45 protein-coding genes, 4 tRNA genes and 3 pseudogenes (1 of these 52 running past the window's edge) are annotated in these 57,671 nt (G+C 51.5%); 33 read left to right on the top strand and 19 right to left on the bottom strand.

The features are described from left to right. Positions 1-12: 12 nt before the first annotated feature. From RSJ68_11270 to RSJ68_11285, 4 genes are all read right to left on the bottom strand, one after another. A complete protein-coding gene (locus tag RSJ68_11270) occupies positions 13-1,518 on the bottom strand; it encodes a hypothetical protein (GenBank protein WNU96970.1) in 1,506 nt (501 codons plus the stop codon). Positions 1,519-1,809: 291 nt separating this feature from the next. Further along, a complete protein-coding gene (locus RSJ68_11275) occupies positions 1,810-2,709 on the bottom strand; it encodes an acetamidase/formamidase family protein (GenBank protein WNU96971.1) in 900 nt (299 codons plus the stop codon). 234 nt (positions 2,710-2,943) lie between these two features. Next, positions 2,944-4,029, bottom strand: a complete 1,086-nt coding sequence (locus tag RSJ68_11280) for a hypothetical protein (protein WNU96972.1) — start codon at positions 4,027-4,029, stop codon at positions 2,944-2,946. After that, the gene (locus tag RSJ68_11285) at positions 4,013-4,291 is read right to left on the bottom strand and encodes a helix-turn-helix transcriptional regulator (protein WNU96973.1); all 279 of its coding nucleotides are present in this window, start codon (positions 4,289-4,291) and stop codon (positions 4,013-4,015) included. Before RSJ68_11285 ends, RSJ68_11280 begins: the two co-directional genes overlap by 17 nt. 62 nt (positions 4,292-4,353) lie before the next feature. Between RSJ68_11285 and dcm the strand changes: the two genes are divergently transcribed. Continuing rightward, positions 4,354-5,397, top strand: coding sequence for a DNA (cytosine-5-)-methyltransferase (gene dcm / locus RSJ68_11290; protein ID WNU96974.1), 1,044 nt, complete (start codon positions 4,354-4,356; stop codon positions 5,395-5,397). Here the strand turns inward: dcm and hrpA are convergent, their stop codons facing one another. The 5 genes from hrpA to RSJ68_11315 form a co-directional block, all read right to left on the bottom strand. Then, positions 5,398-9,822: an ATP-dependent RNA helicase HrpA gene (gene hrpA / locus RSJ68_11295; GenBank protein ID WNU96975.1), complete on the bottom strand. Its 4,425-nt coding sequence runs from the start codon at positions 9,820-9,822 to the stop codon at positions 5,398-5,400. It abuts the gene before it with no gap. A gap of 554 nt (positions 9,823-10,376) precedes the next feature. Beyond that, positions 10,377-12,164 (bottom strand): phosphoenolpyruvate--protein phosphotransferase, encoded by a 1,788-nt coding sequence (gene ptsP / locus RSJ68_11300; protein ID WNU96976.1) that lies wholly within the window; start codon positions 12,162-12,164, stop codon positions 10,377-10,379. Next, on the bottom strand, positions 12,164-12,433 hold the full coding sequence (locus tag RSJ68_11305; GenBank protein ID WNU96977.1) for an HPr family phosphocarrier protein: 270 nt from the start codon (positions 12,431-12,433) through the stop codon (positions 12,164-12,166). The genes ptsP and RSJ68_11305 overlap by 1 nt, the downstream gene beginning before the upstream one ends. Before the next feature lie 47 nt (positions 12,434-12,480). Next, positions 12,481-12,918: a PTS sugar transporter subunit IIA gene (locus RSJ68_11310; protein ID WNU96978.1), complete on the bottom strand. Its 438-nt coding sequence runs from the start codon at positions 12,916-12,918 to the stop codon at positions 12,481-12,483. 130 nt (positions 12,919-13,048) lie between these two features. Beyond that, positions 13,049-13,612 carry a hypoxanthine-guanine phosphoribosyltransferase gene (locus RSJ68_11315; GenBank protein ID WNU96979.1) on the bottom strand — a complete coding sequence of 188 codons (564 nt, stop codon included), beginning with the start codon at positions 13,610-13,612 and terminating at the stop codon, positions 13,049-13,051. A 342-nt stretch (positions 13,613-13,954) separates the two neighbouring features. Here RSJ68_11315 and pyk point away from each other — a divergent pair, with 342 nt between their 5' ends. Beyond that, positions 13,955-15,427 carry a pyruvate kinase gene (pyk, locus tag RSJ68_11320; protein WNU96980.1) on the top strand — a complete coding sequence of 491 codons (1,473 nt, stop codon included), beginning with the start codon at positions 13,955-13,957 and terminating at the stop codon, positions 15,425-15,427. Between the two features lie 138 nt (positions 15,428-15,565). Here the strand turns inward: pyk and RSJ68_11325 are convergent, their stop codons facing one another. Next, entirely contained in the window at positions 15,566-16,204 is a 639-nt protein-coding gene (locus RSJ68_11325; GenBank protein ID WNU96981.1) for a hypothetical protein, read from the bottom strand. A 223-nt stretch (positions 16,205-16,427) separates the two neighbouring features. On the opposite strand from RSJ68_11325, the gene RSJ68_11330 reads away from it, so the two are divergent. Further along, positions 16,428-16,955, top strand: coding sequence for a hypothetical protein (locus tag RSJ68_11330; GenBank protein ID WNU96982.1), 528 nt, complete (start codon positions 16,428-16,430; stop codon positions 16,953-16,955). A gap of 91 nt (positions 16,956-17,046) precedes the next feature. Here RSJ68_11330 and RSJ68_11335 read toward each other — a convergent pair. The 3 genes and pseudogenes from RSJ68_11335 to acpP all read right to left on the bottom strand — a co-directional run bounded on the left by RSJ68_11335 (position 17,047) and on the right by acpP (position 19,081). After that, positions 17,047-17,192 (bottom strand): annotated as a pseudogene (locus RSJ68_11335) (IS5/IS1182 family transposase). Positions 17,193-17,421: 229 nt separating this feature from the next. Continuing rightward, positions 17,422-18,669 carry a beta-ketoacyl-ACP synthase II gene (gene fabF / locus RSJ68_11340; protein ID WNU96983.1) on the bottom strand — a complete coding sequence of 416 codons (1,248 nt, stop codon included), beginning with the start codon at positions 18,667-18,669 and terminating at the stop codon, positions 17,422-17,424. Between the two features lie 175 nt (positions 18,670-18,844). Further along, on the bottom strand, positions 18,845-19,081 hold the full coding sequence (acpP, locus tag RSJ68_11345) for an acyl carrier protein (protein ID WNU96984.1): 237 nt from the start codon (positions 19,079-19,081) through the stop codon (positions 18,845-18,847). Between the two features lie 455 nt (positions 19,082-19,536). Here acpP and RSJ68_11350 point away from each other — a divergent pair, with 455 nt between their 5' ends. Continuing rightward, positions 19,537-20,979, top strand: coding sequence for a DUF389 domain-containing protein (locus RSJ68_11350; GenBank protein ID WNU96985.1), 1,443 nt, complete (start codon positions 19,537-19,539; stop codon positions 20,977-20,979). Between the two features lie 53 nt (positions 20,980-21,032). On the opposite strand, the gene RSJ68_11355 is transcribed toward RSJ68_11350, so the two are convergent. Then, the gene (locus RSJ68_11355) at positions 21,033-22,823 is read right to left on the bottom strand and encodes a bifunctional anthranilate synthase component I family protein/class IV aminotransferase (GenBank protein ID WNU96986.1); all 1,791 of its coding nucleotides are present in this window, start codon (positions 22,821-22,823) and stop codon (positions 21,033-21,035) included. 166 nt (positions 22,824-22,989) lie between these two features. Here RSJ68_11355 and ppk2 point away from each other — a divergent pair, with 166 nt between their 5' ends. After that, positions 22,990-23,919 carry a polyphosphate kinase 2 gene (gene ppk2, locus RSJ68_11360; GenBank protein ID WNU96987.1) on the top strand — a complete coding sequence of 310 codons (930 nt, stop codon included), beginning with the start codon at positions 22,990-22,992 and terminating at the stop codon, positions 23,917-23,919. A gap of 89 nt (positions 23,920-24,008) precedes the next feature. Here ppk2 and RSJ68_11365 read toward each other — a convergent pair whose 3' ends face one another. Next, on the bottom strand, positions 24,009-24,320 hold the full coding sequence (locus tag RSJ68_11365) for a hypothetical protein (protein WNU96988.1): 312 nt from the start codon (positions 24,318-24,320) through the stop codon (positions 24,009-24,011). Between the two features lie 23 nt (positions 24,321-24,343). Between RSJ68_11365 and RSJ68_11370 the strand changes: the two genes are divergently transcribed. The 3 genes from RSJ68_11370 (at position 24,344) to RSJ68_11380 (ending at position 28,270) form a co-directional block, all read left to right on the top strand. Further along, positions 24,344-24,706 (top strand): TonB-dependent receptor, encoded by a 363-nt coding sequence (locus tag RSJ68_11370; GenBank protein WNU96989.1) that lies wholly within the window; start codon positions 24,344-24,346, stop codon positions 24,704-24,706. A 383-nt stretch (positions 24,707-25,089) separates the two neighbouring features. Then, entirely contained in the window at positions 25,090-26,910 is a 1,821-nt protein-coding gene (gene hutW / locus RSJ68_11375) for a heme anaerobic degradation radical SAM methyltransferase ChuW/HutW (GenBank protein WNU96990.1), read from the top strand. Positions 26,911-27,649: 739 nt separating this feature from the next. After that, on the top strand, positions 27,650-28,270 hold the full coding sequence (locus RSJ68_11380; protein ID WNU96991.1) for an NAD(P)H-binding protein: 621 nt from the start codon (positions 27,650-27,652) through the stop codon (positions 28,268-28,270). Between the two features lie 387 nt (positions 28,271-28,657). Here RSJ68_11380 and RSJ68_11385 read toward each other — a convergent pair whose 3' ends face one another. Beyond that, positions 28,658-29,938: a LysM domain-containing protein gene (locus RSJ68_11385; GenBank protein ID WNU96992.1), complete on the bottom strand. Its 1,281-nt coding sequence runs from the start codon at positions 29,936-29,938 to the stop codon at positions 28,658-28,660. A gap of 281 nt (positions 29,939-30,219) precedes the next feature. Between RSJ68_11385 and def the strand changes: the two genes are divergently transcribed. The 3 genes from def (at position 30,220) to RSJ68_11400 (ending at position 32,602) form a co-directional block, all read left to right on the top strand. Further along, positions 30,220-30,723: a peptide deformylase gene (gene def / locus RSJ68_11390; GenBank protein WNU98403.1), complete on the top strand. Its 504-nt coding sequence runs from the start codon at positions 30,220-30,222 to the stop codon at positions 30,721-30,723. A gap of 297 nt (positions 30,724-31,020) precedes the next feature. Beyond that, positions 31,021-31,947, top strand: coding sequence for a methionyl-tRNA formyltransferase (fmt, locus tag RSJ68_11395; GenBank protein ID WNU96993.1), 927 nt, complete (start codon positions 31,021-31,023; stop codon positions 31,945-31,947). A 133-nt stretch (positions 31,948-32,080) separates the two neighbouring features. Continuing rightward, positions 32,081-32,602, top strand: a complete 522-nt coding sequence (locus RSJ68_11400; GenBank protein ID WNU96994.1) for an O-acetyl-ADP-ribose deacetylase — start codon at positions 32,081-32,083, stop codon at positions 32,600-32,602. Here RSJ68_11400 and RSJ68_11405 read toward each other — a convergent pair. Continuing rightward, positions 32,563-32,709, bottom strand: coding sequence for a hypothetical protein (locus RSJ68_11405; GenBank protein ID WNU96995.1), 147 nt, complete (start codon positions 32,707-32,709; stop codon positions 32,563-32,565). The genes RSJ68_11400 and RSJ68_11405 overlap by 40 nt on opposite strands. A 25-nt stretch (positions 32,710-32,734) precedes the next feature. After that, a complete protein-coding gene (locus RSJ68_11410; GenBank protein WNU96996.1) occupies positions 32,735-33,019 on the bottom strand; it encodes a PepSY domain-containing protein in 285 nt (94 codons plus the stop codon). Positions 33,020-33,296: 277 nt separating this feature from the next. Here RSJ68_11410 and rsmB point away from each other — a divergent pair, with 277 nt between their 5' ends. The 7 genes from rsmB (at position 33,297) to topA (ending at position 42,988) form a co-directional block, all read left to right on the top strand. Continuing rightward, positions 33,297-34,556, top strand: a complete 1,260-nt coding sequence (gene rsmB / locus RSJ68_11415; protein WNU96997.1) for a 16S rRNA (cytosine(967)-C(5))-methyltransferase RsmB — start codon at positions 33,297-33,299, stop codon at positions 34,554-34,556. Next, entirely contained in the window at positions 34,522-35,115 is a 594-nt protein-coding gene (locus RSJ68_11420) for a DUF4390 domain-containing protein (protein WNU96998.1), read from the top strand. Before rsmB ends, RSJ68_11420 begins: the two co-directional genes overlap by 35 nt. 3 nt (positions 35,116-35,118) lie before the next feature. Further along, positions 35,119-37,242: a PAS domain-containing sensor histidine kinase gene (locus RSJ68_11425; GenBank protein ID WNU96999.1), complete on the top strand. Its 2,124-nt coding sequence runs from the start codon at positions 35,119-35,121 to the stop codon at positions 37,240-37,242. Next, complete coding sequence (locus tag RSJ68_11430) at positions 37,235-38,518, top strand: sigma-54 dependent transcriptional regulator (protein ID WNU97000.1); 1,284 nt, start codon at positions 37,235-37,237, stop codon at positions 38,516-38,518. The genes RSJ68_11425 and RSJ68_11430 overlap by 8 nt, the downstream gene beginning before the upstream one ends. Before the next feature lie 377 nt (positions 38,519-38,895). Then, a complete protein-coding gene (gene dprA, locus RSJ68_11435) occupies positions 38,896-40,116 on the top strand; it encodes a DNA-processing protein DprA (GenBank protein ID WNU97001.1) in 1,221 nt (406 codons plus the stop codon). A 25-nt stretch (positions 40,117-40,141) separates the two neighbouring features. Beyond that, positions 40,142-40,597 (top strand): DUF494 family protein, encoded by a 456-nt coding sequence (locus tag RSJ68_11440; protein WNU97002.1) that lies wholly within the window; start codon positions 40,142-40,144, stop codon positions 40,595-40,597. Between the two features lie 84 nt (positions 40,598-40,681). Further along, positions 40,682-42,988 carry a type I DNA topoisomerase gene (gene topA / locus RSJ68_11445; protein WNU98404.1) on the top strand — a complete coding sequence of 769 codons (2,307 nt, stop codon included), beginning with the start codon at positions 40,682-40,684 and terminating at the stop codon, positions 42,986-42,988. A gap of 75 nt (positions 42,989-43,063) precedes the next feature. Here topA and RSJ68_11450 read toward each other — a convergent pair whose 3' ends face one another. Beyond that, on the bottom strand, positions 43,064-43,285 hold the full coding sequence (locus RSJ68_11450) for a hypothetical protein (protein ID WNU97003.1): 222 nt from the start codon (positions 43,283-43,285) through the stop codon (positions 43,064-43,066). Between the two features lie 270 nt (positions 43,286-43,555). Between RSJ68_11450 and rsmD the strand changes: the two genes are divergently transcribed. The 15 genes and pseudogenes from rsmD to rpoC form a co-directional block, all read left to right on the top strand. Beyond that, the gene (gene rsmD, locus RSJ68_11455; protein ID WNU97004.1) at positions 43,556-44,122 is read left to right on the top strand and encodes a 16S rRNA (guanine(966)-N(2))-methyltransferase RsmD; all 567 of its coding nucleotides are present in this window, start codon (positions 43,556-43,558) and stop codon (positions 44,120-44,122) included. Positions 44,123-44,243: 121 nt separating this feature from the next. Continuing rightward, positions 44,244-44,495 carry a YfhL family 4Fe-4S dicluster ferredoxin gene (locus tag RSJ68_11460; GenBank protein WNU97005.1) on the top strand — a complete coding sequence of 84 codons (252 nt, stop codon included), beginning with the start codon at positions 44,244-44,246 and terminating at the stop codon, positions 44,493-44,495. Between the two features lie 99 nt (positions 44,496-44,594). Further along, positions 44,595-44,678: transfer RNA gene (locus tag RSJ68_11465), tRNA-Tyr, on the top strand. Between the two features lie 36 nt (positions 44,679-44,714). After that, a tRNA-Gly gene (locus tag RSJ68_11470) sits at positions 44,715-44,788 on the top strand. Positions 44,789-44,799: 11 nt separating this feature from the next. Further along, positions 44,800-44,874, top strand: a tRNA-Thr gene (locus RSJ68_11475). Positions 44,875-44,914: 40 nt separating this feature from the next. Continuing rightward, entirely contained in the window at positions 44,915-46,099 is a 1,185-nt protein-coding gene (tuf, locus tag RSJ68_11480) for an elongation factor Tu (GenBank protein WNU97006.1), read from the top strand. A 6-nt stretch (positions 46,100-46,105) separates the two neighbouring features. Next, positions 46,106-46,181, top strand: a tRNA-Trp gene (locus tag RSJ68_11485). 119 nt (positions 46,182-46,300) lie between these two features. Next, the gene (gene secE / locus RSJ68_11490; GenBank protein WNU97007.1) at positions 46,301-46,573 is read left to right on the top strand and encodes a preprotein translocase subunit SecE; all 273 of its coding nucleotides are present in this window, start codon (positions 46,301-46,303) and stop codon (positions 46,571-46,573) included. Positions 46,574-46,575: 2 nt separating this feature from the next. After that, on the top strand, positions 46,576-47,109 hold the full coding sequence (gene nusG / locus RSJ68_11495) for a transcription termination/antitermination protein NusG (GenBank protein ID WNU97008.1): 534 nt from the start codon (positions 46,576-46,578) through the stop codon (positions 47,107-47,109). Between the two features lie 106 nt (positions 47,110-47,215). Next, complete coding sequence (gene rplK, locus RSJ68_11500) at positions 47,216-47,650, top strand: 50S ribosomal protein L11 (protein WNU97009.1); 435 nt, start codon at positions 47,216-47,218, stop codon at positions 47,648-47,650. Continuing rightward, complete coding sequence (rplA, locus tag RSJ68_11505) at positions 47,650-48,345, top strand: 50S ribosomal protein L1 (protein WNU97010.1); 696 nt, start codon at positions 47,650-47,652, stop codon at positions 48,343-48,345. The genes rplK and rplA overlap by 1 nt, the downstream gene beginning before the upstream one ends. A 226-nt stretch (positions 48,346-48,571) precedes the next feature. Then, positions 48,572-49,072, top strand: coding sequence for a 50S ribosomal protein L10 (gene rplJ, locus RSJ68_11510; protein ID WNU97011.1), 501 nt, complete (start codon positions 48,572-48,574; stop codon positions 49,070-49,072). A gap of 58 nt (positions 49,073-49,130) precedes the next feature. Then, positions 49,131-49,502, top strand: coding sequence for a 50S ribosomal protein L7/L12 (rplL, locus tag RSJ68_11515; protein WNU97012.1), 372 nt, complete (start codon positions 49,131-49,133; stop codon positions 49,500-49,502). A gap of 188 nt (positions 49,503-49,690) precedes the next feature. Further along, positions 49,691-53,871: pseudogene (gene rpoB / locus RSJ68_11520) on the top strand (DNA-directed RNA polymerase subunit beta). A gap of 165 nt (positions 53,872-54,036) precedes the next feature. After that, positions 54,037-57,671, top strand: a pseudogene (gene rpoC / locus RSJ68_11525) (DNA-directed RNA polymerase subunit beta'); it runs 539 nt beyond the window's last position.

The following is a 57,671-nucleotide window of genomic DNA, read 5'->3' on the forward strand; positions in this document are numbered from 1 at the left end:
AATAGCTTTTTCCTAAAACCCCGCCCGATCCAATTCTTCCAACAGTGCAGGCCGGCGCGGTTTTTCGCTATATCGTTCCCTGATCTCGTCGGCAAAGTCTTCCATTGCCTGCCGTTGTGCGGAATATTGGCGAGGGAGGACTTTTAATTGGTTCAAGAGCTGGCGGTATTGCTTACGGTTGCTTGCTTTATTGATTTCAGCCGCAAAGATTTTCAGGTAGAACGCTACGATTTTATCGTGATACGGCTCGGGGAAAGACGGGGCAAAACGTTCCATCATGTACAACGAAAGGTGTTGCTGCAATAGGGCGAGCAGCCGGTCGAATTCCTGTTCATGCTCCAATATTTCAGCTTGCAGCGAATATTGACCCGACAAGCGCTCAAGCAGGCGGTTGAATTCATGCAGCCATTCGGCGGCGGAAAACGTGGCTTTCCATGCCTCGTAATGCGGCAATGAAAGGCTGGTGGAAAACGCCAAATCCGCTGCGATTTCGCGGAAATCTTTGCCGGTTTCCTTCAATACATCAAACAATTGCAGCTTCCATTTGTGCGCTGTGCCGGGGGTTCCTTCATCTTCGGCAATGCTGATGCCTTCGCGCAAGAGGCGTTCCGCTTCCGCCCAATCTTGCTGCCCGACAGCTTGTTCTACCGCGATTTGTATGAATTGCGGCAGGTGCAGATGTCGTCTGAAATAATCCTGCGCGGCAGCAGAATCGTCCTTCGCCTGCAAAACCTGCCAACCCTCGAATGCCCAAAATTCATGTTCCCAACCCGACTCGGTAGCAGCCAAACGTTTAGCCACATAATCTTGCCACGCCTGCCATTCGCCGCGCAGTCGCCAGATTCGGGCGCGGATTTGGTAGATTTTATTGCCTGCCTCGGAGAAATCAAAATAGCGGCTGTCGTCCAAACATTTGTCCAAAAAATTGATTAAACGCTTTGGGACATTTTCCATGACCGCCTCTTCCAGCAGGTCGAGTGCCATATACATAGCATCGCCCAACATACCGTCCGAATCGTCCGCCTTTTCAAAAGCATCCTGCAAACGCGGTATCAACAGAGGCAAAGCCTGTTGCAACGCCGCCGTCCCCTCCTGCGCCACATCTTCCAACCAGTTTTGCAGCCTGAAGCCCAAATCAGCGGCTTCGTAGTAATCATAATATCGGGTTCGGGAAAAGATTTGGGAGAGCTGCTGCCGATACGGATTGCCGCCCTTTTTAGGCTGCTGCGCGTCAGATTCGTCAGGCTGCCCGTCCGGCGTTTGAGCGCGCACCGCATACCACAACGCCGCCATATGCTTGCACGCCCCGCCATGAGGACAATCGCAGCCCCCGTCCTTAATGTACAAATCACTATCCAGCTTCAGCCATACCGAATAGTTTTCCGAACCGCACACCTTCGCCCGATACCGCCCGGTGGAAGTTTTTTGGACATCGCGAACCTTGCCCTGCTGAAAATACAGCAGTCCGCGTTCGGCGATGTGGTGCGGGAATAGGCGGGGTAGGTAGATACCGGACATGGTTTGCTTCCAAGAAGTTGTTGAAACATGAGGAGTTTACTGGTTTAGATGACGTTTGGGGAGAGGGTGGCGGGAAGATTTGTTTTGCAAAGTGGCAAAAGGTCGTCTGAAAATGGGTTTCAGACGACCTTTGGTTTGGGTGGAAAGGGGAGTAGTAGTTTAGAAAGACCGCGTGTGTCCGAAGGCACACACGCGGTTTGATGCAGGCTACGGCTTGCTTTTTGGGGAAAATGTGTAGCTTGGGTTGCAAACCCAACAAGCACCGCTGTTGCAATCTGTTCCAACAACGGCTTATGGCAGCTCGATGCCCAGTTGCTCGAGCACCGTGCGAGGCAGGGCGAAGCGGCAGGTTTTGTGGGGGTCGACCACTTGGCAGATTTGCAGATCGCCGGCGATGCTTTGTAGGGCGATGGCCCGGTTGGTGTCCAAACCGCCGTGGGCGCACAGCAAATCGGTGGCCATCAGCGTGGCCGTTTCCGCCGCCGTGTCCAAATCCGCGTGCGAGGCAAGGGTATAGCACGCTTCTTCGGTAACGGCCAGTGGCAGCGGATACGGGCGGCCTTTGATGACGCGTACGTCCACTTCCACCGCGCCGCTGATTTCCAAGCCCGAAACGCCCACTTCGCCGTCACCCATCGCTGCATGCAAATCGCCCATCGCCAGCAGGGCGCCGGCCACATTGACCGGCAGCAGCAAAGTGGTGCCGACGGTAATGATTTTCGTGTCCATATTACCGCCGTGCGCATCGGGCGTGCCGCAGCTTACCGCCCCTTCCGCCGGCGCCGTGCCGATTACCCCGATCATCGGCCGCACCGGCACGCGCACGCGGTCGAACAGCACCACATGTTCACCTTCCACCGGCATGATATCCACCCGACTTTCCGCCAAACGCCCGCCGGCCACGCCCGCCCCCGGTACCGTGGCCAACACCGCCTGCTTGCCCAACTCGATGCGGCGGATATGCACCCGCAGCGTATCGCCCGGCTCCGCCCCTTCCACAAACAGCGGGCCGGTGGCCGGATTGATGCGGTTCCAATCCAAATCGCCCAAAGTGTCGCCGGGGCTTTGGATTTGGTCGGTAAAACAATCGCAGGTTTCAAAACGCACACAACTGCCGTCGGCCACCCGCAATACCGGCGGATGCTCGGGCGACATGGCGAAAACGATTTGACGGGCGGAAATGGTCGGCATCACGGCAGCGGCTCCTTGTTTGGATTCGGTAGATTGGTGGAACGAATCATAGCACGGTGGGGATAGGACAAGGCCGTCTGAAAAAACTGTGAGTGGTGTTTTCAGACGGCCTTTTTATTCAAGACGAAAAACAATTTAAAAATCATATCCCAAAATCGTGGCGTAGGGTGTGTGCCCGCAGGCACGCACGCGGGTTTCGAATTTGGGTAATAAGCAGTAGTTTAAAGCATTGATTTAATTAAATAGCTTATTCCACGCAGCTTTTGTTGTTAGTGGTCTATTTCGGTCTAACATGAAAGAAGTTAGATCTTCTAGTAATCGATTCAGTTGATATGTACTGAGAATCGATAAAGAACTTTGAATCCAAGAGCGAATATCTACAAAATTAAATATAAAGCCCTTATAGTGGAAGACCCCATTTTCAAAGTTTGATAATTCATTGACATCTTTGGGTATATTGCAGATAAAATAAATCTGAATATTACAAATATTGTTTATGTGAGATGTGGATTGTATGCAATCATCTAGTCGTTTTAAATCAATTTTTTTAACTGTTACCTCATATAAACTTAATATTTCATTATCTTTCTCAATCCATACATCAGCAGGTTTTTTAGAAGTAGTATTTGTACCAAATACGCTTTCATTTCCACCCATTACATGAATTTGGCTGTTTTCATAAATATATTTCAATATACTTGAAACTACAAATTGCGGTATCGCCCCTGATTCTGGAGTTGAAATAACAAAGCTAGATAAATTATAAGCAAAATTTTGATTCAAATTTTCTTTATTAGGTGTATATATTGGAAATGATTGAATTTCCTTTGCATATTGAGATAGCCTGAAAAAGAAAAATGAAACTATTTTTTGATATGTAAAGGTATTATATTTGTTAGAATTAAGAACTTTTAAAAAATCAACAACTGCATTGGCAGCAGAAGCTGGGCGTTTACCTAAAGCCCAATTGTTATCTAGGATGTTAGTATTTTTTGCAACATTTAGTGGATCAGATTTGCCACATGGTATGCTATTATCAACAAATGCATAAAAAACGCCATGTTCAAAAATTGAACGAGGGTTGCAAGCATAAAAATTATTTTCTGGGTCATAAGTTATATCAAGATATATTCCAGCAATAGCCGTTGCAACGATACCCCTGAAGCCCATTGCCTTTGATTTGATTAAATTATCAAGAATAATAGCTATATTTTCGTAATTTTCTAAACAGGTAAAATCATTTTCAGATAAAGAATTAGAAATTTTTAGTTGTTGATCAATGTATATTTTGACTTTAGCATTCCTAGCTTGAGTATTCATGTTCATTATCTTTTATAAAAAAATTTTCAATGGCAATTCTTAGTTTTGAGTTCTTTGAGACGCGGTAAATTTTTAAAAGCTTTTTAAGCTCCAGCACATCAAGTCGGCGTTCTTTATTCTCAATTTTTGAAATATCGGTCTGACGAAGCCCTAATTGCTCAGCAACTTCTGCTTGAGAAAGGTCGAGCCGCTTTCTTTCTGATGCTAAAATATCAATTAATTCAATGTACTCTGGTGAGTATATGGTTTTGGATTTACTCATGATAGACAAATTGTTCTTTATTATTTAAAATATTCAAAATTGGAATATTTTAAGGGTGTAATATGAGAGCTATTTCTCTTTTTAGTGGTGCTGGCGGTATGGATATAGGAATGACACAGGCAGGGTTTCAGGTTGTTGCTGCTAATGAATTAGATAAGGACGCTTGTAATACATATAGACTTAATAATCCAGAAATTAATCTATATCAGGGAGATATAGAGGAGCAAAAAATTGAACTATATAAATATTCGAATAAAAATATAGGAGTAGTATTTGGTGGGCCTCCATGCCAAGGTTTTTCTGTAGCTGGAAAAATGGATTTAAATGATCCGCGCTCCAAGTTAATTTTTTCATTTGTAGACATTGTAGAAAAAATCCAACCAAAAGCATTTATTATGGAGAATGTCAAGTCTTTGGCAACATTGGATAAATTTAAAGATGTTCGGCATGAGTTGTACATAAAATCAAAAAATGCTGGATATAATATTTTTTGTATTATTTTAAATTCAAAAGATTTTGGTGTTCCTCAATCAAGGGAAAGAGCTTTTTTTATTGGATTTAAGGATATAAACATTGAGATAAGTATAAATGATTTTTTTGACTATTATGAAAAGCCTCTTTCATTAAGGGATACTATTAAACATTTAGGTAGGGCAGGGTCAGCAAATAATAAGAGAATTACCAACGCTAAAATCACATTAGCAGAGAAACCTATTTTGCGTAATTCTCCTTATGCTGGAATGCTATTTAATGGGCAAGGTAGGCCACTTAATCCGGATGGATGGTCAAGCACTCTTCCTGCAAGTATGGGAGGAAATAGAACACCGATTATCGATGAGGATCATTTATACGATGATTCACCAAGTTGGGTTGAGGAATATCACCAACAACTATTAACTGGTAATTATCAGCCTACTTACAAAGAAGCACCTTCCCGATTGCGCCGTTTAACCATTGATGAGGCCATTCTGATTCAAACGTTCCCAAAAAATTATAGTTTTACGGGTTCTGCCTCAAAAATTTTTACTCAAATTGGGAATGCTGTTCCCTGTAAGTTGGCAAAGGTTGTGGGATTGGCTGTAAAGCAGAAATTAGAAAATAACTAATCATTTTTGTGAGGTGGATTTGCAGTTTTGTGTAATAACTCCCCACTCCTTCAGCAACCTCTTCACCGACACCGGATACGGTGTCTTCAATTCCTGAGCGAACAGCGACACTCTCAATTCTTCAATCATCCATTTAAACGCGGCGAGGTCGTCTGAAACGGGTTGTCCTTGTTTCACTAAGCTGTCGGTTTTTTCCTGCCACATTTGTTCCAGTTCTTGAATATCGGCTTCGCGGGCTGCGTCGCGGGCGGGGTTGCCGCTGTATTTTTCGAGGCGCAGGGTCATGGCTTTGAGGTAGATGGGGAGGCGCGGCCATTGTGCCCACGGGGTGCGGGTGGCGAAGCCGGCGGCGAGCAGGGTTTGCAGGCGTTGGCGCAGGAGATGGGTGAGCGGGTGTTTGCCGAGTTTGCCGTTCAGTTCGGCGTAGGCGGTGGCGGTTTCCTGCAGGTAGCGGCTGAGGGCTTCTTTGACGGCGGGCAGGCGGCTGCGGGCGCGTTTGATTTGCTCTTTGAAGGCTTTTTCGTTGCGCGGCAGCTCGTCTTCGCCGATAAAGGCGCGGTCGCAGACGGCTTGGGTGAGGTCGTCGCGCAGGGTGTCGGCGTTGATGTGTTTGAGCAGCATGGCGGCTTGGGTAAAGCCTTGGATGCCTTTGTTCAGGTCTTTAACTTGTTCTTTTAGTTGTAGTTTCATGAGTTCAATCACGCCTAATCGGTGGGCTTGTTCGGCGGCGGCAGATGTGTCGAACAGGCGCAGGGCGATGCGGCCGTCTTTTTCTTTTTGCAGGCCGAGGTAGCCGGTAAGCTGTTGTTTGCCGCGGGCGAATTTGATGGATTCGGGCAGGGTGCCGATGTCCCATGCGGTAACGTTGTCGCGCTCGAATTCTTGGGTGTTGTCGCGGAAGGTGGTGGCGGCGGCTTTGCCAAGCTGTTGTTGGATTTGGATTAAATAGCGCCCCATGGCTAATTCTTGTCCGCCGTCGTCGATGATGCGGAGGTTGAAATAGCAGTGTTCGGGCAGCCTGAACGCGGCCCATTCGTCTTGGTTGATTTGCTCCAGTATGCGGATGTCGCCTGCGGTTTTGGCGATGGCTTGGGCGAGTTGGGGCAGGATGGGGGCGTTGCGGTCGGGGTTTTGGCTTAAAAATTGGGTGATGAATTCGGGCACGGGCACGCAGATGCGGCGGATTTGCTTGGGCAGTGCTTTGATTTGTAGCTGGATTTTTTCGCGTATCATGCCGGGCACGAGCCATTCGAGGGCGGCGGGGCTGATGCGGTTGAGCACGGTGAGCGGCAGGGTGAGGGTAACGCCGTCGAGCGGGTGGTGCGGCTCGAAGCGGTAGCTGAGTTTGAATTTGCCGTCTGCGGTTTGCCAGTGTTTGGGGAATTGTTCTTCGGTGATGTGTGCGGCGGCGTGCTGCATGAGGTCGTCGCGGCTGAGGAACAGCAGGCGCGGGTTGTCGCGCTCGGCAGTTTTGAGCCAGGCTTGGAAGGTGCGGATGTCGGCGAGGGGGAGGGGTTTCAGACGGCCTTTTTGAGGTGCAGGCTGCTTTTTGGGTTTGGGGTCGTCTGAAAGTGTTGAAGCTGCGGCACCCCGTTCCTTCTCCTGTGGGAGAGGGCTTGCTGTGGCTGCGGAAAAGTTGGTTTGGGCGGCAACTGTTTTGCCCTCTCCCCGACCCTCCCCCACGGGGGCGGGTTGCTGGGCGTCGTAGGTTGTGTTGTCAAACCCAACGGTTTTTGCGGTTGCGGCGGATGTTGGGTTTTCAACCCAACCTACGGTGTTGCCGTGATTTTCATTTTGGCGCGACCCATTACGCTCGTTTTGGCGAAATTCGCTTCGCTCGTTTTCAGACGACCTTTCGGCTTTGTCAGATTCAATAATCCGTACGGAATCTTCACTTCCCCAAACGCTGCCTTGCGCGTCTTTCCATGCCATTTCGGGCAGCCGTTCGTGATAAAACGCAAACAGCGCTTCATCATCGACCAGTACATCCTGCTTGCGCGATTTGTGTTCGAGTTCGGTAATTTCCTTAATCAGCTTTTTGTTGTGGACAAAAAAGTCCGCTTTCAAGTCGCATTCCTGCGCCACCAGCGCGCTGCGGATAAAGATTTCGCGCGCTTCTTCGGGAGCGATTCTGCCGTAGGACACGGGGCGGCGCGGCAAGACGGTCAGGCCGTAGAGCGTTACCCGTTCGCTGGCGATGACTTCGCCGCGTTTTTGTTCCCAGTGCGGCTCGAAATAGTGGTAGCGGACGAGGTGCGGCGCTTCCTGCTCGATCCATTCGGGCTGGATGGCGGCCACATCGCGGGCATAAAGTTTCGTTGTTTCAACGAGTTCTGCCGCCATCACCCATTTGGGTTTGGCTTTGAACAGGGCGGAGGCGGGGAAAAGGTGGAAGCGGCTGCCGCGTGCGCCGGTGTAGTCGTTGCCGTCGGGCGATTTCATGCCGACGTTGGCGATGAGGCCGGTGAGCAGGGCGCGGTGGATTTGTTCGTAGCCCGCTTCTTTGGCAGCGCGGATTTGGGCGCGGTGTTGTTTCTTATCCAGTTGTTTTTGTTTGAGTTTGGCGGATAGGTCTTGGTCGCCCGCATTTTCAGACGACGTAAGTTGCTTGACTTCGGGAGGTCGTCTGAAAGCCGCTTCCTTGGTGGTCAAACCCATTTCAATCGCGGTTTGGGCAAGCTGGTGGTGCAGCTCGCGCCATTCGCGCATCCGCAGGTGCGACAGGAAATATTGGCGGCACCACTGCACTAACTGCTTGTTGGACAAGCCTTTATCGCGCTCGCGCTGTAAGCTGTCCCAAATGTTCAGGTAGGCAAGGAAATCGGACTGCTTGTCGGTAAAACGCTCGTGCGCCTTGGCAGCGGCATCGCGCGCCTCCAGCGGCCGCTCGCGCGGGTCTTGAATCGACAGCGCGGAGGCAATCACCAATATTTCCGCCATGCAGTCGTGCTTCTTCGCCGCCAACAAAATACGCGCGATTTTCGGGTCGATGGGCAGGCGCGCCATTTGTTCGCCGAGTTTGGTCAGTCCGTTGTGTTCATTAACCGCCCCCAATTCCAACAACACCTGAAACCCGTCATTGATATACCGCGAATCGGGCATTTCCAAAAACGGGAATGCCGCTACGTCGCCCAGTTTCAACGCCGCCATGCGCAGGATGACGGCGGCGAGGTTGCTGCGGACGATTTCGGGGTCGGTGAACTCGGTGCGGCTGTTGAAATCTTCTTCTGAAAACAGTCGGATACACACGCCTGCGGAGACGCGTCCGCAGCGTCCGGAGCGTTGGCGGGCGGCGGCTTGGGAGATTTTTTCGACATGAAGCTGCTCCACTTTCGCCCGTGCGGAATAGCGTTTGACGCGCGCGAGGCCGGTGTCGATGACGTATTTGATGCCTGGCACGGTGAGCGAGGTTTCGGCGACGTTGGTCGCCAACACGATGCGGCGCTTCGCGCCTGAAGGGTGTAAGATTTTGTGCTGCTCGGCGTGCGACAGGCGTGCGAACAGGGGCAGGATTTCGTCGTTGCGGCGCAGCGTGGATTTGCGCAGGGCTTCGGCGGCTTCGCGGATTTCGCGTTCGCCCGGCAGGAACACCAAAATATCGCCTTCGCCGTGTCGCGCCAATTCGTCCGCCGCATCGACAATCGCGTCGGTCAGCTCTACTTCTGCGTCGTCTTCGTCTTTGCTGGTCAGCGGGCGGTAGAGGATTTCGACGGAATAGGTGCGCCCGCTCACTTCCAGCACGGGCGCGCCGTTGAAGTGTTGGGAGAAGCGTTCTGCGTCTATGGTTGCCGAGGTGATGATGATTTTCAAGTCGGGTCGGCGTGGCAGTAGCTGTTTCAGGTAGCCCAGTAGAAAGTCAATGTTCAGGCTGCGTTCGTGCGCTTCGTCGATGATAATTGTGTCGTAGGCGGCGAGATAACGGTCGGTCTGGGTTTCTGCCAGCAGGATGCCGTCGGTCATCAGTTTGACGCAGGCATCGCGCGAGGTGTGGTCGGTAAAGCGCACTTTATAGCCGACCGTGCTGCCGATTTCCGATTTCAATTCTTCGGCAATCCGCTCCGCCACTGAGCGCGCAGCCAAACGGCGCGGCTGGGTATGCCCGATCAAACCCGCCGCCCCGCGCCCGAGTTCCAGACAAATCTTGGGCAACTGCGTGGTTTTGCCCGAACCGGTTTCGCCGCAAATAATCGTTACCTGATTCTCGGCAATGGCTTTTTTGATTTCCTCGAGCTTTTCGTGAACGGGCAGGGTGTTGTCGAATTCGGGTTTGGGCAATGCTGCCAAACGCTTCAAAAAGATTTCGTGCGATTTTCGGTATTTTTCTTCGACTTTGGACAAACCGCCGTATTTGTTGGGATTTTTGAAGGCGGAACGTAGAAAGTGGCGGTCTTTGGAGAGGGTTTGGGAGAAGTCGGGATGGGGCATGGCGTTGGAAAAATTTCAAATAAAACAAAGGGAGTGATTATAGCAAAGGTCGTCTGAAAATTTTCAGACGACCTTTGCCGTTTTGGAAATATAGTGGATTAAATTTAAATAAGGACAAGGCGAAGAAGCCACAGACAGTACAGATAGTACGGCAAGGCGAGGCAACGCAACGCAACGCAACGCAACGCAACGCAACGCAACGCCGTACTGGTTTAAAGTTAATCCACTATATTAAGGATGATCTGCAACGTAAGCCAGAGGCTTGAAACCTTGGCAATCTTTAAATATTTCTTAAAAAGTTGAGGTCTGGATTCCCGCCTGCGCGGGAATGACGGTGCGAGGGATTGGGTTTGGTGCGCGATATAAAAGGCTGGGTAAAGACGGAAATTGAGAGTCTTGAAATTCGATCAATCTTTAAACATTCCTAAAAAGCTAGGTGCGGATTCCTTCCTGCACGGGCATGACGATATGGGGGCTGATTCAGATTCGATAAAAAGGTCGTCTGAAAACCAACTTCGGTTTTCAGACGACCTTTTGGTTTATAGAAAACCTGTTTACGCCTGCGCTATCGGGCTGTCTTCTTCCTGCCGCTCTTCTTCGTGTTCCGCGCTGTTGAGCAATTTCAGCAGCTTTTCGGTCTTTTCCGAATCTTCGCTGCGGAGGATTTTGGCGGTTTCGGTTTCGAGCAGGGCGGTGTTGCTGTGCAGGATGATGTTTTTGACGGGGAGCAGGTTGTTGGGGTTCATGGAGAAACGGCGCAGCCCCATGCCCAGCAGCATCCGCGTGTAGGTGGTGTCGCCTGCCATTTCGCCGCATATGGAGACGCTTTTTTCCATGCGGTTGGCGGTGCGGATGATGTGTTGCAGCATTTTGAGGACGGCGGGGTGACCGGGCTGGTAGAGGTGGCTGACGCTGTCGTCGCCGCGATCGACGGACAAGATGTATTGAATCAGGTCGTTGGTGCCGATGGAGATGAAATCGACGAGTTTGAGGATGCTGCCGACGGTCAGGGCGGCGGACGGGATTTCAATCATGCAGCCGACGCTGACCGTGCCAAAGGTTTCGCCGCGTTCGGCGAGTTGGCGTTGGGCGGTGTCGAGGTGGATAAGGCATTGGCGCACTTCGGACAAGGAGGTAATCATCGGCCACATCATGCGCACGGGGCCGTGGGCGGCGGCGCGGAGGATGGCGCGCATTTGGGTGCGGAACATGACGGGTTCGGCGAGGCACAGGCGGATGCCGGTGAGACCGAGCGCGGGGTTGAGGCTGCCGTTGGGGGTAGAATTTTGACCGAACCAGCGGGGGTTTTTGTCCACGCCCAAATCGACGGTGCGGATGGTGATGCTTTTGCCTTTCATTTTTTTCACAATCGCGCTGTACACTTCGTACTGCTCGTCTTCAGACGGCATGGTGTCGCGGTTGAGATAGAGGAATTCGCTGCGGAAGAGTCCGACGCCGTCTGCGCCGAAATTGTGCAGGGCTTTGATGTCTTCGGCGGATTCGATGTTGGCGAGCAGCTCGATGTTGATGCCGTCGGCGGTGGTGGCGGCGGTTTTTTTGAGCTTGTTGAGTTCGCGCTTGTGGAGGCGGTATTCGCGGGCGAGGCGGCGGTATTCGTTGAGGACGACTTCGTCCGGATCGATGATAAGGACGCCGTTGATGCCGTCGACGATAACGGTTTCGTTTTCGGTAATGAGCCTACGGGCGTTGTGCAGCCCGATGACGGAAGGGATGTCGAGGCTGCGGCCTAAGATGGCGGTGTGGCTGGTCGGGCCGCCGACGTCGGTAACGAAAGCGGTGATGCGCTGCTCTTTGAAGAGGACGGTGTCGGCGGGCGAGAGGTCGTGGGCAATCAGGATGGTGTCTTCAAACAAGCCTTCGTTGAGGTTTAAGTCGTTGCTTTGTCCGACGAGGTTGTTGTGGATGCGGCGGACGACTTGCAGCATGTCTTGTTTGCGTTCGCGCAGGTAGTCGTCTTCGATGCTGTCGAACTGGGCGGCGAGCTTGTCGCTTTGTTGTTTCAACGCCCATTCGGCGTTGATTTTTTGTTCTTTCAAAATATCGACGGGTTCGCGCGAGAGGGTAACGTCGGTCAGCAGCATGAGGTGCAGCGAAATAAACGCGCCCAATTCGGTCGGGGCGTTTTCGGGAATCGCGCTGCGCAACTGTTCCAACTCTTTGCGCGTGGCTTTGATGGCGGCGTCGAAACGGGCGGCTTCGGCGTCGATGAGGTCGTCTGAAACGTCATATTGCGGCACTTCCGCCGTCCCGCGCGTAATCAGGTGGGCTTGTCCGATGGCGATGCCTTTGCCCGCGGCGACACCGTGCAGCACGATACTCATTATTCGCCCTCGCCGAAGTAGTCGTTGATTAAGTCGGTCAATGCCTTCATGGCGGCGACTTCGTCCAAGCCGTCGGTTTCCAGCTCGATGATTGTACCTTTGGCGGCGGCGAGCATCATTAAGCCCATGATGCTTTTGCCATTGACGCGGCTTCCGTTTTTCGTTACCCAGACTTCGCTTTGAAACTGAGAGGCGGTTTGGGTGAATTTGCTGGAAGCGCGGGCGTGGAGTCCGAGTTTGTTGATGATTTCGATTTGTTGTTTTTGCATGTTCGGCTTTCGGGTGTGCGGGGTCGTCTGAGAACGTGTCGGTCGGGTTAGACGGCTTCGGCGTGCTGTTTGCACACTAAATCTTCCGGTTCGGCAGTGATGGCGAAAATGCCTTTGACGGCGGCTTCCCTGACCGTTTCAGTAAAGGCGGCAAGATCTTCCGCCATAGGCGAGTATTGGGTCGCTTTAATCATCATCGGCGCGTTCAGTCCGGTCAGAATGGCGGACTTGCCCGCGCGCACCAGCCTGCGGGCGGCATTGCACGGCGTCGCGCCGAAGATGTCGGTCATAATCAATACGCCGTGGTTTTCAGGAAACTCTTGCAGCGCGGCGATGGCATTGTTGATGATGTCGGTTTGGTCTTCGTCGGGCTCTACGCCGAGGATGCGGATGTTTTCCGGCATTCCCGTCGGAAAGAAATGATGGGTCAGGCTGCGGTAGGCTTCGCCTACTGCCTCGTGGGTAATGATTAAAAGGTTGATCATAATGTGTTCCCTGATGATTTTATTCGGCCGGTGTGGGCGAAGGTATCGTCCGTTCACCCGCCACATAGCGCGATATGGTGGCACAAAGGTCGTCTGAAAAGGTTTTCAGACGACCTTTTTTAACTCGGCATCAGCCTTGGTTGAGCGCGTAAATCTCGCCCAAATTGCGCCAGCAGCCCGCCGCGTCCATACCGTAGCCGAAGACGTAGCGGTTGGGAACATCCAGTCCGACATAATCCGCCTTGGTCGGTTTTTCCTTGTCGATCAACTTGTTGGCAAACACAGCCGCACGGCAGCTTGCCGCCCCCATTTCCAAGAGCTTGGACTGAATCGCCGACATCGTGTGTCCCTCGTCCAAAATATCGTCCAACACGACCACATGACGCCCCCGAATCTGCTCCGGGTCGGGCATCCGTTTCCAGTTGAACGCGCCGCCCGCCAGCTTGTCGCCGTAACGGGAAACATGAACATAATCAAAGTCCAACGGAAAGCGCAACAGCGGCAGCAACTGCCCCGTAAACACCACCGCCCCGCCCATCACAGGCAGCAGGAGCGGATATTTGTCCCCCAAGTCGCGCGTAATCTCGTCCGCCACTTTTTGCAGCGCGGCACGGCATTGGTCTTGGTCGAACAAAAGCTCGGCATTATCAAGCATGGCTTGGGTTTCAAGGCGTTTGGTTTCTAAATCGATCATGGTAAACGGGGAAATCAGTTGGGAAAAAGGAAATTATAAACCCAAAACGGGCTGAGGTCGTCTGAAAGCAGGCTTTAAAGTTGTAGAAGAACAGTTTGTTTTTCCAGAATCTGTATAAGCCTGCCAAATTTAGCCTAAGTCATAAAATCCTGTAATTTTCCACCAATCATTTAACTTTGAGAGTAAAATCCCAAAATATTAATTTGCATCATGATTTACGGCTTGGATGTCTCGACGTAAGTTTTAGATTTACAGTTTCAGACGACGTTGGGACGCTATTTTGTAATTTTCCAACAAAGCCGTATGCCATTTATCAACGGATTGACCGAAAGGACGCTTCACATGAGTAATGCAAAACGCGATGTAACCCGCATCAGCCACAACACCAAAATCGTCGCTACGTTGGGGCCGGGCAGCAACAATGTCCAGTTGTTGGAAGACATGATCCGTGTAGGCGGTCTGAATGTCGTCCGTTTCAATTTCAGCCACGGCACGCCTGAATTCCATCAGGAAAATGCCCGCATCGTGCGTGAAGCGGCAAAACGCGCAGGACAGGAAATCGCCATCCTCGCCGACTTGCAAGGTCCGAAAATCCGTGTCGGCAAAATCGCCGGCGGCAGCATCGAATTGAACAAAGGCGAAACGCTGGTTCTTGATGCCGCGCTCGAAGGCGAAGGCACGCGCGACACGGTCGGTTTGGACTACCGCGACCTGCCTGATGATGTCGTTGCAGGCGATGTTTTGTGGTTGGACGACGGTTTGCTGACTTTGACCGTGGAATCCGTTGAAGGCAGTAAGATTGTTACTAAAGTTGAAAACAGCCATGTGTTGAAAAGCAACAAAGGCATCAATAAACGCGGCGGCGGTTTGTCCGCAGGCGCGTTGACCGAGAAAGACTTCCGCGACCTGAAAACCGCGATTGCCATCGGTTGCGACTACCTCGCCATCAGCTTTGTAAAATCCGCCGAAGATTTGCACACTGCCCGCGCCAAAGTCGAAGAAGAAATGAAAGGCAGCACTGCGGTTCGCCCCGGCTTGGTTTCCAAAATCGAACGTGTGGAAGCGATTGAAAACTTGGACGAAATCATCCTCGCCAGCGACGGTATCATGGTGGCGCGCGGCGACTTGGCGGTCGAAGTCGGACACGCAGCTGTCCCCGCCCTGCAAAAACGCATGATCCGCCGCGCACGCGAATTGCGCCGCTTCAGCATTACGGCAACCCAAATGATGGAATCCATGATCACCAACCCCGTACCGACCCGCGCGGAAGTCAGCGACGTGGCAAACGCAGTATTGGACGGCACCGATGCGGTGATGTGTTCCGCCGAAACCGCCGTCGGCGCGTATCCGTTTGAAACCGTCAGCCAAATGGCGATTATTTGCGCGGCTGCGGAAAAAGAACAAGATTCGCTCAACGGCGTTGCCGAACAGGTCGATTATCCCGAAGCCGTCAGCACCAACTTGGCGATTGCCGGCGGCGCGGTCAGCGTGGCGCGCGCGGTTCACGCCAAAGCCATCGTCGCCCTGACTGAAAGCGGTTCGACCGCCTTCGAAGTCAGCCGCCACAACATCACCTTGCCGATTTTCGCTCTGACCCCGAGCATTTCCGCCCAACGCCGTATGGCGATGTACCGCGGCGTGCGCCCGATGATTCTGGCGACCAGCACCGACCACGATACCGCGCTGAACGAAGTGGAAGCCATGTTGGTCGAACATAAAATCTTAAGCTCCGGCGACCAATACATCATCACCAGCGGTTCGCAAATGCGCGAATCCGGTTCGACCAATACGCTGGAAGTGTTGCGCGTTAAATAATCGACACGCAAACGACAGATAAACAAGAGGTCGTCTGAAAACTTGGAAACGGGTTTTCAGACGACCTTTTCTCAATATGCAGTGTCGTCATGCGGAATGCGGGGCGATGGCTTGCCGGAGCGGGTTATTGCCTCATGTTCAATACAGCAGTTTTTTGCGGGGTATTTCAATTATACCGACCTGTTTCAGCAGGCTGACGTCCAAATCCGTCTGCGAGGTACAGGCATCGCTGAAAACATTTTCACAGTCGGCGTCCACGCGGACGATTCCGCCGAATTCTCCTGCTTTGGCAAGGGTGTGGATGTCGGCGAAAATACCTGCGTAAATTTCGTCTGCCGCCAGCATGTCCGCTCCTTCGGCAAATACCGGCAGCCGTGCCAGCGCGGCGGCGACAGCCGAAGCGGAAGGGTGGTTAGAAATAGCGGTGGCTTTCAGGCGGATGTTTTTCGCCATGCCTTTGCCGTGATTGCGGATAACGAAGGCAATCATGCCGGGTTTGTCTTCTACCGGACGGATGGCGGCATGCAGGACGGGGTGGACGCTTTCACGCTGCATCAGTTTTTCCCGATGCTGCATTTCGCTTTTTGCCTTGATTCTGACCGAGGCGACAGCCCACGCAAGCCAAACCAGCGCGATGGCGCAAAATGCCGTGATGACAGGGGTAAGGTCGGCGAGATAGTCTTGGGGGTTAAACCAGACGCAGGCGGTTAGAAAACCGGCAAAAAACATCAGAATGTATAAAGCCGGTGCAAAACGGCTGAGGACGGATGCGTGCATAAAGATTCCTGTCGGTGGCAGAATAAGGTCGTCTGAAAGCGCTGTGCGGTATTGTCTTAAGACAATATGATTGTAACGTAAACCATATGGTTTAACATGCCCGAATAACGAACGGCATAATCGGAAGAGAGACGGCGGCGCTATTGCCTCCCTCCGCCCGCTGTTTTACCATAAGCCGCATTTCGGTAAAAATGCCGCTACCACTTCCCATCACACAACTGCCATGAAAAAACTGATCACCTCGTTGCCTATTTTCATCGTCTTAGCCGACATGGTTTACGGCTTTGTCCTCAATATCTCGCAAGGGCTTAATTTGCAGCAAAGCACGCCTTCTGACGGAGGGCTTGCCGTTACGCCCGACATTGCGTTCAACAGCCTGCAAATTATTGCCAACGGCGGCATGATGGTTATTATCGGCTTCGGACTGCTGACTCTGCTCCAACTTAACGGTACGGTTTTAAAACGCCGTATCCTGCCCATCGGCATTTTCCGCACGTTGGGGCTGCTGGCGGTATTGGCATTCAGCGTGCCGTCGCTGTGGGAATGGGGCAATGCGCTGATTTCCGCTGCGGCAGGGCATCCCGTGTTCAATTTCGGCAACCCGCGCTATTTGGTCAGCGCATTTTGTATGCCGCTGATTGCCTTATTGTGTCTGAAGCGGCTGTATGATTGGTACAAACTGCACCGTTTGCCGCAAGCGGATACGGTCGTGCCTGCCGCAGCACAGGAACCGGATAAAAAGGTCGTCTGAAAACCCTTTTTCGGTTTTCAGAAGACCGGTTTTCATAGGTTTAGGGAGATAAAGAATATCGGAAAATAGCAAGGGAAAGATACTTAAACCTAATGATATATAGTGGATTAACTTTAAACCAGTACGGCGTTGCCTCGCCTTGCCGTACTATCTGTACTGTCTGCGGTTTCGTCGCCTTGTCCTAATTTAAATTTAATCAACTATATAACGTGAATTTGTGAGATGAGCCCCTCTTTTCCTGATGGCGGGCCGTGCATCGGAGGCTAATCGCGAAATGCAGCAAAACGTTGCCCGCAAAAAATGTTCCAACCTATTGTCCGATTCAAGATTAGATTGATGTGTCTTCAGGCAAGGCCGATGCTGCGGTTTGACTGATTTTAAAGGGCGCATTACTTAAAAAGGTCGTCTGAAAACCCTTGTTTCAGGTTTTTCAGACGACCTTTTGTCTTGTTTCAAACCGCTTCAATCAGTCTTTGAACCGTTTGAACACCAGTGTGCCGTTGGTACCGCCGAAGCCGAAGGAATTGGAGATGGCAAGGTCGATTTTCACGTCGCGCGCTTCGTTGGCGCAGTAGTCCAAATCACAGCCTGCTTCGATGTCTTGTTCGAAGATGTTGATGGTCGGCGGGGATTTTTGCTCGTGTACCGCCAACACGCTGTACAGCGCTTCCACGCCGCCTGCCGCGCCGAGCAAGTGGCCGGTCATGGATTTGGTGGAGTTGACGATGACTTTGCGGGCATGGTCGCCCAGCGCGCGCTTGAGCGCTTTGGTTTCGTTGGCATCGCCCAGCGGAGTGGACGTACCGTGTGCGTTGACGTAATCGACGTCTTCGGGATTCAGTCCGGCATCTTTCAGCGCGCGGGTAACCGCCAGCGCAGGGCCTTCTTCGTTCGGGGCGGTGATGTGGTAGGCATCGGAACTCATGCCGAAGCCGACGATTTCGGCGTAAATTTTCGCTCCGCGTTTTTTGGCGTGTTCCAGTTCTTCCAACACCAACACGCCCGCACCTTCGCCGATAACGAAGCCGTCGCGGCCTTTATCCCACGGACGGGAAGCGGTGGCGGGATCGTCGTTGCGGGTGGAAAGTGCTTTCATCGCAGCAAAACCGCCCACGCCCAAAGTGCTGATCGCGCCTTCGGCACCGCCTGCAATCATTACGTCCGCGTCGCCGTATTTAATCAGGCGGGCGGAGTCGCCGATGGAGTGCGCACCGGTGGTACAGGCGGAAACCATGCCGTAGCTGGGGCCGCGGTAGCCTTTGAGGATGGTAACGTGGCCCGCAATCAGGTTGATCAGCGAACCGGGGATAAAGAAAGGATTGATTTTGCGCGCGCCGCCTTCGATAACGGCTTTACCGGTGGCTTCAATGCTGGGCAGGCCGCCGATGCCGGAACCGATGTTCACGCCGACGCGGTCTTTATCGAGGCTTTCCAATTCGTCCAAACCGGCATCGTCAATGGCTTGCAGCGCGGCGGCGATGCCGTAGTGGATGAACACGTCCATGCGGCGGGCTTCTTTGGCACTGATGTATTGGCCGATGTCGAAATCGCGCACTTCACCGGCGATTTGGCTGTTGATGTCGGATGCGTCAAAGCGGGTAATCCGGCCGATGCCGCTTTTGCCTGCGAGCAGGTTGCTCCATGCGGTGGCGACGTCGTTGCCGACCGGTGATACTTGGCCGAGGCCTGTGATGACTACTCTTCTCTGACTCATGATAATCTCGCTGTTGGTTTTCGGTAGGATGCGGCAAGATGCCGTCTGAAAATGATAATAGCGGTTCGGAATCGGATTCCTGACGGTTATTATAACGGATTTTGCCCCACATATATAAGGTAACAGCCTCTATTGCGCTAACGCAGCAGAGGCTGGGGATGTTTGGTGCGGCCGATTAGCCGTTGTGGGCGTTGATGTAGTCGATAGCCAGTTGTACGGTAGTGATTTTTTCGGCTTCTTCATCGGGGATTTCGCAACCGAAAGCTTCTTCCAAAGCCATAACCAATTCTACGGTGTCCAAAGAATCTGCACCCAGGTCGTCTTGGAAGGAAGATTCATTTTTGACTTCGGCTTCGCTTACGCCCAGTTGTTCAGCAACAATTTTCTTAACTTGTTGTTCGATGTTTGACATATCAGTCGTTCCTTTTGCCTTGCGGCGGGTTGTTTAAGAGAAATAAATTCGTCGGTATTGTACCGAGTTCGGATAGAGTTTTCCATCTAAGTCTGCATTCTAACACAGATTATTCTGGAAAAACCTGTTGTTGTGCATATTAGCATAGCCTGATTTTAACCTACAAGCAGGAATTTGTTTTGTTACGTATTAACATTAACATTATTAAAAAATTTCGATGTAAGTTGCGGATGAAAAATCAGGAATAGGATTTGAGGGAAGGTTTTTTCATATGCCGGTTCCGTGAAGGCTTCTGCAAGCTCTTCATTGCCAGCGTTTTTGGGTGCATGCTAACATACTGCGAGGTATCTGCTTAATCATATTTGAACTTAGTTATCACGCATAATTATCAGTATTCGAAATCCCAATTAATTAAATATTCAGAGACAATCGTTAAGATTGATTTAAGGATGAAAATGCAAGACCAAGAAAATATTAAAAACCAAGAAGAACAGGAAAACCAGCCAAAAGAGGACTATGATGCCATGACCAGGCTGCAAGACGTGTTCAACCTTGCGCATGACCAGGCCCATCCCGATAAAATTGATGCTGTCATCCGTGCCAATACCCGGGTGTCAGGAACCAATATGTGGGTATTGATGTTTGCGATTGCCGTGGCGAGCATCGGTCTGAATGTAAACAGCACGGCGGTAGTGATAGGAGCGATGTTGATTTCCCCGCTGATGGGGCCGATAGTCGGTATGGGTTACGGTTTGGCGGTAGGGGATACCGCGCTGATCCGTCAAGCGGTGCGCAATATCATTATATTCGTCGTCATCAGCTTGATTACGGCTACGTTGTATTTCCTGTTAACCCCGCTTAAAGAGGCGCAAAGCGAGCTTTTGGCGCGTACCCAGCCGACCCTTTGGGATGTATTGATTGCCTTCTTCGGCGGTAGCGCGGGGATTGTGGCGCTGACCCGAAAAGAAGGAGGCAATGCCATACCGGGTGTGGCGATTGCGACCGCATTGATGCCGCCCCTGTGTACTGCCGGCTACGGACTGGCACACGGAAACTGGCACTACTTTCTCGGTGCTTCATATCTTTTTGCCATCAACTGCGTGTTTATCGCTTTTTCCACTTTGTTGGTTTCCAAATTGCTCAAGCTGCCGCGCAGGGGGCTGGTAACCGAGTCCAAGCGCAGGCTGCAAAGTATTTTTATCACCGCCGTCGTACTTGCTGTCATGATTCCGAGCGGGTATATGGCTTCAGGGTTGGTGCGTCAGGAGATCTTCAACACCAAAGCCAATGCCGCGATCACCGCCGCGCAGCAGCAAGAAGGTTTTTTTGTTCTTCGTAAGATGTTGAACTATAGAGAAAACAAAGTCGGTCTGATCGTCAACGGAACGGGAAATGCCGAGAAAATTACCGCCCTGTTGGAAAAAAGCCTAGACGCGTCGGGTGTGAAAGAGCCGAAGGTCAACGTGGTCTATGCGGGAGGGAACGGCACCAAAATCGAAGAATTGCTGGCAAGCCGAAACAATTCTGTTCATCAGCAAAATGAGCTGAAAGAGCAGCAGGCCTATATCGATACCGTACTGGCAGGCAAAGCTTCCGGTATCGATGATGCCGCGGTACTCAAGGAATTAAAAGCCCAATATCCGGAAGCGGAAAAAATCGTTGTCGGACGCGGCTTGGTTTGGGAGAAAGCGCAAACAGAGCCTGTTTCCGAGCAGCCTGAAAGCGGCAAAAATACTAAATCGGAAACAGGCGAACATGACGATATTGTCGTGGTTTCGCTCGAATTTAAGGAGTCTTTGCCTGCCAAAGACCGCGAACGCTTACAGGCGTGGTTGAACCAGCGTTATGAGGGTAAGACCGTGCGCATGTTTGTGAACACTCAAGTTTCAGATATATAACCCGTTTCACAAATACTCCGCCTGTCGGCTTTATCCGTTTTCAGGAAATAATTTTATTCTTTAACGACCAAATCCGCCTCAAACATGCCCCTTAAGGCGTTGGAGAGGCGGATTTCTTCGGCGTGTTCCAGCATGTCGCGGGTGATGTGCGTTTCGATGATTTCGTCTGCGCCCAAGTAGGTTTGCGGCTGCTGCAACACGGCTTGGCGCATGACGCCGTTGAGGATGTCCAAATCCAGAGACGGGGTGAGCCATTGCCCTTGGTATTTGACGAACACGTTGCTTCTGCCGCCTTCGAGCAGGAGGCCGTCTGAATTGAAAAACAGGCTGTCGAACGCGCCTTGTGTTTCGGCGGTTTGCCACGCTTGGTCGTACAGGGCGCGGCGGGTGGTTTTGAAGCGGCGCAGGTAGTCGCAGCGCGGGAGGGGTGGCGGGGCGGGGATGATGCGCTGCGGGGCGGGCAGCTCGGTGGTGGCAGCATGGCTGAGGATGAGGTCGTCTGAAACGAGTTCGGCTTTCAAGCGGAACAGGCCGTCGGGCAGTTTGGCGATGTATTGTCGGATTCGGGTTTCGCAGTCATCGGGCAGGGGCAGGTTGAGGGCTTGGGCGGAGGTTTTCAGACGGCCTAAATGCAGGTCGAGCAGGCGGCATTGCCTGTTTTCCACGCGCATGGTTTCGAAGATGCCGAAGGCTGGGCGCAGTTCGTTGAGGAAACGGGCTTTCCAGCCGCATTCGCGATATTCGGCGGCGGGGTCGCTGTCGATGACGATGCCGGAACCGACGCCGTACACTCCGTGATAGAGGTCGTCTGAAACGGGTCTGAGCAACAAGGTACGGATGACGACGTTGAATATGCCTTCAAACCCCAGCCCGCCCGCGCAGGGTTTCAGGTAGCCGATGCTGCCGGTGTACAGGCCGCGCGCTTCGGCTTCGAGCGATTCGATAATCTGCATGCTCATGCGTTTGGGTGCGCCGGTGATGCTGCCGCAGGGGAAGGCGGCGCGGAGGATGTCGGCGGCGGTAATATGCGGCAGGGCTTGGGCTTGGATGGTGCTGGTCATCTGCCAGACGCTGCCGAAACGCGATACTTTAAACGGCTCGGGCACGCATACTTTGCCGGTTTGGGCGATTTTGCCGAGGTCGTTACGCAGCAAATCGACAATCATCACGTTTTCGGCGCGGTTTTTCGGGTCGGCTTGCAACTCGGCGGCGCGGCGTTCGTCTTGCCCGTCGCCCAAAATCGGCGCGGTGCCTTTCATCGGTTCGGTGCTGATGGTGCCGTCCGCACTGATTTTGAGGAAGAGTTCGGGCGAGAAACACAGCGTCCACGCGGATTTCCCTGCCGCATCGGGCAGGTGGGACAAAACGGCATAGGGGACGGGTTGGCGCAGGCGGCGGTAGAGGCTGACGGGGTTGCCGTAGGCTTGCAGGTGCAGGCGGGTGGTGTAGTTGATTTGATAGGTGTCGCCGCGCCGGATGGCTTCGTGGATTTGGCGGATGTGATCGAGGTAATCGGCTTCGGATACGGAGGATTGCGGCGTGGAAATACCGGCGGGGAGGTCGTCTGAATTTTGGGCAAGCCAGCTTTCGGCATCGATGTCGGCGCAGTCGGCAAACCAGTGCAGGGCAAGATTGCCACCGCGTTCGGACTCAATCCCCATCAGCGGCAAACCGAATTCGTAGTCTGCAAACAACACAGCATGCAGCCCTTTTTGCCAGCCCTTTTGCAGCGCATCGTTTAGCGAATCCAGTTCGTTAGGATGGAAAAGGCGGCTTTCCACATGATTTTGATAGAGTTTTGCGCGGCCGCTCACGGCATCGTCAAACAGGGCGAAATAAGGCATGGCTGTGGTGCAAATAGCCTGATTATACGCCGTTTTTACACAAATTAGCAGACCGCGCCGAAAAAAATGGGGCAGTGTAATTTTATGTAGTCCGCTGAGGGGCAAAGGAGTAGAATCAAACCATACCACACCATATCATTTCAAACTTAATCAATAAGGAGACCCTATGGCAGATCATCAGTTAGAACCGTTTGAAAACGTTGAATTGGGCGAAAAGCAAGACCAGTTGCAAGTTTTCGAAAAAGCCGTTTTGGAACACGAAGGACGCGGTACGGACGAAGATTCCGGCAGCGCACCGCTTCCCGCCAATTACCCCTACAAACAACGTATGCGCCGCGCCGCATACGAGAAAGAAAAACAAAAGCTGCAAATCGAATTGCTGAAAGTGCAAAGCTGGGTCAAAGACTCCGGCCAACGCATCGTCAGCCTGTTTGAAGGCCGCGATGCCGCAGGCAAGGGCGGTACCATCAAACGCTTTATGGAACATTTGAATCCGCGCGGCGCGCGTGTCGTCGCACTGGAAAAACCGACCACCACCGAACGCGGTCAATGGTATTTCCAACGCTACATCCAAAACCTGCCGACCGCAGGCGAAATGGTATTCTTCGACCGCTCATGGTACAACCGCGCCGGCGTAGAACGCGTGATGGGCTTCTGCGAACCCAACGAATACCTGCTCTTCATGCGCCAAACCCCCGAATTGGAACGCATGCTCGTCGCCAGCGGCATCCACCTCTTCAAATTCTGGTTCTCCGTATCCCGCGAAGAACAACTGCGCCGCTTCATCTCCCGCCGCGACGATCCCCTGAAACACTGGAAACTCTCCCCTGTGGACATCCAGTCGCTCGACCGCTGGGACGACTACACCGAAGCCAAAAACGCCATGTTCTTTCACACCCACACCGGCGACGCGCCTTGGGTCATCATCCGTTCCGACGACAAAAAACGCGCCCGCCTCAACTGTATCCGCTATTTCCTGCATCAGTTGGACTACCCGGGCAAAGACGTGAAAGCCATCGGCAAAGTAGACGAAAAAATCGTCCTCGTCCCCGATACGCGCTACAAAGAGAAAACCGTCGATATCGGTCACGACTGATTGAGCGGTCAGCCGTTTGAGCAGTAAAAAGGTCGTCTGAAAACCTGAAATATAGGTTTTCAGACGACCTTTTATTTGTGTGGTAAAGGTCATGGAGACCGGCTGTCGTAAAAGACAGGCTGGCCACCGAAACCGACCAAGCCTATCTCAATGCCAATCCCGACGGCACGGCAACCCGCTTCAACGATTCTGCGCTCACACCCAGCCTGCGCCTGAGCGTACCGATGGGCGAGCAGTTCATCAGTTTCACCAGCTGAGACCTTTGCAATAACATGAGTTATTAAAATTTTATGCTCAATACCATTTTCAAAATGAGAAACCTCCCTGATTTCTTCTATTTTTTTTCTCAATATCAGAAAGGTTTTAGCCAATTGAAGATTTTTTAGCACATTTTTATGCATCAAATTTTGTTAACAGACTATTTTTGCAAAGGTCTCCAGCTATTTACTTCCGTACGCCGCTGGATTCCGCCTACCCGCTCAACGGCGTTTTGGGCGTGGACTACGCGCAAGAAAAATGGGGCGTTGATACCAAACTGCGCTGGTCGAAAAAACACAGCCGCGTCAGCAGCGACAGCGTTTTCCAAGCGCCGGGCTACGGCGTATGGGATGTCGGCGCGTGGTACAAGCCGTCTAAAAACGTCGAAATCGGCGCGAACATTTACAACATCGGCAACAAAAAATACTGGCAACACGCAGACGTCACCGGTATGAGCCGCTCAAGCGTGATGGATTTGTACACCGAAACCGGCCGCAATTTCGCCGCCCGCGTGCAGCTTAAGTTTTAACATGAACCCAAGAGGTCGTCTGAAAACAAGCCATGAGTTGAATGCTTCATCACTAAGGCTAAAAGCAAACCAAGCCTTTGATTTCTCAGACGACCTCAAACCATTCCACCAATATAGTGGATTAACTTTAAATCAGGACAAGGCGACGAAGCCGCAGACAGTACAGACAGTACGGAACCGATTCACTTGGTGCTTCAGCACCTTAGAGAATCGTTCTCTTTGAGCTAAGGCGAGGCAACGCCGTACTGGTTAAAGTTAATCCACTATATTTATTCACCTGCCGACACTGTTTATGTTCTGTTTTCCCGCTCCATCATCCTTGACACTGCCTAATGACAGTGATTTAATTTCCTAATATAATTAATAATCATTTTTAATCAACTATGGAACAGCAGATTGTTTGGACACCGCTCCAATCCGCGCCCAAAGCCTTTCCCGAACGGCAGGCGTTGATGCCGATATGGGGCGGCATACCGATTCCCCGTCCGCAATGGCAGAACATCTGGCGGCAGAAGCTCCCCCATGCCGCCGATTCCGACGCGCTCGCCTATCTGCACATCCCCTTCTGCGCCAACCACTGCGTGTTCTGCGGCTTCTACCGCAACGCGTGGAAAGAGAGTTACAGCAGCGTTTACACCGACAAAATTATCGAAGAAATGGCGGCGGAAGCCGAAATCCGTCAGGGCAACGGCAAAATCCGCGCCGTCTATTTCGGCGGCGGCACGCCCACCGCGCTGCAAACTCCAGACCTCGCCAGACTCATCCGCGCCTGTTACCAATACCTGCCGATTGCCGGCGACTGCGAGTTCACCATCGAAGGCCGTATGAGCCATTTCGACATCGAAAAAGCCCAAGCCTGCATCGAAGCGGGCGCCAACCGCATTTCCATCGGCGTGCAAACCTTCGACACCGCCATCCGCCGCCGCCTCGGCCGCAAACACGGTGGCGACGAAGCCTTTGCCTATCTGGAAAAACTGTGTGAAATCAACACCGTCATCGTTGTCGATTTGATGTTCGGCCTGCCCAACCAAACCGACGCCGTTTGGCAAAACGACCTCGGACGCGCCACCGCCCTGCCTTTGTCCGGACTCGACACCTACGCCTTCAACCTCTATCCCATGCTACCCATCAACCGCATGGTGGAAAAAGGCGCATTTCCCGCCCCGCCGGGTTTCGACGTTCAGGCCGACCAATACGCCTACGCCGTCGAAACACTGGCGCAAAAAGGCTGGAACCAAGTCAGCAACAGCCATTTCGCCTATCCCGGCCGCGGCGAACGCAACCGCTACAACACGCTGGTCAAATCCAACATTCCCTGCTGGGCGTTCGGCTCTGGCGCAGGCGGCAACTTCGGCGGCTTCAGCTATCAGGTGCAGGGCGATTTGGACAGCTACCTCGCCACCCCGAAAGGCGAAAAAAACATCGCCTTCATGAGCGGCCACAGCCCGAACAAAACCCTGCTCGGACAAGTGCAGCACGACATGGAAACAGGCTGTCTGAATCCCTCGCTGTTTGACGGCAACGCCGCCGCGCAGAAACTGATTGCCCAATGGCAGGCAATGCAGCTCTTTGAAGAACAAGGTTCGGACGGCCTCATCCGCCTGAACACCAGCGGCCGCTACTGGTCGCCCACCCTCATCCGCAAACTCATGCTTACCCTTCCGACCCAAGAAAAGGATCAAACCATGCAAAAACTTTCATCCGAACAACAAATCATGTTGCGCCAATCATTGGAAAAAAATCCCGGCCAAGTGCTCGAAATGCTCGCCGCGCAAAACCAATGCAGCTTTGAAGACGTCATCCGCTGTCTGCCCGAAAGCTGCATCCGCCAAACCGAAGGCAGCCGCATCGTCGAAATCCTCCAAGCCGTCGCCGCTTGGGACGAAGCCGTCACCTTCATCGCCCACACCCCCGACGCCATCGTCGAAGTTACCGGCAAACTGCCCGGCGGCAAAGTCGGTCGCGGCTTCTACAACTTCGACCACCCCGAAACCGACGGCGGCGTACACGGTCATATCTATTACGAAAACTGCGCCGCCATCTACCTTTTAGAGCGTCCGTTTATGGGCAAAGACACCTGCTCGCTCAACTTCATCAACCGCAACGGCGGCGTCATGTTCAAAATCTTCGTCGGACGCGACGAAGCAGGCGAACTCAAACAACACCAAATCGAAGCCATGAGAAAACTGTTTGATGCAGCTTAAACAGGTTTCAGACGACCTTTGCCTGAAACCGATAGAAATTGCCGCATTCCTGCACAAACGAAACCATCTTCCGGCATCGTAAATAGCCGATGAAATTCGACAGACTGCCTGCAAGATTGGTGTTTGCCACTAAAGTAAGCTTGCGCTTACCGCCCTCTCCCTAGCCCTCTCCCACGGGGAGAGGGGATAGATTTGCTGACAAATTCCAAGTGGCAGAAAATCCAAAAATGGTTGAATTTCAGTATCCTCAATTCCCTCTCCCCGCGGGAGAGGGTTAGGGAGAGGGCACGACACCAAACCGGCAAGTCAATTCCGCGGGTAAAACCCACCCATGGCTATTGTTATAAAACCCGCTTTGCCTGTTTTTCAGACGACCTTTGATTCAACTGAGTCCCAACCATTTTTGGCATTCTCTGTCGTTTGGATTCTCCCTACCAACCCATCCCCTCTCCCCGTGGGAGAGGGCTAGGGAGAGGGCACGACCCCAAACCGGTAAGTTAATTCCGCAGACAAAACCCATGCTACGGCTATTGTTATAAAACTCGTTTTGCCTGTTTTTCAGACAATCTCAGTTCTGTCGCAAGAGAAAACCGAAAAAAGGCAGCGTGGGCTTTGCCCACGACCACGCAGCATCAAACACAACAAAGTCGTCTGAAAATCAACCAGCCTGCCCCCAACCACTCAACAAAGTAAACAGATTATTGAACCCCTAACCACCCGACACACAAAGGAGCTCCCCATGCAACTCATCTTCGGCGCCAACGGCCCGTCCGGCCGCGCATTCATCCGCACACTCACCCATCCCGCCGACACCGTTGCCGTATTAAGAAAGCCGTCTGAAGATTCGTTCTTTAGCGAACACCGCATTCAGACGACCGTAGCCGACGCGCTCGATGCCGACGCGCTCGACAAAGTGTTCGCACAATACCGCCCCGACAGCGTCGTCAGCTTCGTTGGCGGCAAAAACGAACAAGGCATACGCAGCGACGCACTGGGCAACATCAACATCATCGCCGCCGCCCAAGCCGCCAATCCGCAAGCCCGTTTCATCCTGATTACCAGCATGGGCTGCGGCGAACAATGGGACATGATGAGCGAACCCTTCAAACAAGCCCTCGGCGAAGCCGTCCGCGCCAAAACCGAAGCCGAAATCTACCTCAAACAAAGCAGTTTGAACTGGACCATCCTCCGCCCCTGCGGTTTGGACAACAGCGAAGACAACCGCCACATTCTGACCGACCACCCCGACGGCATCCCTAAAAACTACATGAGCCGAAACGGACTCGCCACCGCCGTCACCGCCGTCCTGCAAGACCCCAGCAGCATCGGTAAGGTTTACACCGTCGGCGTAGGCAGTTAACACAGCGCCCATAGCCAAACAGGTCGTCTGAAAAGGTTTCAGACGACCTGTTTGGCGCGTGACTGATTCGATAGGTAACAATATATCCGCTTATGACTTGGTAGGGATGAGCGGCAGAAGTTTATCGGCACATTCAAGAAACAAGTTATCTTGAGGATAAAGCGGATTGGGCAGATAGAGCGGGCGATAGCAGGAAATGCCGACATCGTCATTCCCGCGCGGGCGGGCATTTGGAGGCTTGGGATTACGGCAATCTTCATATTTTTCTGAAAAACTCAGTATCAGACTCATGACTGAGTAGGGATGACGGTACGGCGTTGCTTATTCAAATTTTTATAAAAAACGTCGTCTTAAATTTTCAGACGACGTTTTTTTGCCGGTAATCCATCAATATTTATTGATGTTGCTGTGGATATTGTATTGGTTGTGTTCCGTATCGTGGGAATCTTGCGGCTCGTTGCGGACGTGCGGTTTGTCGTCAGACATGTTGTCCAGGTCGCGGCCGGGTTCGGATACGGTGTCGCCGATGTTGACGTTGGTCAGGTTTTCCAAAATGATGGCGGATGAGAGATGTTCGCCGGTGCGGTACACCATAGCCAATGCGGTTTCTTCGGCAGGGATGGAAACATATTTGACTACGCTCCTACGGCCTTTTTTGCCGTCTTCCAAATCGACTTTCACTTGGCGGTCGCGTTTGTAAATGCTCAAGACCGTGCCTTTGTCCAAGCCGTCGGCGGAACCTTTGTTCAGGGTAACGGTTTGGAATTGTCCGGCTTCGTGTACACCGTCGAGGATGGAGATGACTTTACCGTCGATGTGTTGCGTCGGCGCGTGCGGCATGATTTGGAAAGGCTCGGTTTCGCCGTCCATTTTCAGCAGGAAATCTCCTTTGCGGATTTCGGAAACGGCTTCTTCCACAATCATAGGCTGCGCGGTTTGGGTCGGCACTTTCGCCAGCGGGTGCAGGCGGGTGTAGTATTCGCCGTCTTTCAGGTATTTGCGGTCTTCGTCGGAAGCGGAGTCCAGCGCGCTGTTGGTGTAGGGCAGGGTGCTGACGATGCCGCTGAAGACGACTTCTTGTCCGAGGTATTTGCGGGTATCGGGATCGGTCAGGTCTTTGACGGCACGGTAAACCAGATAGCGGCCGGGTTCGGTAACGCCGTAGGCGTACACGCGTTCGCCTTTGCTGTACATGATGCGGTTGTCAGGACCGTCGATCAGGCGCGGTGCGTCTTGGGTCTTCATTTGGTCGATGAACTGCGGATGTTGCATGAACATGCGGTAGAAGTTTACGTTGACGGTTTGGATGCCGTAGCCTGAAGAGGTTTCGCGGACGCGCGGGCTGAGTTTGATGACCGGAATGCCGTCATTGCCTGCGGAGCCGTTTTCGAAGCCCAGTTGCGGGCGGCCGTTGACGTAGCGCAAAACCAACACCTGCCCCGGATAAATCAGATGCGGATTGCGGATTTCGCCGCGGTTTGCGCCCCAAAGGCGGTTCCACTGCCACGGGCTGTACAGATATTTGCCGGAGATGCCCCAGAGTGTGTCGCCGTTTTTCACGACGTAACGTTGCGGCGCATCGGGGCGCACTTTTAATGAAGCTGCTTGAGCGTGGGCGGAAATTGCCATGCCCGCGACACAAAGCAGGGTTATAATACGTTGTTGCATAACCGTTCCCCTTGAAATTGATTCGGTTTGTCTTTAAATGATAAACGGAGAAAATGAAATGGCCGGGAGTTTGCAAAAAACCGCCGTCCCCCTTTAAAAAACGTCAATAGGCGTTTCGTGCGCATTGAACAGAAATTCATTGACGCATATTTTATCATTGAATGTTAGTGTCATCACGGGAATTGTGAAGACAGGCGCAAAATTTGTATGAAAACACACACAATCTGCTGCCGGACGCGTTTGAATGCGCGTCCCGAGTATTGAAAAACGAAGAGAAAATTATGGCTTTACTGAATATCCTGCAATATCCCGACGAGCGTCTGCACACCGTGGCGAAGCCTGTCGGGCAAGTCGATGAGCGCATCCAAAAGCTGGTTGCCGATATGTTTGAAACCATGTATGAAGCGCGCGGTATCGGGCTGGCGGCGACGCAGGTCGATGTGCATGAGCGTGTGGTTGTGATGGATTTGACCGAAGACCGCAGCGAGCCGCGCGTGTTTATCAACCCCGTCATTGTTGAAAAAGACGGCGAAACCACTTACGAAGAAGGCTGTTTGTCCGTGCCGGGCATTTACGACACCGTTACCCGCGCCGAGCGCGTCAAGGTCGAGGCTTTGAACGAAAAAGGCGAGAAATTCACGCTGGAGGCGGACGGTCTGTTGGCGATTTGCGTGCAGCACGAGTTGGATCATTTGATGGGCATCGTTTTTGTCGAACGCCTGTCGCAGCTCAAACAGGGTCGGATTAAGAACAAACTGAAAAAACGTCAGAAACACACCATCTAAAAGCCGAATGATACGGTCGAACAGGTCGTCTGAAAGAGGAAAGCGGCAGCAAGCCGTTGTTTTTCAAACTTTCAGACGACCTGTCGCAATGTTTGCCGTTGCGCTATATATAGTGGATTAACTAAATCAGGACAAGGCGACGAAGCCGCAGACAGTACAGATAGTACGGAACCGATTCACTTGGTGCTTCAGCACCTTAGAGAATCGTTCTCTTTGAGCTAAGGCAACGCAACGCCGTACTGGTTTAAAGTTAATCCACTATAGGTCGTCTGAAACCCATTTCCAAGGAGTTTCCCCATGAAAGTCATCTTTGCCGGTACGCCCGATTTTGCCGCTGCCGCCTTAAAAGCCATAGCCGCCGCCGGTTTTGAAATCCCGCTGGTGTTGACCCAGCCCGACCGTCCTAAAGGGCGCGGGATGCAGCTTACCCCGTCTCCCGTGAAGCAGGCCGCGTTGGAACTGGGTTTGCGCGTGGCGCAGCCTGAAAAACTGCGCAACAACGCCGAAGCCCTGCAAATGCTCAAAGAAGTCGAGGCCGACGTAATGGTCGTTGCCGCCTACGGACTGATTCTGCCGCAAGACGTGTTGGATACGCCGAAACACGGCTGTCTCAACATCCATGCCTCGCTGCTGCCCCGTTGGCGTGGTGCGGCTCCGATTCAGCGCGCGATTGAAGCGGGCGATGCCGAGACGGGCGTGTGCATCATGCAGATGGACATCGGTTTGGACACCGGCGATGTGGTCAGCGAACACCGTTACGCCATTCAACCGACTGATACCGCCAACGAAGTACACGACGCGCTGATGAATCTCGGTGCGGAAGCGATTGTTGCTGATTTGCAACAATTAAAGGCGGAGGGTCGTCTGAAAAGCGTCAAACAGCCCGAAGAAGGTGTGACTTATGCACAAAAATTAAGCAAAGAAGAAGCGCGTGTCGATTGGAACGAAAGCGCGGCAGTGATTGAACGCAAAATCCGCGCCTTCAACCCCGTCCCCGCTGCATGGGTGGAATATCAAGGCAAGCCGATGAAAATCTGGCGGGCTGAAGTAGTGGCACAACAAGGCAGGGCGGGAGAAGTGTTGTCCTGTTCGGCTGACGGCTTGGTCGTTGCCTGTGGCGAGAACGCGCTGAAAATTACCGAATTGCAGCCTTCGGGCAGCAAACGGATGCCGATTGCGGCGTTTGCGGCAGGACATAAGATTGAGGTTGGGACGGTTTTGTAGAAGCCGTTTGCAGACTGATTAATTTTCAGACGACCTTTCTTTGAATGATTCAGAGGTCGTCTGAAAATAACGGCAGGGAAACGTTTGGTTTTGTTGAACTGACGACAAGATTCCCCACGTTTAGGAGCAGATCATGGCAGTGTTCGAAGTAGTCGAAGGCGATATTACGAAACTTGAAGTCGATGCCATCGTGAACGCCGCCAATGCCTCGTTGTTGGGCGGCGGCGGCGTGGACGGCGCGATTCACCGCGCGGCGGGACGGGAGTTGCTGGAAGCGTGCAGAAAGTTGAACGGCTGCCGCACGGGCGAGGCTAAAATCACCCAAGGCTACCGGCTGCCGGCGAAATTTGTAATTCACACCGTCGGGCCGGTTTGGTTTGGCGGACACCGCAGCGAAGCGGTCAAGCTGGCGGAGGCGTATCAAAATTCCCTGCTGTTGGCGCAAGAACACGGCATCCGCAGCATCGCCTTTCCCTGTATCAGCACGGGCGTGTACCGTTTCCCCGCCGATTTGGCTGCCGAGACTGCTTTGGCGATTTTGAAAAAAACCTTGCCGCAGTGTCCGTCTGTCGAAAAAATCATTTTCTGTTGCTATTCGCCGCAGGACGCCGAACGCTATCGGGCATTGTTGGAACGTGACGGGGTGGTCGTCTGAAAATCCCGAATCAGATAAAACGGCAGATTAAATGTTTTCAGACGACCTTGGGCAAGTTTGAGGTCGTCTGAAAACAGAAAAGTCGGGCAGGCAGTCCGGCTTCTCATTAAGAGTCCATTAATCAAGAATCGATTAATCGTCGCAGTGGTTGTCGGTGTCGACTCTGATGACGCGGCCGCTTTGTGAAGAAACGTCCACATCGTATTCGGTGCAGCCTCTGCGGATTTCGATTTCCCAGCGTCCGTCGCTGTGGTCGATGTCGGTAACGCGGCCGCCGCCGACGCGTTTCTTGGCGATTTTGACGGCTTGCGCTTGGGAGATGGCGCGGGAATGTTTGTGCGATGCCGCCGCGGCGGTCAGGCTACCGGAAATGAGTGCGGCGGAAACGGCAAGCAGGGAGAGGAAGCGTAAATTCATGATGAATCCTTATGTGTGTTGAAAAGAACGGACTATATGGATGTTGTCATGAGCGGGCAATCGGATTAACACAATTTGAATCTTGCCCCGAACACCGCCCGAACCGCTTATATAGCGTTTACATTTTCATAGTGGATTAAATTTAAATCAGGACAAGGCGACGAAGCCGCAGACAGTACAGATAGTACGGCAAGGCGAGGTAACGCCGTACTGGTTTAAAGTTAATCCACTATAACGAACAAATCGAACCACAGCAGTCATTTAAGGAATTGAATTTATGAGTATGTCCCTCGCCCAAAAACTCGCCGCCGACAGCATTGCGGCGGTCGCCGAAGGGCGCAACCTTCAGGATGTGTTGGCGCAAATCCGCGCGGCGCATCCCGAGCTGACAGCGCAGGAAAACGGCGCGTTGCAGGATATTGCCTACGGTTGCCAGCGTTATTTGGGCAGCTTGAAACATATGCTCGCGCAGATGCTGAAAAAGCCGATTGACAATCCGCAGCTCGAAAGCCTGCTTTTGGCGGCGATGTACCAACTGCATTACACGCGCAACGCGCCTCACGCGGTGGTCAACGAGGCGGTCGAGAGTATCGCGAAAATCGGGCGCGGGCAGTACCGTTCGTTTGCCAACGCGATTTTGCGGCGTTTTTTGCGCGAACGCGACAAGCTCGCGGCTTCGTGCAAAAAAGACGATGTGGCAAAACACAACCTGCCGCTTTGGTGGGTGGCATACCTGAAAAACCATTATCCGAAACACTGGCACAACATCACCACCGCACTGCAATCGCATCCGCCGATGACGCTGCGGGTCAACCGACGCCACGGCAATGCCGAATCGTATTTGGAAAAGCTGGCGGCGGAAGGGATTGCGGCCAAGGCTTTGGACGAATATGCGGTAACGCTGGAAGAAGCCGTGCCGGTGAACCGCCTGCCCGGTTTTGCCGAAGGGCTGGTGTCGGTGCAGGATTTCGGCGCGCAGCAGGCGGCGTATCTGTTAAACCCTAAAGACGGCGAACGGATTTTGGACGCGTGCGCCGCGCCGGGCGGGAAGACGGGGCATATGTTGGAACTGGCGGATTGTCATGTTACCGCTTTGGATATAGACGAAGGTCGTCTGAAAAGGGTGAAGGACAATCTCGACCGTTTGGGGTTTCAGACGATCGCTCTAGCTTGCGCCGATGCGCAGGACTTGGCGGCGTGGTATGATGGAAAGCCTTTCGACGCCATCCTTGCCGACGTGCCGTGTACCGCCTCGGGTGTGGCGCGGCGCAATCCCGACGTGAAATGGCTGCGCCGTCCGACCGATGCCGCCAAAACCGCCCGTCAGCAGGAGGCATTGCTGGACGCGCTTTGGCAAACCCTGACGAAAAACGGCAGAATGCTGCTGGCCACCTGCTCGGTGTTCGTCGAAGAAAACGACGTTCAGTTGCAAAAATTCCTCAACCGCCACGCCGATGCCGAGCTGATCGAGTCGCGTGTGCTTTTACCGAACAAACATCAAGATGGCTTTTATTACGCGCTTATCAAAAAGCAGTAAACGGCTGTTTGGAACGCTGTTGCTCGCCCTGTCGCTGAATGCGGCGGCGGAGGGCATCAGCGTGACCCGCTCCGAGGCGAAACTGACCGAAACCGGGCAGCTTTCCGTCAGCAGCCGTTTCCGCACCGATTTGCCCGACCAGCTCAAACAGGCGCTCCGGCAGGGCGTGCCGCTGAATTTCACTTTGAGCTGGCAGCTTTCCGCGCCTTCCATGCCGTCTTACCGCTTCAAGTTTGACCAGCTGCTCAACAGCGACAACACCATCCACTACAAACTTTCCTTCCATCCGCTGACCAACCGCTACCGCATAACCGTCGGCACGTTTTCCACCGAATACGACACGCTCGAGACCGCCTTGCGCGGCGTAGGGGCGGTCGCCAACTGGAAAGTGCTGTCCAAAGGCGCGTTAAGCGGCGTTGCAGCGAAAGACACACAAGCCGAAATCCGCCTGCTGCTCTCGACGGCGAAGCTGCCCAAACCCTTCCAAATCAACGCATTGACTTCTAAAAACTGGCACTTGGATTCCGGCTGGAAGTCTCTGACCATCTCTCAGGAGTAAACCATGCGCCGCTTTCTCCTGATTGCCGTGTTGGCGGCGGTGGGACTGCTCTACGGACTAACCATTGCAACGGGCAGCACCAGCCCGCTGGCGGAATATTTCTGGTGGATTATCGCCCTGTGTGCGCTGCTGATGCTGGTGTTGGCGTCGGTTTTGACGCGCTACGTCCTGCTCCTCATGCGCGACAAAAGCAAGGGTGTGTTCGGTTCGCAGATTGCGCGGCGGCTGTCGGGGATGTTTACGCTGGTGGCGGTATTGCCGGGCGTGTTCCTGTTCGGCATTTCCGCGCAGTTCATCAACGGTACGATTAATTCGTGGTTCGGCAACGATACCCACGAAGCCCTTGAGCGTAGCCTGAACCTGAGTAAATCCGCATTGAATCTGGCAGTGGACAACGCAGTCAGCAACGCCACGCCGGTGCAAATTGACCTGATCAGTACTGCGTCTGTGGACGGCGACTTGGGCAAAGCCCTGACAAATGCGGCTAAATCGGGCGGCTTTACCCAGCTTTCGCTTTATGATGTCAAAACCCATAAAACCGAGAAAAGTGTCAATCCGCTGAAACTAAACCAGCCCGAACTCGACAAAGAAGGATGGGAGAAGCTGGAGCAGACCGGCTCGATACGCAGTTTGGAAAACATAGAAAATGTCTTGTATGCGCAAGGCTGGATGCTCATCGGCGCGCACAACGGACGCGATTACGCCTTGTTTTTCCGCCAGCCCATCCCGCAGGATGTGGCGCAGGACGCGACGCTGATTGAAGCGGCGCGGGCGAAATACGCCGAATTGAGCTACACCAAACAAGGCCTGCAAACCTTCTTCTTGGCGACTTTGCTGGTTGCCGCGCTGTTGGCGATTTTCCTTGCCTTGGTGATGGCGCTGTATTTCGCCCGCCGCTTCGTCGAGCCGGTGTTGTCGTTGGCGGAAGGCGCAAGGGCGGTGGCGCAGGGCGATTTCAGCCAGAAACGCCCCGTGTTCCGCAACGACGAATTCGGCAGGTTGACCCAGTTGTTCAACCACATGACCGAACAGCTTGCCATCGCCAAAGAAGCCGACGAACACAACCGCCTGCGTGAAGAAGCGGCGCGCCACTATCTTGAATGCGTGTTGGAAAGCCTGACCACGGGCGTGATTACTTTGGATGCTGAAGGTCGTCTGAAAACCTTCAACAAAGCCGCCGAACGGATTTTGGGCATTGAATTGGTGCCGCTGTGGGGCAGCAACTGGCACGACTGGCGCGGACAATCGCCGCAACAGACCTTGCTTGCCGAAGTATTTGCCGCGATTGAAGAAACCGCCAATGCCACCAAACCGGTTCAAGTCGAATACGCCGCCCCCGACGATGCGCGCATTCTCTTGGGTAAAGCCACCGTCCTGCCCGATGACAACGACAACGGCGTGGTGATGGTGATTGACGACATTACCGTCCTCATCCGCGCCCAAAAAGAAGCCGCTTGGGGCGAAGTGGCGAAGCGGTTGGCACACGAAATCCGCAATCCGCTCACGCCTATCCAACTTTCCGCCGAGAGATTGGCATGGAAATTGCATGATAAATTGGACGAACAACACGCCCAAATCCTCAGCCGTTCGACCGACACCATCGTCAAACAGGTGGCGGCATTAAAAGAAATGGTCGAAGCCTTCCGCAATTACGCCCGCGCGCCGTCGCTGAATTTTGAAAAACATGATTTGAACCGCTTGGTAGAAGAAGTGTTGCTGCTGTACGAGGGCGGAGCGTGCCGCTTTGTTCCGAACTTGTCCGACAAACCGCAGCCGATTTCCGCCGATACCACCGCCATGCGGCAGGTATTGCACAATATCTTTAAAAACGCGGCGGAAGCGGCGGAAGAGGCAGAAGTTCCCCAAGTGAATGTCAGCGTCGGCGAAGATAACGACGGACAGGTTTTATTGACCGTGTGTAACAACGGCAAAGGTTTCAGTAAGGAAATGCTGCATAATGCCTTCGAGCCGTATGTTACCGACAAACCGACAGGTACGGGACTGGGATTGCCCGTTGTGAAGAAAATCATCGAAGAGCACGGCGGCCGCATCAGCCTGAGCAATCAGAACGAAGGCGGCGCGTGTGTGAAAATAGCCTTACCCCGATTGGTAGAAACTTATGCGTAGCAGTGATATTTTAATTGTAGATGACGAAGTAGGTATCCGTGACTTGCTCTCGGAAATCCTCCAAGACGAAGGTTATTCCGTGGCTTTGGCGGAGAACGCCGAAGAGGCGCGCCAACTGCGCCACCAGACCCGTCCCGCCATGGTGTTGTTGGACATCTGGATGCCCGACTGCGACGGGATTACCCTGCTCAAAGAGTGGGCGAAAAACGGACAGCTCAACATGCCCGTTGTGATGATGAGCGGACACGCCAGCATCGACACTGCCGTCGAAGCCACTAAAATCGGCGCACTTGATTTTCTGGAAAAACCGATTGCCCTGCAAAAACTGCTCTCTACCGTCGACCGCGCCCTCAAACACGGCGAAATGCAGATGGCGGCGGGCTTGTCCTTCGACAAACTCGGCAACAGCCCCGCTATTCAAGAATTCAAGCAACAGCTTGAGCCTGCCGTGAAAAAAAGCGGCCCCGTGCTGCTCAGCGGCGAAACCGGTTCGCCGTTTGAAATCGTTGCCCGCTATTTCCACAAAAGCGGTACGCCTTGGGTCGGACTCAGTCGCGTCGAACTCATTGCCGACGCGCCTTTGGAGTTGCTGCAAAAAGCATCGGGCGGCACGCTTTATCTCGGTGATGCCGCGCAATACAGCAAAAACATCCAAAACGGCATCAGCTTCATCCTCGGTAAGGCAGACCGTTACAACGTGCGCGTCATTGTCGCCGGCAGCCATGCCGCCGATGAAAGCCCGGCAGACGCCATCGCCGATGCCAAGTTGTCCGAACTGCTTTCCGGCAACGTCATCAGCATCCCGCCGTTGCGCAGCCAATCCGAAGACATCGCTTTTTTGGTCAACCAAGTCATGACCGAATTGGCGGACAGCGAAAAAATCCAGCCCGTCAAATTCAGCAACGGCTCGCTGACCGTCCTGTGCCAATACAACTGGCCGGGCAATTTCGACCAACTCCGCAGCGTCGTGAAAAACCTGATGCTGGAGGCAGACGGACAGGAAGTCCACGAGCAGGCGGTCGTTGCCGCATTGGGACAAAAACGCGCGACAGTCGCCACCGAAATCGTCGGCGGTTTCAACTTCAATATGCCTTTGCGCGAACTGCGTGAAGAGCTGGAACGCCGCTATTTCGAATACCACATCGCCCAAGAAGGGCAAAACATGAGCCGCGTCGCCCAAAAAGTCGGCTTGGAGCGCACACACCTCTACCGTAAGCTCAAACAATTAGGCATCAGCGTTTCCCGCCGCAGCGCAGCGGAAAAAGCAGAAGAGTAGGGCGGTAGTAGGATAAAAGGTCGTCTGAAAGCATACGGCACGCCGCGGTATGTTTTCAGACGACCTTGTTTGCCATCAAGCCGCCCGTTTTTGCCGTAGAGCCGACTCACTTTTGACACAATGGGCGACAACCATTCAAATGACAGATTTTCCTGCCGTATCGTGTAGAATATAAAAATATTACAAAAGTTACTAACGGGCTGCCGGCTGTTTGGCAGCATCCGCATGACGGTGAACAGACATGAAACCGGAATCAGGTGCGGGAACGCCGTATCGGTTTAAAGTTCGCCGGCTTTATCGTTAAATACTGACATTTATCCGTTTTCAGACGACCTCCCGAACAAAGGTCGTCTGAAAACAACAAGGGGACACAATTGATGACGGAAAACGACCGCCTTGCCTGGCTGCAACTGGCGTTTACGCCTTATGTCGGCGCGGAGGGCTTCTTGCTCCTGCTGCAACGTTTCGGCAGCGCGAAAGCCGCGCTGGATGCTCCTGTGGAGCAAATTGCCACGATAGTGCGCCACAAGCAGGCAGCCGAATCTTGGCGCAACGGTGAAAAACGGGCGTTGGCGCAAAAGGCTGCGGAAGCGGCGTTGCAATGGGAAAAGCAGGACGGCTGCCGTTTGTTGCTGCTGCAAGATGATGATTTTCCCGAAATGCTGACGCAGGGCATTACCGCGCCGCCGGTTTTGTTCTTGCGCGGTAACGTGCAACTGCTGCACAAACCTTCCGCCGCCATCGTCGGCAGCCGCCATGCCACACCGCAGGCGATGCGGATTGCCAAAGATTTCGGCAGGGCGTTGAGTGAACAGGATATTCCCGTCGTGTCGGGTATGGCTTCGGGTATCGACACCGCCGCCCATCAAGGCGCGTTGCAGGCGGGCGGCGGCACCATCGCCGTATGGGGGACGGGCATAGACCGCATTTACCCGCCGTCCAATAAAAACCTTGCCTATGAAATCGCCGAAAAAGGATTGATTGTCAGCGAGTTTCCTCTGGATACGCGCCCGTTTGCGGGCAACTTCCCGCGCCGCAACCGCCTGATTGCCGCGTTGTCGCAGGTTACGCTAGTGGTCGAGGCCGCGTTGGAATCCGGTTCGCTGATTACTGCCAAGCTGGCGGCGGAGATGGGGCGGGAGGTGATGGCGGTGCCCGGTTCGATAGACAATCCGCACAGCAAAGGCTGTCACAAGCTGATTAAAGACGGGGCAAAACTGGTGGAATGTTTGGACGACATCCTTCACGAATGTCCGGGGCTATTGCAAAATGCGGCAGTTCCATCATATTCTATAAATAAGAAAAACAAAAAAACGGAAAAACGCACTGCCGTCAAAGAGGCGTCGTCTGAACCTGTTTTGCCGTTTTCAGACGACCTTGATGTCCGAAAACATTCGGCACCAGCCAATACGGTTGCCGCGCCGACAGCGGAAGACGAGCTGCTGGACGCCATGGGTTACGACCCCGTGCATCCCGATATATTGGCGCAGCAAACCGCATGGGCGGCGGCAGACGTTTACGCCCGACTGCTGGAATACGAACTCGACGGCATCGTCGCCGCCTTGCCGGGCGGACGCTATCAGCGCATAAAAGCATAATCGATTCATTCATTAAGGAACCAGCATGACAGAAGTCATCGCCTATCTCATCGAACACTTCCAAGATTTCGACAACTGCCCGCCGCCGGAGGATTTGGGCCGCCTGTTGGAAGATGCGGGTTTTGACGTAACGGAAATCGGCAATACGCTGATGATGATGGAAGTGTTGTTCAATACGTCCGAATTCGCCGCCGCGCCGTTCGACAGCCATGCCCTGCGCGTGTATTGCAACGAGGAAGTGGAAAACTTGCCGCAGGAAGTCATGGGGCTGATGCAGTATCTGGTTGCCGAACGCGCCATCACTTACGAGCAGCGCGAAATCGTCATCCACGCCCTGATGCACATCCCGCCCGAAGAAATCACGCTCGATACGGCGAAAGTGCTGGTGTTACTCTTGTTGTGGGCGCACAAAAGCGAATTGCCCGTCTTAATCGGCGATGACCTGATGGGCGCGCTCAACGGCAAAGCGACCATGCATTAAACCTTTTCAGACGACCTTTTGACGCAGCTTGTTCAGAAAGGTCGTCTGAAACGCATCATCCAATACATTAAAAGAGAACAAACAATGGCGAAAAACCTCTTAATCGTCGAATCACCGTCCAAAGCCAAAACCCTGAAAAAATACCTTGGCGGCGATTTCGAAATTCTGGCCTCCTACGGCCACGTCCGCGACCTCGTCCCCAAAAACGGTGCCGTCGATCCCGAACACGACTTCGCCATGAAATACGAGCTGATCAAACGCAACGCCAAACACGTCGATGCTATTGTTGCCGGAGCCAAAGAAGCCGAAAACATCTACCTCGCAACCGACCCGGATAGGGAAGGCGAAGCGATTTCCTGGCATCTTTTTGAAATCCTCAAATCCAAACGCGGCCTGAAAAACATCAAGCCGCAGCGTGTCGTGTTCCACGAAATCACCAAAAACGCCGTGCTTGACGCCGTCGCCAACCCGCGCGAAATTGAAATGGACTTGGTCGATGCGCAACAAGCCCGCCGCGCTTTGGACTATCTGGTCGGTTTCAACCTCTCGCCATTGTTGTGGAAAAAAATCCGCCGCGGTTTGAGCGCGGGCCGTGTGCAAAGTCCCGCCCTGCGTTTGATTTGCGAACGCGAAAACGAAATCCGTGCCTTTGAAGCGCAGGAATATTGGACGGTGCATCTCGACAGCCATAAAGGCCGCAGCAAGTTCACCGCCAAACTCGCCCAATACAACGGCGCGAAACTCGAACAATTCGACCTGCCGAACGAAGCCGCGCAAGCCGACGTGTTGAAAGAACTCGAAGGCAAAGAGGCAGTCGTTACCGCCATCGAAAAGAAAAAGCGCAGCCGCAATCCCGCCGCGCCGTTCACCACTTCTACCATGCAGCAGGATGCCGTACGCAAACTCGGCTTCACCACCGACCGCACCATGCGTACCGCCCAGCAGCTTTACGAAGGTATAGACGTAGGGCAGGGTGCCATCGGTTTGATTACCTATATGCGTACCGACAGCGTGAATTTGGCCGATGAAGCGTTAACCGAAATCCGCCATTACATCGAAAACAAAATCGGCAAGGAATATCTGCCGAGTGCCGCCAAACAATACAAAACCAAATCCAAAAACGCCCAAGAAGCGCACGAAGCCATCCGTCCGACTTCCGTGTACCGCACGCCCGAAAGCGTCAAACCCTTCCTGAGCGCAGACCAGTTCAAACTCTATCAAATGATTTGGCAGCGCACCGTCGCCTGTCAGATGACGCCTGCCAAATTCGACCAAACCACCGTCGATATTACCGTCGGCAAAGGCGTATTCCACGTAACCGGACAAGTGCAAACCTTCGCAGGCTTCCTCAGCGTTTACGAAGAAAGCAGCGACGATGAAGAAGGCGAAGACAGCAAAAAACTGCCCGAAATGAGCGAAGGCGACAAATTGCCCGTGGACAAACTCTACGGCGAACAACACTTCACCACCCCGCCGCCGCGCTACAACGAAGCCACGCTGGTTAAAGCTCTCGAAGAATACGGCATCGGCCGCCCCTCGACCTACGCCAGCATCATCTCCACGCTCAAAGACCGCGAATACGTTACCCTTGAGCAAAAACGCTTCATGCCCACCGATACAGGCGACATCGTCAACAAATTCCTGACCGAACACTTCGCCCAATACGTCGACTACCACTTCACCGCGAAACTTGAAGACCAGCTCGACGAAATCGCCGACGGCAAACGCCGCTGGATTCCCGTGATGGACAAATTCTGGAAACCGTTCATCAAGCAAGTGGAAGAAAAAGAAGGCATCGAACGCGCCAAATTCACCACGCAGGAACTCGACGAAACCTGCCCCAAATGCGGCGAACACAAACTGCAAATCAAGTTCGGCAAAATGGGCCGCTTCGTCGCCTGCGCCGGCTATCCCGAGTGCAGCTACACGCGCAACGTCAACGAAACCGCCGAAGAAGCCGCCGAGCGCATCGCCAAAGCCGAAGCCGAGCAAGCCGAACTTGACGGACGCGAATGCCCCAAATGCGGCGGACGGCTGGTGTACAAATACAGCCGTACCGGCAGCAAATTCATCGGTTGCGCCAATTACCCCAAATGCAAACACGTCGAGCCGCTGGAAAAACCAAAAGACACCGGCGTCCAATGCCCGCAATGCAAAAAAGGCAACCTCGTCGAGCGCAAATCCCGTTACGGCAAACTGTTTTACAGCTGCAGCACCTATCCCGACTGCAACTACGCCACTTGGAACCCGCCCATCGCCGAAGAATGCCCGAACTGCCATTGGCCGGTCTTGACCATCAAAACCACCAAACGCTGGGGCGTGGAAAAAGTCTGCCCGCAAAAAGAATGCGGCTGGAAGGAGCAGATTGAACCGCCTGCACCGAAAGAGTGAAGGTAGGTTGGTTTAAAGAGAAAAGGTCGTCTGAAAAAATTTCAGACGACCTTTTCAGTCTTATTAAGAAAGGATTTAACGTCTTGCAAAAACCAGCGTGGCAAGAAAGAATAAACTGACTATCAAAGCAACGGTTTTGCCGATCAAGGGCAGGCAAAAGACGAACCAAAGCAGACCGCGCCCCAAGTTCGGAATCAATCCTAAGTGGCGGTAATATTCGTCAAAAAAATGGGCGTGGGCGGTGAAGGCAATCACGCCGCCGATATAAACACCCAAAAAAATTTTCCAAAGCGGCATTGTCAGCCATCCATATTTTCATTACGTATTATGGCCAATAGACTGAAAAAGCGGTGGGAAAGTTCTAATGGCGGACGTAAGCAACCTTTTTATTTGAGAAAATATTTTATGATTTATAAAATTTTGTAAGTTTAGCATCATAAGAAATAAAATTTCACGATGCGCCGATTTGTTTTCATGCGGCCTTAAATGAAAAAAACGCTGCGGTATAATGGCTGCTTTGTCATTCTTTAGAGGTCGTCTGAAACTGTCGGACGATTTGTTTTAATTATGAGCAAACACAGCAAACATTCAAATCAAGTCCGCATCATCGGCGGGCAATGCAGGGGACGGAAACTGGTTTTTGCAGATGCGGACGGTCTGCGTCCAACGCCTGACAGTGTCCGCGAAAAACTTTTCAATTGGCTGGGTCAGGATTTGACCGGTCTGAATGCGTTGGATTTGTTTGCCGGAAGCGGCGCGTTGGGATTTGAAGCCGCGTCCCGTAACGCGAAGAGGGTGGTGCTGGCAGATAATAATCGCAAAACTGCCGATATGCTGCGGCAAAACGCCAGAGCATTGGGTTTGGATAAACTGGAAATCCTCAATACCGATGGCCTTGCGTATCTGCAGAGGTCGTCTGAAAAGTTTGATGTGGTCTTTTTGGATCCGCCGTTTGCGTGGCGGGATTGGGAAAATTTGTTTGCTTCTTTGAAAAACAGCTTGAAAAACGGGGCAATGGTCTATATTGAAGCAGGCGAGCTGCCCGATTTCCCCGAGTGGCTGGAGCCTTATCGCGAAGGACGGGCGGGTAAGAGCGGTTTTGTGCTCTTGCAGTTTGTCCAAGTAGCTGAATAGTAAGAGATTTGAGAATCATTACCAGGGTGTAAACATTCGCCTAAACGGATTGTTTTTGACGCGTTTGTGCTATAATCCGCGCCCAATCGGTTTTGATAATTTAAATGAAAAAGGAAAAGAAATGTCGCTCTTTATTACAGATGAGTGCATTAACTGTGACGTTTGCGAGCCGGAGTGCCCCAATGACGCCATCTCGCAAGGCGAGGAAATTTACGAAATCAACCCTAATTTGTGTACGCAGTGCGTAGGCCATTACGATGAGCCGCAATGTCAGCAGGTATGCCCCGTGGACTGCATCCTGATTGATGAAGAGCATCCGGAAACGCACGAAGAGCTGATGGCAAAATACGAAAAAATCATTCAGTTCAAATAAATTCTTTTTTAAAGCAATAAATTGAGTGATTTTAAGAAAACAAAATTAAAAAAGAACTTGACGAAAATCTGAGTCACGAATAAACTTGCGTTCTCTTATGGTGGGATTCCCGAGCGGTCAAAGGGGGCAGACTGTAAATCTGTTGCGAGAGCTTCGAAGGTTCGAATCCTTCTCCCACCACCAAATTCCAATGTGTTGGAGCATTGATGCAGTAAGTCTGCGGGTGTAGCTCAATGGTAGAGCAGAAGCCTTCCAAGCTTACGGTGAGGGTTCGATTCCCTTCACCCGCTCCAATAGTCTATTGGCCCATGTAGCTCAGGGGTAGAGCACTCCCTTGGTAAGGGAGAGGCCGGCAGTTCAAATCTGCCCATGGGCACCAAATACCATTTTCTCAGTATTTTAAAGATAGGAAATTTGCCATGGCAAAGGAAAAATTTGAACGTAGCAAACCGCACGTAAACGTTGGCACCATCGGTCACGTTGACCATGGTAAAACCACTCTGACTGCTGCTTTGACTACTATTTTGGCTAAAAAATTCGGCGGTGCTGCAAAAGCTTACGACCAAATCGACAACGCTCCCGAAGAAAAAGCCCGCGGTATTACCATCAATACCTCACACGTAGAATACGAAACCGAAACCCGCCACTACGCACACGTAGACTGCCCGGGCCACGCCGACTACGTTAAAAACATGATTACCGGTGCCGCACAAATGGACGGCGCAATCCTGGTATGTTCCGCTGCCGACGGTCCTATGCCGCAAACCCGCGAACACATCCTGTTGGCCCGCCAAGTAGGCGTACCTTACATCATCGTGTTCATGAACAAATGCGATATGGTTGACGATGCCGAATTGTTGGAACTGGTTGAAATGGAAATCCGTGACTTGCTGTCAAGCTACGACTTCCCAGGCGACGACTGCCCGATCGTACAAGGTTCTGCACTGAAAGCCTTGGAAGGCGATGCCGCTTACGAAGAAAAAATCTTCGAACTGGCTGCCGCATTGGACAGCTACATCCCGACTCCCGAGCGTGCCGTGGATAAACCGTTCCTGTTGCCTATCGAAGACGTATTCTCCATCTCCGGTCGCGGTACCGTAGTGACCGGCCGTGTAGAGCGCGGTGTCATCCACGTTGGTGACGAGATCGAAATCGTAGGTCTGAAAGAAACCCAAAAAACCACTTGTACCGGTGTTGAAATGTTCCGCAAACTGCTGGACGAAGGTCAAGCAGGTGACAACGTAGGCGTATTGCTGCGCGGTACCAAACGCGAAGAAGTGGAACGCGGTCAAGTATTGGCTAAACCGGGTACCATCACTCCGCACACCAAATTCAAAGCGGAAGTGTACGTATTGAGCAAAGAAGAGGGTGGTCGTCATACTCCGTTCTTCGCCAACTATCGTCCTCAATTCTACTTCCGTACTACCGACGTAACCGGCGCGGTTACTTTGGAAGAAGGTGTAGAAATGGTTATGCCTGGTGAGAACGTAGCTATTACTGTGGAACTGATTGCACCTATCGCTATGGAAGAAGGTCTGCGCTTTGCGATTCGCGAAGGTGGCCGTACCGTAGGTGCGGGTGTGGTTTCTTCTATCATCGCTTAAGTTTAGAGGCCAATAGCTCAATTGGTAGAGTATCGGTCTCCAAAACCGAGGGTTGGGGGTTCGAGACCCTCTTGGCCTGCCAAATAAAAAATTAACCGGCCCTGTGCCGGTTAATTTTTTTGCATTTCTTTTTTAGTAATTAATTTAAACCATTGCATGAGTGAGATAGTGCGACTTTGATGCTGTGGTGAGTGAGTAAAGATGACTGAACATACATCTGAACATAAAGCAGAAAAGTCGGGTCAGCTTGTAACATCCGGCAATCATTCTACGCCGCCTAAGCGAGAAGGGCTGCTTTCCTATTTTAAAAACTCATGGTCTGAGTTTAAAAAAGTTGTTTGGCCTACGCGGGATGATGCAGTTAAGATGACGATCTTCGTCGTTATATTTGTAGCAATCTTGGCAGTATTTATTTACGCGGCAGACAGTGCTATTTCTTGGCTGTTTTTTGATGTGTTGTTGAAGAGGGGGTAAAAATGTCAAAACGTTGGTATGTTGTGCAGGCTTATTCCGGCTTTGAGAAAAATGTCCAGAAGACCCTAAAAGAGCGTATCGCTCGTGAAGGTATGGAAGGTTATTTCGGTCAGATTCTTGTTCCGGTTGAAGAAGTGGTCGATATTAAAAATGGTCGCAAAACCATTAGTGAGCGTAAGTTCTATCCGGGCTATGTTTTGGTCGAAATGGAAATGACTGATGACTCATGGCATTTGGTGAAAAGTACTCCTCGTGTTTCAGGCTTTATTGGTGGTACGGCAAATAAGCCTACTCCGATTTCTCAAAGAGAGGCTGATGCAATCTTGCAACAGGTTCGTTCTGGGGTTGAGAAGCCTAAACCTAAAGTTGAATTTGAAGTGGGGCAGCAAGTTCGTGTAAACGAAGGACCTTTTGCTGACTTCAACGGTATTGTAGATGAAGTGAATTATGAGCGTAATAAATTGAGGGTTTCTGTTCAGATTTTTGGTCGTGAAACCCCGGTTGAGTTGGAGTTTGGTCAAGTAGAAAAGATTTAAGTTTTTAAATCCCTTGAAAAAAAATCTCTAAGTAAATATAATGCTGAATTCTTTTTTGGGAAGCGGAAATGGTTCCGCGCTATACCCGTTTTTAGGAGTCCTATAAGTGGCAAAGAAAATTATCGGCTATATCAAACTGCAAATTCCTGCAGGTAAAGCCAATCCATCTCCCCCAGTTGGTCCTGCTTTGGGTCAACGTGGTCTGAATATTATGGAATTCTGTAAAGCATTTAATGCTGCAACTCAAGGCATGGAGCCTGGTTTGCCGATTCCAGTTGTAATTACTGCATTTGCGGATAAGTCATTCACTTTTGTGATGAAAACTCCTCCGGCCTCTATTCTGTTGAAAAAAGCCGCCGGTTTGCAAAAAGGTAGTTCTAATCCTCTGACCAATAAAGTGGGTAAATTGACCCGTGCTCAGTTGGAAGAAATTGCTAAAACTAAAGAACCTGATTTGACTGCTGCTGATTTGGATGCCGCTGTTCGCACTATTGCTGGTTCTGCTCGTTCAATGGGTTTGGATGTGGAGGGTGTTGTATAATGGCTAAAGTATCTAAACGCTTGAAAGCTTTGCGCTCTTCTGTTGAAGCCAATAAATTATATGCAATTGATGAAGCAATTGCTTTGGTAAAAAAAGCAGCCACTGCTAAATTTGACGAGTCTGTTGACGTATCTTTCAACTTGGGTGTTGATCCGCGTAAATCTGACCAAGTTATCCGTGGTTCAGTTGTTCTGCCTAAAGGTACCGGTAAAACAACCCGCGTAGCAGTATTTACTCAAGGTGCAAATGCTGATGCAGCTAAAGAAGCTGGTGCTGATGTTGTCGGCTTTGAAGATTTGGCTGCTGAGATTAAAGCAGGTAATCTGAACTTTGACGTTGTTATTGCTTCTCCTGATGCAATGCGCATCGTTGGTCAATTGGGTACCATCTTGGGTCCACGCGGCTTGATGCCAAACCCTAAAGTAGGTACTGTTACTCCTAATGTGGCTGAAGCAGTTAAAAATGCAAAAGCAGGTCAAGTGCAATATCGTACAGACAAAGCTGGTATCGTTCATGCAACTATCGGTCGTGCTTCATTCGCTGAGGCTGATTTGAAAGAGAACTTTGATGCATTGCTGGATGCTATCGTTAAAGCTAAACCTGCTGCTGCTAAAGGTCAGTACCTGAAAAAAGTTGCTGTATCCAGCACTATGGGTTTAGGTGTTCGCGTTGATACATCAAGCGTGAATAACTAATCTAAGAAATTTTCAAGCAACTCAAAATAGAGTTGCTTGAATTTGGGCTACTTAGAATTAAGTAGATGTCCAAGACCGTAGGGATCGCAAGATTTAATCGTAACTGCCCTACGCAGACGGTAGTCCTGAAACACATTACAAGATTGCTTGTAAGATGTCTTTTTAGGTTACCGCGCTGGTGGGATATCATTCCGATATCCTGTTTATAAACAGTGGGAGGTAGACCTTGAGTCTCAATATTGAAACCAAGAAAGTAGCCGTAGAGGAAATCAGCGCAGCAATTGCTAACGCTCAGACTCTCGTGGTTGCTGAATATCGCGGTATCAGTGTTTCCAGTATGACTGAGCTTCGCGCTAATGCGCGTAAAGAAGGCGTTTACTTGCGCGTTCTGAAAAACACATTGGCTCGTCGTGCAGTAGAGGGTACTTCATTCGCAGCTTTGGCTGATCAAATGGTTGGTCCATTGGTTTATGCTGCTTCTGAAGATGCTGTTGCTGCTGCTAAAGTGTTGCACCAATTCGCGAAAAAAGATGACAAGATTGTAGTTAAAGCCGGTTCTTACAATGGTGAAGTAATGAATGCTGCTCAGGTTGCTGAGTTGGCTTCTATTCCGAGCCGCGAAGAGCTGTTGTCCAAACTGTTGTTCGTTATGCAAGCTCCTGTATCAGGCTTTGCGCGCGGTTTGGCTGCTTTGGCAGAGAAAAAAGCAGGCGAAGAAGCCGCTTAATCAATTTTGTTTCTGTTAATCAATTATTTTTTAATACAATATTTGGAGTATAAATAGCATGGCTATTACTAAAGAAGACATTTTGGAAGCAGTTGGTTCTTTGACCGTAATGGAATTGAACGACTTGGTTAAAGCTTTTGAAGAAAAATTTGGCGTTTCTGCTGCTGCAGTTGCAGTTGCAGGTCCTGCTGGTGCTGGTGCTGCTGCCGCTGAAGAAAAAACTGAATTTGACGTAGTATTGGCTTCTGCCGGTGATCAAAAAGTTGGCGTGATTAAAGTAGTCCGCGCAATTACTGGTCTGGGTCTGAAAGAAGCTAAAGACATCGTTGATGGTGCACCTAAAACTCTTAAAGAAGGTGTTTCTAAAGCTGAAGCTGAAGACATCCAAAAACAATTGGAAGAAGCCGGCGCTAAAGTCGAAATCAAATAATTTGATGCTTCCTGTGAAGGCTGGCAGTTTTCTGCCAGCCTTATTTTGCTTATTGTTATTAGGCTAATTTGTTATTTACATTTATTTGCAATTTATTCGCAAGTTAAGTTTAAATAAATGTAAATAATACAAACAATAGGCGTTATTTCAGACGACCTCTTTCTTTAAAATTGCTTTTCGGAGTGTATATGAACTATTCGTTTACCGAGAAAAAACGTATCCGTAAGAGTTTTGCGAAACGAGAGAACGTATTGGACGTTCCCTTTTTGTTGGCAACACAAATTGATTCTTATGCGAAATTTCTGCAATTAGAAAATGCTTTCGATCAGCGCACTGACGATGGTCTGCAGGCTGCATTTAATTCTATTTTCCCTATCGTAAGCCACAATGGTTATGCGCGTCTGGAGTTTGTGCATTACACGTTGGGTGAGCCTTTGTTCGATATTCCTGAATGTCAATTGCGCGGAATCACTTATGCAGCCCCTTTGCGCGCGCGTATCCGACTGGTTATTTTAGACAAGGAAGCGTCTAAACCGACAGTCAAAGAAGTTCGTGAAAATGAAGTGTACATGGGCGAAATCCCATTGATGACTCCAAGTGGTTCGTTTGTCATTAACGGTACCGAGCGTGTAATTGTTTCTCAGTTGCATCGTTCTCCCGGTGTGTTCTTTGAGCATGACCGTGGTAAAACTCATTCCTCCGGTAAATTGTTGTTCTCTGCTCGAATCATTCCTTACCGTGGTTCGTGGTTGGATTTCGAATTTGACCCGAAAGATTTGCTGTATTTCCGTATCGACCGTCGCCGTAAAATGCCGGTTACGATTTTGTTGAAGGCCTTGGGCTACAACAATGAGCAGATCTTGGATATTTTCTACGATAAAGAAACGTTCTATCTGTCTGAAAATGGTGTCCAAACTGATTTGGTTGTAGGTCGTCTGAAAGGTGAAACTGCCAAAGTTGATATCTTGGATAAAGAAGGCAACGTATTGGTTGCTAAGGGTAAACGTATTACCGCAAAAAATATCCGTGATATTAGCAATGCAGGATTGACTCGTTTGGATGTGGAGCCGGAAAGCCTGATTGGCAAAGCTTTGGCCGCGGATTTGATTGACCCTGAAACGGGTGAAGTATTGGCTGTGGCCAATGATGAAATCACTGAAGAATTATTGGCAAAATTTGATATCCATGGTGTAAAACAGCTTACTACGCTTTACATTAATGAATTGGATCAGGGTGGCTACATTTCCAATACTCTGCGCACTGATGAGACTGTTGATCAGCAAGCAGCACGTGTTGCGATTTACCGCATGATGCGCCCGGGCGAACCGCCTACCGAGGAAGCAGTCGAGCAGTTGTTTAACCGCTTGTTCTTCAGTGAAGACAGCTACGATTTGTCTCTCGCGTAGGCCGTATGAAATTCAATACGCGTACTTATGAACAAAAATTGTCTGAAGCACAACAACATTCTTGGTATGGCCGTTTGTTGAACGAAACCTTCGCGGGTGCTGCCGAAAAAGGCGGTTATGTTCTGAGCGTCGAAGATATTGTTGCTTCTATTGCTACTTTGGTTGAGTTGCGTAACGGTCATGGCGAAGTGGACGATATCGACCACTTGGGTAACCGTCGTGTGCGTTCGGTAGGTGAGTTGACTGAAAACCAATTCCGCAGTGGTTTGGCTCGTGTGGAACGTGCCGTAAAAGAACGCTTGAATCAGGCAGAATCAGAAAACTTAATGCCGCATGATTTAATTAATGCGAAACCTGTTTCTGCTGCCATCAAAGAATTCTTCGGCTCAAGCCAATTGAGTCAGTTTATGGATCAGACCAACCCCTTGTCTGAAGTAACCCATAAACGCCGTGTATCTGCGTTAGGCCCGGGTGGTTTGACCCGTGAACGTGCCGGTTTCGAGGTGCGAGACGTGCATCCGACTCACTATGGCCGCGTATGTCCGATTGAAACGCCTGAAGGTCCGAACATCGGTTTGATTAACTCATTGTCCGTTTATGCACGTACCAATGATTATGGTTTCTTGGAAACTCCTTATCGCCGCGTTATCGACGGTAAAGTAACCGAGGAAATCGATTACTTGTCTGCCATTGAAGAAGGCCGCTATGTGATTGCACAGGCGAATGCTGATTTGGACAAAGACGGTAATTTGATTGGTGACTTGGTAACTTGTCGTGAAAAAGGCGAAACCATTATGGCAACGCCTGACCGTGTGCAATATATGGACGTGGCAACCGGTCAAGTGGTATCCGTAGCGGCATCCCTGATTCCGTTCTTGGAACACGATGATGCGAACCGTGCATTGATGGGTGCCAACATGCAACGTCAGGCTGTACCGTGCCTGCGTCCTGAAAAACCGATGGTTGGTACCGGTATTGAGCGTTCTGTTGCCGTTGACTCTGCTACTGCAATCGTTGCCCGCCGCGGTGGTGTGGTTGAGTATGTTGACGCCAACCGTGTTGTGATTCGTGTTCATGACGATGAAGCGACTGCCGGTGAAGTGGGTGTCGATATTTACAACTTGGTGAAATTCACCCGTTCCAACCAGTCTACCAATATCAATCAGCGTCCTGCCGTCAAAGCCGGCGACGTTTTGCAACGCGGCGATTTGATTGCTGACGGTGCATCCACTGATTTGGGCGAATTGGCCTTGGGTCAAAACATGACCATCGCCTTCATGCCGTGGAACGGTTATAACTATGAAGACTCGATTCTGATTTCCGAAAAAGTGGCTGCAGACGACCGCTATACTTCGATTCACATTGAGGAATTGAATGTCGTTGCCCGTGATACCAAGCTGGGTGCGGAAGATATCACCCGCGATATTCCGAACTTGTCCGAGCGTATGCAAAACCGTTTGGATGAATCCGGTATCGTTTACATCGGTGCGGAAGTGGAAGCAGGCGATGTATTGGTTGGTAAAGTAACGCCTAAAGGCGAAACCCAACTGACTCCGGAAGAAAAACTGTTGCGCGCCATCTTCGGCGAAAAAGCATCCGACGTAAAAGACACCTCTTTGCGTATGCCTACCGGCATGAGCGGTACGGTTATCGACGTTCAAGTCTTTACCCGCGAAGGTATCCAACGCGACAAACGTGCTCAATTCATTATCGATTCCGAGCTGAAACGTTACCGTCAAGACTTGGGCGACCAGTTGCGTATTTTTGATAACGACGCATTCGACCGTATTGAGCGTATGATCGTCGGCCAAAAAGCCAACGGCGGTCCGATGAAGCTGGCTAAAGGCAGCGAAATTTCGACAGAATATCTGGCGGGTTTGCCTAGCAAACACGATTGGTTCGATATCCGTTTGGCTGATGAAGATTTGGCCAAACAATTAGAACTGATTAAATTGAGTCTGCAACAAAAACGCGAAGAAGCGGACGAATTGTACGAAATCAAGAAGAAAAAACTGACCCAAGGCGACGAGTTGCAACCAGGCGTACAAAAAATGGTGAAAGTCTTTATCGCCATCAAACGCCGTCTGCAAGCAGGTGACAAAATGGCGGGCCGCCACGGTAACAAAGGTGTGGTATCGCGCATTCTGCCTGTAGAAGACATGCCTTACATGGCGGACGGTCGTCCTGTGGACATCGTACTGAATCCGTTGGGCGTACCTTCCCGTATGAACATCGGTCAGATTTTGGAAGTTCACTTGGGTTGGGCGGCAAAAGGTATTGGCGAGCGTATCGACCGTATGCTGAAAGAGCAACGCAAAGCCAGCGAGCTACGCGAGTTCTTGAACAAACTCTACAACGGCAGCGGTAAGAAAGAAGATTTGGATGCCCTGACAGATGAAGAAATCATTGAACTGGCTTCCAATCTGCGTAAAGGCGCATCTTTCGCATCGCCGGTGTTTGACGGTGCGAAAGAATCCGAAATCCGCGAAATGCTGAATTTGGCTTATCCGAGCGATGATCCTGAAGTCGAAAAACTGGGCTTTAACGACAGCAAAACCCAAATCACGCTGTATGACGGACGCTCTGGCGAACCGTTTGACCGCAAGGTAACAGTAGGTGTGATGCACTATCTGAAGCTGCACCACTTGGTTGACGAAAAAATGCACGCGCGTTCTACCGGTCCGTATAGTTTGGTTACTCAACAGCCTCTGGGCGGTAAAGCTCAGTTCGGTGGCCAACGTTTTGGTGAGATGGAGGTTTGGGCGCTGGAAGCATACGGCGCAGCCTATACCCTGCAAGAGATGTTGACCGTGAAGTCCGACGACGTAACAGGCCGTACCAAAATGTACGAGAACATTGTCAAAGGCGAACACAAAATCGATGCCGGTATGCCTGAGTCCTTCAACGTATTGGTTAAAGAGATTCGCTCACTGGGCTTGGATATCGATTTGGAACGTTACTAAACAGAAGTTTTCAGACGGCCTCTCTAGGCCGTCTGAAAAAGCGGTTGCAGAATAAGAATGAATTAATCGAAATCTGAAAATATCAGGTCGTCTGAAACCGCAACGTACCGTTTCCAATATCGAAAATCCGCCACGCGGTAAAAATACTTCCTTCAAGGAGCAAAAATGAATTTGTTGAACTTATTTAATCCGTTGCAAACTGCCGGCATGGAAGAAGAGTTTGATGCCATCAAAATCGGCATTGCTTCTCCCGAAACCATCCGTTCATGGTCTTACGGCGAAGTTAAAAAGCCTGAAACCATCAACTATCGTACGTTCAAACCTGAGCGTGACGGTCTGTTCTGCGCCAAAATCTTTGGTCCGGTCAAAGACTACGAGTGCTTGTGCGGAAAATATAAACGCTTGAAATTTAAAGGTGTAACCTGTGAAAAATGTGGCGTGGAAGTAACTTTGTCCAAAGTGCGCCGCGAACGCATGGGTCATATCGAATTGGCCGCGCCTGTGGCACACATTTGGTTCTTGAAATCCCTGCCTTCTCGTTTGGGTATGGTGTTGGACATGACTTTGCGCGACATCGAGCGCGTATTGTACTTTGAAGCATTTGTTGTGACCGACCCTGGCATGACTCCGCTGCAACGCCGTCAATTGCTGACTGAAGATGACTACTACAACAAACTGGACGAATACGGCGACGATTTCGATGCCAAAATGGGTGCGGAAGGTATCCGCGAATTGTTGCGCACCTTGGATGTAGCAGGCGAAATCGAAATCCTGCGCCAAGAGCTTGAGTCGACCGGTTCTGATACCAAAATTAAAAAAATCGCCAAACGCTTGAAAGTGTTGGAAGCCTTCCACCGTTCCGGTATGAAACTGGAGTGGATGATTATGGACGTGCTGCCGGTATTGCCGCCTGATTTGCGTCCTCTGGTTCCGTTGGACGGTGGTCGTTTTGCCACTTCCGATTTGAACGATTTGTACCGTCGCGTCATCAACCGTAACAACCGTCTGAAACGTCTGTTGGAGTTGCACGCTCCTGATCATTGTTCGCAACGAAAAACGTATGTTGCAAGAAGCGGTTGACTCGCTGTTGGATAATGGCCGTCGCGGTAAAGCCATGACCGGTGCCAACAAACGTCCGCTGAAATCGTTGGCCGACATGATTAAAGGTAAGGGCGGTCGTTTCCGTCAAAACCTGCTGGGTAAACGTGTGGACTACTCCGGTCGTTCCGTGATTACTGTAGGTCCGTACCTGCGTCTGCACCAATGCGGTCTGCCGAAAAAAATGGCTTTGGAACTGTTCAAACCGTTCATTTTCCATAAACTGGAAAAACAAGGTCTGGCCTCTACCGTTAAAGCAGCGAAAAAATTGGTAGAACAAGAAGTACCAGAAGTATGGGACATCTTGGAAGAAGTCATCCGCGAACATCCGATTATGCTGAACCGTGCGCCGACCCTGCACCGTTTGGGTATTCAAGCGTTTGAACCCATCCTGATTGAAGGTAAAGCCATTCAGCTGCATCCGTTGGTATGTGCCGCGTTTAACGCCGACTTTGACGGTGACCAAATGGCGGTACACGTTCCATTGAGCTTGGAAGCGCAAATGGAAGCGCGCACCCTGATGCTGGCTTCAAACAACGTATTGTCTCCTGCCAACGGCGAACCGATTATCGTACCTTCCCAAGACATCGTATTGGGTCTGTACTACATGACCCGCGACCGCATCAATGCCAAAGGTGAGGGCAGTCTGTTTGCTGATGTGAAAGAAGTGCATCGTGCATACCATACCAAACAGGTTGAGCTGGGTACGAAAATTACCGTACGGCTGCGTGAATGGGTGAAAAACGAAGCCGGCGAATTCGAGCCAGTCGTTATCCGTTACGAAACGACTGTCGGTCGTGCATTGTTGAGCGAAATCCTGCCTAAAGGCCTGCCGTTCGAATACATCAACAAAGCGCTGAAGAAAAAAGAAATTTCCAAGCTGATTAACGCATCGTTCCGCCTATGCGGTTTGCGCGATACGGTTATCTTCGCCGACCACTTGATGTATACCGGTTTCGGATTCGCAGCCAAAGGCGGTATTTCCATTGCTGTTGACGACATGGAGATTCCGAAAGAAAAAGCGGCCTTGTTGGCTGAAGCCAATGCCGAGGTTAAAGAAATCGAAGACCAATACCGTCAAGGTTTGGTAACCAATGGCGAACGCTACAACAAAGTGGTGGATATTTGGGGTCGTGCCGGCGATAAAATTGCTAAAGCGATGATGGATAACTTGTCCAAACAAAAAGTTATCGATCGTGATGGCAACGAAGTCGATCAAGAGTCATTCAACTCCATCTATATGATGGCAGACTCTGGTGCTCGTGGTTCTGCGGCTCAGATTAAACAGTTGTCCGGTATGCGTGGTTTGATGGCAAAACCAGACGGCTCGATTATTGAAACGCCGATTACCTCAAACTTCCGCGAAGGTTTGACCGTATTGCAATACTTTATTGCGACCCACGGTGCGCGTAAGGGTTTGGCGGATACCGCATTGAAAACCGCGAACTCCGGTTACCTGACCCGTCGTCTGGTAGACGTAACTCAAGACTTGGTCGTTGTTGAAGACGATTGTGGTACTTCAGACGGCTTTGTCATGAAGGCAGTCGTACAAGGTGGTGATGTGATTGAAGCATTGCGCGATCGTATTTTGGGTCGTGTTACCGCGTCTGACGTTGTCGATCCGTCAAGTGGCGAGACCTTGGTTGAAGCCGGTACGTTGTTGACTGAAAAACTGGTGGATATGATTGACCAATCCGGTGTCGATGAAGTCAAAGTCCGTACCCCAATTACTTGTAAAACCCGCCATGGCTTGTGTGCACACTGTTACGGTCGCGACTTGGCACGCGGCAAACTGGTTAATGCCGGTGAGGCAGTCGGCGTGATTGCCGCTCAGTCTATCGGTGAACCGGGTACTCAGTTGACCATGCGTACGTTCCACATCGGTGGTGCGGCATCCCGTGCGGCAGCAGCCAGCCAAGTTGAAGCCAAATCCAACGGTACCGCACGATTCAGCAGCCAAATGCGTTATGTTGCCAACAACAAAGGCGAATTGGTTGTTATCGGCCGCTCTTGCGAAGTCGTTATCCATGATGACATCGGTCGTGAACGCGAACGCCACAAAGTGCCTTACGGTGCTATCTTGATGGTTCAAGATGGTGAAGCCATTAAAGCCGGTCAAACGTTGGCAACCTGGGATCCGCATACCCGTCCGATGATTACCGAACACGCAGGTTGGGTGAAATTCGAAAACGTGGAAGAGGGCGTAACCGTTGCCAAACAAACTGACGATGTAACCGGTTTGTCTACCTTGGTGGTTATCGACGGCAAGCGCCGCTCCGGCAGCGCATCCAAACTGCTGCGTCCTACTGTAAAACTGTTGGATGAAAACGGTCTGGAAATCTGCATTCCGGGTACCTCTACTCCGGTATCTATGGCATTCCCTGTGGGTGCAGTGATTACCGTGCGCGAAGGTCAGGAACTTGGTAAAGGCGACGTATTGGCGCGTATCCCGCAAGCCTCTTCCAAAACCCGCGATATTACCGGTGGTCTGCCGCGCGTTGCCGAGTTGTTTGAAGCACGTGTGCCGAAAGATGCAGGTATGTTGGCAGAAATCACCGGTACCGTTTCATTCGGTAAAGAGACTAAAGGCAAACAGCGTCTGATTATCACTGATGTAGACGGCGTAGCATACGAGACTTTGATTTCCAAAGAGAAACAAATTCTGGTACACGACGGTCAAGTGGTAAACCGCGGTGAAACCA

It is taken from the genome of Neisseria sp. DTU_2020_1000833_1_SI_GRL_NUU_006 (assembly GCA_032388755.1).
GTDB lineage: Bacteria > Pseudomonadota > Gammaproteobacteria > Burkholderiales > Neisseriaceae > Neisseria > Neisseria sicca_C.

Bases quoted from the DNA above. Each gene is read 5' to 3' on its own strand.
- RSJ68_11450 (WNU97003.1), bottom strand. From the start codon at position 43,285: ATGCCGCTTTGGAAAATTTTTTTGGGTGTTTATATCGGCGGCGTGATT.
- RSJ68_11355 (WNU96986.1), bottom strand. From the start codon at position 22,823: ATGCCTTATTTCGCCCTGTTTGACGATGCCGTGAGCGGCCGCGCAAAA.
- tuf (WNU97006.1), top strand. From the start codon at position 44,915: ATGGCAAAGGAAAAATTTGAACGTAGCAAACCGCACGTAAACGTTGGC.
- hrpA (WNU96975.1), bottom strand. From the start codon at position 9,822: ATGCCCCATCCCGACTTCTCCCAAACCCTCTCCAAAGACCGCCACTTT.
- RSJ68_11385 (WNU96992.1), bottom strand. From the start codon at position 29,938: ATGCAACAACGTATTATAACCCTGCTTTGTGTCGCGGGCATGGCAATT.
- hutW (WNU96990.1), top strand. From the start codon at position 25,090: ATGGAACAGCAGATTGTTTGGACACCGCTCCAATCCGCGCCCAAAGCC.
- RSJ68_11425 (WNU96999.1), top strand. From the start codon at position 35,119: ATGCGCCGCTTTCTCCTGATTGCCGTGTTGGCGGCGGTGGGACTGCTC.
- RSJ68_11285 (WNU96973.1), bottom strand. From the start codon at position 4,291: ATGAGTAAATCCAAAACCATATACTCACCAGAGTACATTGAATTAATT.
- RSJ68_11380 (WNU96991.1), top strand. From the start codon at position 27,650: ATGCAACTCATCTTCGGCGCCAACGGCCCGTCCGGCCGCGCATTCATC.
- dprA (WNU97001.1), top strand. From the start codon at position 38,896: ATGACGGAAAACGACCGCCTTGCCTGGCTGCAACTGGCGTTTACGCCT.
- def (WNU98403.1), top strand. From the start codon at position 30,220: ATGGCTTTACTGAATATCCTGCAATATCCCGACGAGCGTCTGCACACC.
- RSJ68_11410 (WNU96996.1), bottom strand. From the start codon at position 33,019: ATGAATTTACGCTTCCTCTCCCTGCTTGCCGTTTCCGCCGCACTCATT.
- RSJ68_11420 (WNU96998.1), top strand. From the start codon at position 34,522: ATGGCTTTTATTACGCGCTTATCAAAAAGCAGTAAACGGCTGTTTGGA.
- pyk (WNU96980.1), top strand. From the start codon at position 13,955: ATGAGTAATGCAAAACGCGATGTAACCCGCATCAGCCACAACACCAAA.
- RSJ68_11310 (WNU96978.1), bottom strand. From the start codon at position 12,918: ATGATCAACCTTTTAATCATTACCCACGAGGCAGTAGGCGAAGCCTAC.
- RSJ68_11405 (WNU96995.1), bottom strand. From the start codon at position 32,709: ATGAGAAGCCGGACTGCCTGCCCGACTTTTCTGTTTTCAGACGACCTC.
- RSJ68_11350 (WNU96985.1), top strand. From the start codon at position 19,537: ATGCAAGACCAAGAAAATATTAAAAACCAAGAAGAACAGGAAAACCAG.
- RSJ68_11280 (WNU96972.1), bottom strand. From the start codon at position 4,029: ATGAATACTCAAGCTAGGAATGCTAAAGTCAAAATATACATTGATCAA.
- RSJ68_11460 (WNU97005.1), top strand. From the start codon at position 44,244: ATGTCGCTCTTTATTACAGATGAGTGCATTAACTGTGACGTTTGCGAG.
- rplL (WNU97012.1), top strand. From the start codon at position 49,131: ATGGCTATTACTAAAGAAGACATTTTGGAAGCAGTTGGTTCTTTGACC.
- acpP (WNU96984.1), bottom strand. From the start codon at position 19,081: ATGTCAAACATCGAACAACAAGTTAAGAAAATTGTTGCTGAACAACTG.
- RSJ68_11315 (WNU96979.1), bottom strand. From the start codon at position 13,612: ATGATCGATTTAGAAACCAAACGCCTTGAAACCCAAGCCATGCTTGAT.
- RSJ68_11440 (WNU97002.1), top strand. From the start codon at position 40,142: ATGACAGAAGTCATCGCCTATCTCATCGAACACTTCCAAGATTTCGAC.
- nusG (WNU97008.1), top strand. From the start codon at position 46,576: ATGTCAAAACGTTGGTATGTTGTGCAGGCTTATTCCGGCTTTGAGAAA.
- rsmB (WNU96997.1), top strand. From the start codon at position 33,297: ATGAGTATGTCCCTCGCCCAAAAACTCGCCGCCGACAGCATTGCGGCG.
- topA (WNU98404.1), top strand. From the start codon at position 40,682: ATGGCGAAAAACCTCTTAATCGTCGAATCACCGTCCAAAGCCAAAACC.
- ppk2 (WNU96987.1), top strand. From the start codon at position 22,990: ATGGCAGATCATCAGTTAGAACCGTTTGAAAACGTTGAATTGGGCGAA.
- rsmD (WNU97004.1), top strand. From the start codon at position 43,556: ATGAGCAAACACAGCAAACATTCAAATCAAGTCCGCATCATCGGCGGG.
- rplA (WNU97010.1), top strand. From the start codon at position 47,650: ATGGCTAAAGTATCTAAACGCTTGAAAGCTTTGCGCTCTTCTGTTGAA.
- secE (WNU97007.1), top strand. From the start codon at position 46,301: ATGACTGAACATACATCTGAACATAAAGCAGAAAAGTCGGGTCAGCTT.
- RSJ68_11400 (WNU96994.1), top strand. From the start codon at position 32,081: ATGGCAGTGTTCGAAGTAGTCGAAGGCGATATTACGAAACTTGAAGTC.
- RSJ68_11365 (WNU96988.1), bottom strand. From the start codon at position 24,320: ATGCATAAAAATGTGCTAAAAAATCTTCAATTGGCTAAAACCTTTCTG.
- fabF (WNU96983.1), bottom strand. From the start codon at position 18,669: ATGAGTCAGAGAAGAGTAGTCATCACAGGCCTCGGCCAAGTATCACCG.
- RSJ68_11305 (WNU96977.1), bottom strand. From the start codon at position 12,433: ATGCAAAAACAACAAATCGAAATCATCAACAAACTCGGACTCCACGCC.
- RSJ68_11330 (WNU96982.1), top strand. From the start codon at position 16,428: ATGAAAAAACTGATCACCTCGTTGCCTATTTTCATCGTCTTAGCCGAC.
- ptsP (WNU96976.1), bottom strand. From the start codon at position 12,164: ATGAGTATCGTGCTGCACGGTGTCGCCGCGGGCAAAGGCATCGCCATC.
- dcm (WNU96974.1), top strand. From the start codon at position 4,354: ATGAGAGCTATTTCTCTTTTTAGTGGTGCTGGCGGTATGGATATAGGA.
- RSJ68_11325 (WNU96981.1), bottom strand. From the start codon at position 16,204: ATGCACGCATCCGTCCTCAGCCGTTTTGCACCGGCTTTATACATTCTG.
- RSJ68_11270 (WNU96970.1), bottom strand. From the start codon at position 1,518: ATGTCCGGTATCTACCTACCCCGCCTATTCCCGCACCACATCGCCGAA.
- RSJ68_11430 (WNU97000.1), top strand. From the start codon at position 37,235: ATGCGTAGCAGTGATATTTTAATTGTAGATGACGAAGTAGGTATCCGT.
- fmt (WNU96993.1), top strand. From the start codon at position 31,021: ATGAAAGTCATCTTTGCCGGTACGCCCGATTTTGCCGCTGCCGCCTTA.
- RSJ68_11275 (WNU96971.1), bottom strand. From the start codon at position 2,709: ATGCCGACCATTTCCGCCCGTCAAATCGTTTTCGCCATGTCGCCCGAG.